The following is a 57,671-nucleotide window of genomic DNA, read 5'->3' as shown; positions in this document are numbered from 1 at the left end:
GATTGATGGGATTGAAGGAAACGTCGATCTTGATCTCTGGCTGATTCCGAAGTGATCAGACCGGAGTTTCCTGAATATCAGTCCCGATGAATTCTGCCTGGACCGTTCCGCGGGTGCGATCCCGGATCTGTTCCGGAATATCATCGCTCATGCTGGCAAACGTGCAGGTCACTTCTTCTGCATAGGAGAATTCCGGCTGGATCATATTGGTGCGGAGCCAGGATTCCAGAGTGCCGGAAAGGGAATAAGGATAGACGACGCGATAGAGGTTCACAGGAACCTCTTTTACTTTCGGGGCATGGGAGAGAGCAGAAGCAGCGATGCCGCCATAGGCACGGATCAGGCCGCCGGTGCCGAGCTTGATGCCGCCGAAGTAGCGGACGACGCAGACGGTCGTATCGGTGAGCCCGGATTTCAGGAGACTTTCCAGAATCGGAATGCCGGCGGTTCCGGATGGCTCCTTGTTGTCGCTGGAGCGCTGGATCTGGTTGGAAGGACCGATGAGATAGGCAGTGCATACATGCGTGGCATCAGGAAATTCATTGCGGATGCGGGCAATGTAGGCACGTGCTTCTTCTTCGGTTTCGGTGCGGGCAGCACAGGCAAGAAATCTGGATTTCTGAATGACTTCTGCTTCCCGGTATTCCTGGCTCAGTTTCATGAGCCTATTATAGCGGAAGCTCTGCGGTCAGAGAGAAACGAAACCATGCTATAATTTTCTCACTTATGGGAAGAATACATCAGCTGGATGCACAGACTGCCAATATGATCGCTGCCGGAGAAGTGGTGGAGCGGCCGATGGGAGTCGTCAAGGAACTTGTGGAAAACTCGATTGATGCAGGTTCCACGCGGATTTCGGTTTCTGCAGAGAATGGCGGCATCGATCGGGTCACAGTCAGCGACAATGGCTGCGGCATGGACAGCGAGGATGCCGTGAACTGCTTCGGCAGGCATGCGACTTCCAAGATCAGAGGGCAGAATGACCTCTGGGATATCAGTACGCTCGGCTTCCGGGGCGAAGCGCTTCCGAGTATTGCCAGTGTGTCGAAGCTGACGCTGGTGACGAGTGATGGCACGGATTCCACCCGGGTGAAGATGGAGTATGGAGAACTGAAATCTGCAGAGCCTTATCCTTCGGATCAGGGCACGGAGATCAGCGTGGAGGGTCTGTTCTACCGGACCCCGGCAAGACTTAAGCATCTGCGTTCCGGAGCGTATGAGAATTCGCTGATCCAGGACATCATCATGAAATTCGCATTGTCGCATCCGGAAATTGCCTTTACGTTTCTTTCAAATGGCAGAGAAGCGTTCCGTACTTCCGGAAGCGGAGATCTGCAGGAAGTCCTGTATCTCTGCTGGGGAAGGGAAGCTGCGGAAAAGGCGATTCCGATCAATATGGAAGACTTCGATTACAAGGGCAGCGGTTATCTTGTGAAGCCGGAAGTGAACCGTGCTTCCCGGAATTTCATGCAGGTATTCCTGAATGGCAGAATGGTGAAGACCTTCCGGCTGTATAAGTCGATTCTGGATGGCTATGAAGCATATCTCCCGCAGGGAAGGTATCCGCTGGCAGTGGTGAATATCTCGATGGATCCGCACCTGCTGGATGTGAATGTGCATCCAAGCAAATGGGAAGTAAGGCTTTCGAAGGAAAATCAGCTGGAATATCTGATCCGGGATTCCGTAGCAGAAACACTTTCCAGGCAGATGCTGGCACCGAAAGTGCGGCGTGCACAGGAAGCACCTGCAGCAGCGCAGATGCGGATGGAATTTGACGCGTTTCAGCATGCGCCTGCAGCAGTACAGAAGCCAGCAGCACCGAAGCCGTCTGCAGTATCGGAACCGGAAGAGAAGAAACCTGAATCGGCAGAAGAGAAGAGCCTCACTGCAGAACCAGTGAAAGAGATCAGAAAACCGATCCGGGAAGAAACCGTGCAGGAACCTGCTGGGCAGTATCCGGAACGTACGTTTCCTGAGATGACGGTCATCGGGCAGCTGCATTCTTCTTATATTCTCTGCAGCACAGAGCAGGGACTTGCGGTCATCGATCAGAAAGCTGCTTCCCAGCGAATTGCATATGAGAAAATCGAACGTCAGATTCAGAACAATGAGACGATGCAGGATCTGCTGGTTCCGCTGACTCTGAAGACGTCGGATGATGTCGTGCAGAGGCTTGCTGAGCTTAATGCCTTTGCGGAAGACCTGCGGATCTCTTTTGAATCCTTCGGCCCGGATACGCTGCTGGTCCGCAGCATTCCTGCATGGATGAGCGGCCTGGAAGAAGAAAAAGTGCTTTATGATGTGCTTGATCTGTTTGCGGAAGAAGAAAAGGCAGGGATCAGAAGAATTGCCGGAAAGAAGATCGCAGAGCTTGCCAGCACGCATGCGATTCATGCATGCAGGAAGCTCGCTTTGGCTGAGATGAATCAGTTCCTGAAGGATCTCTCTGCCTGCGCGAATCCGTATCAGAGTCCTTCGGGGCATGCAACGTTCGTGATCATCGAGGAAAGGGATCTGGCAAAGGAGTTCCGATGAAGAAGGTGCTTGTGATTGCCGGCCCGACTGCTTCCGGGAAGACCTCGTTCTCGCTTGAGATGGCAAGGCTTCTGCATGGCAGAATCATCAGCGGCGATTCGATTCAGGTATACCGCGGACTTGATATCGGCTCCGGAAAGGTGACGAAGGAAGAGCGCGGAGACATTCCGCATGAGCTGATTGATATTCTGGATCCGGATGAGCCGTACAGTGCCTGTGAGTTTCAGAAGATGGCAAGACCACTGATTGAGGAGCAGGATCCGTTTCCGATCATTTCCGGAGGGACTGGATACTACCTGAAAGCATGTCTCTACGATTATACGTTTGAAGCAGAAGAAGGAGATTCTCCGGCAGATCCGGAACTGGAACAGCTTGACAGTGAAGAGCTCTATGCGATGATGGTGAAGCAGGATCCGATTCAGGCACAGAAGATTCATCCGCATAACCGCAGAAGAATTCTCAGAACGCTGACGATTCTGAAGCGGACCGGGCATCGGCAGAGCGAAGTGGAGCAGAATCAGAAACATGAGCCGATCTATGATGTCTTCATTGCCGGCTGCACGATGGATCGGGATGTCCTCTATGAACGGATCAATCAGCGGGTAGAGNAGATGTTCCGGGATGGCCTGGAAGAAGAAGTGAAGGGATTGCTGGAAAAGGGATATACGTTTGATGATCCGGGCATGCGGGGAATCGGGTATCAGGAATTCCGGGAATACTTTGACGGAAGCAGGAGCCTGGAGGAAACGAAAGAGCTGATTCAGAAGAACAGCAGGCATTATGCAAAGCGGCAGTATACATGGCTGAATCATCAGATGCCGGTGCACTGGTTCAATAGTCTTGAGGAAACAGAACGCAGCCGGATGAAAGAAGAGATTCTGGACTGGAGGAGAACGGATGAGAAGTAACAGCAGAAAGATCAGACAGCAGATCATGCAGGTATATCTTCTGAATGGGCTCGAGGCGGGATGTCTGATCGGCATCGTGATTCTGCTCTATGCGCTGGAACTGCCTTCCTGGTTTCAGCAGGATTACCGGATTCTTGCGATCGTGATGACGGCTGTCAGCGTTGTGGTCGGATTGCTGTTCGGAAGATCGAAGTGGGTGGGATTGAAGCGCCGCCTCTTCCGGGCACAGGCAGGACATGAAGATTCGTTTGATGATGAAGAGTTCCGCATGGTGGATCACAGCGGCACGCTCTATACCGGCGGTGCCTGGCTGCTGTACCGGGAAGGACTTGATTGCCGGATCTATTACCGGAATTCGATTGAATCCATTGATCCTTATGGAGAACATGGCGGAAAGAGAGTCAAGGTATGGCTCAGCGTGAAGCTGCAGAACCGGCAGGATCTTGAGGTCCTGGGCTATGAGGCAGGAAATCCGGATGCGGCGGATCTATTGGCAGAATGGCTGAATCCGGTGCCTCAGAAGAAAGTATGCAGGGCATGCGGAGCACCGAATGATCCGGATGCGAAGTACTGTGCCTGGTGCGGCAGTCTCCTGGATTGACAGAATTGCGGATCTGTATTCTCTTATCTGAAGTTTTGTTCACATTTCTTGAAACAGACCTGGTTTTCAATATGATGAGAATATCCCTTCAAAGGGGATTGTTCCGGAAAGGATGGAATCTGAAATGAGTGAGTTCAATCGTGAAGCTTATGTCGGCGAAGCTGGCGGCTTGAAGGCATATATCACAAAAGTGATGACCAAGATGGGCATTGCGATGGTCATTACGGCAGCAGTAGCGTTCGCAGTCTATGCAAGCGGCCTGTATGTGGTTCTTGCCAGCAGCCTGATGTTTCTGATTGTTGCAATCGTGCAGCTGGTTCTGTGCGGAAGCCTCAGTGCAAGTCTTTCGAGAATGGATGCCCAGGGCATGACCGCGAAATTCTACGGATATGCGGCACTGACCGGTGTTACCTTCTCCATTCTGCCTCTGGTCTTTGATGTCAGCACGATCTTCTATGCATTTGCATATGCGGCAGTCATGTTCTTTGCCTGCGCAGTGATCGGTCATACGACGAATGTGGATCTGTCAAAGTTCAGCGGTCTGTTCATGGGTGCGATGATTGCGATGCTGGTGGCATTGGTATTCGCAATGTTCATTCCGGGCATGAATCTCGCAATCAGCTATATCGGCATCATTCTGTTCCTCGGCATCACGGCATGGGATATGCAGAAGATCAAGAGCTACTACTATGGAACCAATGAGGGCTATGGTGTTGCCGGAGAGTCGCTTGCCGTATATGGTGCATTCTCTCTGTACCTGGACTTCATCAATGTGTTCCTGTATGTGCTTAGAATCTTAGGCGTAAGATCTGACAGAAACTGAGAGCATTCATCAGTAAGAAATGAACACGATCCCCGGACGGTATTGTCCGGGGATTTTCATCGTTGTGTGCTCATCATGGGCGATAACTAGGTGGTGAAAGACCGAATCAGTATGAATCCTGAGTAAACGATTGAAAGAAAGGAGATTCTATGAAAACAGAAAACCAGAATATGGGCTGTCCACAGAGGAATAGTCCGGAATGCGAAAAGTATGCGGAAGCGTCGAGCATCTTCCATTCGGAAAATGGGGGAAAGGGAGTGCAGCTGCAGGGCCGAACACCTCATGGAAGAGATTTACGAAATCAAAAATACCGAGCTTCATTTCTCACGCGAATCAAACTTCAGATCTCAGGATTTACCTGCAGATCATTTTCTCATTATTCATGGCTAACCGATGTCAGCAGTTTTTTCTTGTGTGCTTCCATCCGCTCAGCAGAGGAATGCATGGAGGAAGATACCAGACTGCATAGTCTGCAAGAACCCTCTGAAAAATTAATTTTTATTTGAAAAAGATCCGAACTATCGTATTTTTCTGATTCCGATATTATTCTTTGGGCGGAGGGAAGCGTGATTCTTTCTAAACTTGGCTTCCGGGATTATTTTCATAATTACTTAGTTCTGGAGGCCGATACCTTAACGGATTCTCTGAAAGACAAGATTGCTGTTGCGGAGGAGGACTGCTATATGCTGTGTTCCAGCTATATCAGCAGAACCGGTGCGCTTCTTTTCAACGTGCTTTCGATCGGAAGCACATGGACAAACTGCCGGAAAGGGCTGGAACAGGAGGAGATGCTGAGCATTTTCGATCCGTATATCCTGAGAAACCTCAGGACCAGGAAGATCATTCCGGAAGAAGCAATGAAGCAGAAGAATATACCGTGGATCCGGAAACAGGAAGAGGATGCCGGAGAGAGGCTTGCTGAGACCAGAGAGAATGAGATGCTGGATGGCGTTCGGAATGATTTCTACCCGGATATCGTCAGAACCGGAATTCTGACAGAAGCAGGGATTCGGGAGTATGATATGCAGGTAGACGGATTCAACGGTTCGTTTGTAGAAGGAAGACTGCTGGATCAGACGAAAATCCGCGGGTTTCATCAGGGACAGCTGCTGAGAGCTCTGCCCTATAAGGCAGGAAAGGGATTCCGGTTGCTGTGCGTGTTTGCCGGGGATCCGCTTTCAGATGAAGATGAAGAGGCTATGGAACGGCTGAGCCGTGAGGGAATGGCGTCGGGATTCGGATTTGCTGGCAGGTTCTTCCGCAACTGAGGAGTGAAGAATGAGTGTTTCCAGAAATGTGAAGTATACGTGTCCGTATTGCGGCAAGGAATTTGAGATCGAAGTCTGGGATTCGATCGATGCCGATGAAGATCCGGATCTGAGAGATCGGTGTGTTTCCGGAGATCTGTTCCGGGTTTCGTGTCCGCATTGCAAGAAAGAGTTTATGGTGCAGTTCCCGCTGGTCTATATCGACAGGGGCCATAAGTTCGTGCTCTGGCTGAGTCAGAATGAACCAGGTTCTGATCTGAAGAGCCTGACGGATCCGCTGGTTTCCAGGGGATATACGCTGCGCAGATGCCCGACGCTGCAGGAATTCTCGGAGAAGATCCAGATCCTGGAAGACGGGGCGGATGACCGCATGGTGGAACTTGCCAAATATGACAGCTTCATCGAGTTTGTGGATAACGGCAAGGGCAAGGCAGAAGATGTTGCGGCAGTGGAATATCAGAGCCTGGATAACGGAGTCATGAAGATCAATGTCCGTACCGGTGCTGAGGGAGATAAGGGCATGGCATTCATCATCCCGGTTTCCTTCATGCAGGATGAAATGAATCAGAATCCGGAGCGGTATGAAGTTGAGAACCGGAACTTCCCGGCAGTCAACACGGCATGGATCACGAGTCTGTTCCAGAAGCCGGACGGGAATGCCTGATTCGTGTTCTGGCAGAAGGCATGTTAAAATTACAGCTCGGATAGCATTCCGGGCTTTGTTTATGAAGAAAACTTATATTGATTTGAACGAATATCTGGAAGAGCTCGATGAGGGCAAACACCAGACCGGAAGAAAACCAGGAAAGACTTATGCACATCCTCATGTTTCCAAACCCGAACCTCAAGAAGAACCAGAGGAAGAGGAGGAACAGGAAGAAGAACAGCCGGCAAGGAAGAAGAAACATCCGGTCCGGAATTTCTTCCGGGTGATTCTGATCCTGCTGATTGCAGGGTGTGTGCTGCTGGGAGTGGAAGTGAATCATCTCTTTTCCCTGACGCAGCCGCTGAACAGCACTTATTCAGGAAATTCTGCTTCTGCAGATGTCTTTTCCGTCATGATGGTCGGCGTCGATACCAGAGGCAGCGACTATGAAGGCCGCAGCGATACGATGCTGATGGTGACCATTTCCAGAAGTACGAAAAAGATTCTGATCACGTCCGTGATGAGAGATATTGCAGCAGAGATTCCTGGATACGGAACCGCCAAGCTCAATGCGGCATATGCATATGGCGGCATCGATCTTCTGCATGAGACGCTGGAGAATCATCTCGGACTGAGTTTTGATCGGGCCGTCGTCGTGAATTTCACGACCGTCAGAGATGCAGTAGATGCGATCGGCGGAATCGATGTGACCATCGATGATGAAGAGATGGCTGCCATGAACCAGATTATCTGGATCATGAATCAGGAAGTATTTGCTGAGCCTGCTTATTATGATCTGCTGGAAACCTCGGGAGAGATTCATCTGAATGGCAAGCAGGCACTTGCTTATGCAAGAGATCGCACGAGTGCTCGCTCTGATTTCGATCGTACGTCGAGACAGCGCACGATGGTGCAGGCATGCATGGAACAGATCCGGTCTCTGAATCCGCTTCAGTTATTGCAGGCAATGGAGAAGATCATGCCGGAGCTTGTCACAGACTTTACGGAGCAGGATCTGATCAGACTGCTGCCGGTACTGCTTTCTTTCTCTTCGTATTCCATTGAAGAATTTTCCATTCCGCAGGACGGTACTTATACCTCGGGCTATATCGGTGAACAGCAGGCGCTTATCATCGATGCAGAAACGAATCGGCAGATGTGGGAGGATGCACTGAACCAATGATCTTATCGCTGGAAGATGTCAGTTATCGCTATGAGACAGAACCGATTCTGGATCATGTGAACTTTGTCGTGAATGAGAAAGAGAAATGGGGCGTCGTCGGCTTGAATGGAGCCGGCAAGTCCACATTGCTGAAGATCATGGCAGAAGCGGAGAAGCCGGATTCAGGAACCGTGACGGTACTGAAGAAGTACCGGGTTTCCTACTGCCCGCAGTCAATGCAGTTTGAACCAGGAAAGTCGGTCTATGAGACGGTGAGCAGTGCCTTGAAGGAACCGGCTGAGGTTTATCAGATCCGTTCGGTTCTGAATCAGTTCGGAATCACAGATCAGGAACAGAAGATCGAAGTGCTGTCCGGCGGTCAGCAGAAGCGGGTAGCACTCGCGATTGCCCTGATCCGCAAAGCAGATCTGTATCTGCTGGATGAGCCGACGAACCATCTGGATCAGTCGATGATTCTCTGGCTGGAACGGTATCTGTCGCATATCTCCGGGGCATTGGTCATGGTGACGCATGATCGGTATTTTCTGTCGAGAATCACGAATCATATGGTGGAGATCGATCGCGGTCATCTGTATACGTATGATGGAAACTATGCGGATTACCTGGAACAGCGTCAGATCAGACGACAGCAGGCGCTGGCAGAAGATCAGAAGCGGAGAAATTTCCTGCGTCATGAGATTGAATGGATCCGGGCTGGTGCACCGGCTCGCTCCACGAAACAGAAGAGCAGAATCGAGCGGTATCAGAAGATTGCGTCACAGGAGGAATTCCAGGAAGCAGGTGTTCTGGAACTGAAGTCTGCGGTTTCCAGGCTTGGCCGGAATACGATTTCTGCTGAGCATATTTCTAAGGCTTATGGAGATAAGGTTCTGTTCCGGGATTTCAGCTTCAATCTGGATCGCATGGATCGGGTCGGAATCATCGGACCCAATGGCTGCGGCAAGAGCACTTTGCTGAAGATTCTGATGGGACAGGTGCAGCCCGATACCGGAACGGTATCGATCGGGGAGACCGTGAAGATCGGATATTTTGCTCAGCAGAATGAAGTGTTCAAGGAAGACCAGAGGATTATCGACTATCTGGAAGAGTCCGGCAAAGTCGTGATGACTGCAGATCGTGAAGAGATTACTGCGGGACAGATGCTGGAGCGCTTTCTGTTTCCGAAAGACAAGCAGTATCTGCCGATTTCGAAATGCTCCGGCGGAGAAAAGAGAAGACTGTATCTCTGCTCCGTATTGATGAAAGCTCCGAATATTCTGATTCTCGATGAACCGACGAATGATCTGGATACAGATACGATGACAATTCTGGAGGATTACCTGGAAGACTTCCGGGGCGCAGTTCTGGAAGTGAGTCATGATCGCTATTTCCTCGATCGGACGGCAGATCGTCTGTTTGTGTTCCGCAATGGGGAAATCAGAGTCGTGCAGCAGGCATACTCAGATTTCCTGGAACAGGAAGAGAAAGTAGAGAAGCAGAAAGAAGCTCCGGTTCAGAAGAAGCCGGAGAAACCTGTTGCGAAGATGTCTTACAAAGAGAAGAAAGAACTTCAGGATCTCGAGAAGAAATTGCCGGAAATGGAAGAAGAAATCCGGAAGCTGGAGGCTTCGATGGAAGGTATCACGGATTATGGAAAAATACAGTCTCTCAGTGATGAGCTTGACCGTAAGCGCAATGAAAAAGAAGCGGCCGAGAATCGCTGGCTGGAATTATCTGAGAAAGCAGAATGATCATGTTCTGCTTTTCTTTTTCTCATAGAGTTTCTGATCAGCCGCATTGATCAGATCATATACTGTTTTCATGTCATCCGTGCATCTGGCAATGCCGATCGAAGCAGAGAGGGTATACGGAAGATTGTGCAGCGCTGAAGTTTCGTTCAGCAGAGAATGAATCGAGTCAGCAGTCTCAGATGCTTCGGATCCGGTATCAGCTTCCATGCAGATGATGAACTCATCACCGCCATATCGGCCGATGATGGCCCGCTTTTTCAAGGGAATGCATGCCTGGCGGAGCACATCGGCCAGCGTGCGCAGCGCATTGTCTCCTTCCAGGTGGCCGTAGGTATCGTTGATTGCTTTGAAGTGATCTGCATCGATCATCATCAGATACTGATGGCTGCGGGACTGTCCATGCATACGATCAGCAATGGAATTGAGCAGACGTTTGCGGTTGTTGAGGCCGGTCAGAGAATCCAGGGAGATGAGATCTTCCATTGAATCCAGATACAGCATCAGCATATCCAGGGTAATGCAGCAGCAGGCAACGGGCAGGAATGGATAGAAATACTGAATGATTCCGGCGGCGGCAGGCATGATCGGAAATACTGCCAGCATGCGCAGGTAATCTTTATCGATATATTCTTTCCGTTTCAGCACTGCCTTCAGGCTTCTTACTTCAGCCAGCACGACAAAGGAATAAGAGAAGAGATACTGGAGGAGAAACAGCGGCCCGCGGGTATAGATGCGTTCTGCACCTGCAGAAAAGAAGAATCCGTACCGGAAGTTGAACAGATTCAGAATGAACTGGATGATTGCCAGAAGCAGCGTATGAAAGGGAACTTTCGCAGATGGTTCTTTTCTGGACAGGGCGTCGAAGTACCAGAACCAGCTCATGCACATCAGGGTGGAAGAGAGAAAATAGATGGATTTCAGGAGGAGCAGAGAAATTGCAGCATAAGGAATGATGCCGGCAAGCATCAGCTGGCAGAGCGTGTCCGTGATAAAGAACAGGAGGACGGCGATGGAAGAATAGAGAAAAACTCTCTGGGCTTTCATCTGAGAAGCAGTATTGGAACGTATCATGATCACTGCGACAATAATGCAGCAGAATAGGTTGATTTCAAGGTAAAGCGCTTCGTATTGCATTACAGTCATTATAAAAGTGAACAGGATTCAGTTCAAATACAGATCAGCAAGAGATGTAAAAAAGCCGGCAGGGATCAGTGCCCGATGATTTTCAGAAGGGCATCACTGCCGAGGGTCTTCTGGATGGATTCGATCTGAATTCTCTGCGGAATCGGATAGCGGTCTTTCCAGTCACCGATCCAGTCTTCTTTCATGAGCTTCTCACGAAGTCCTGCATCATTTTCCCGCAGGGCCTGATCCATCACATAGGAACGGACGAGACCGTATCTGGAAAGCTGATACGGGGTGATGCAGGAAGAGATTCCAGCTTCCTGACATGCGCTCAGCAGCATATGGTGCATTGCCCGGTAGTTGTATTCCAGATGTCTGGAAGTCAGAAAGAAGTTTCTCGTATCCGTGGACTCTCCGGTATAGGAATAGTAATCGAGCAGGCTCTTCTCGAAGTCTTCTGAGAAAAAGAATGTTCCGGTATAGCTCCAGGTGATCGTGCGGCCAGAAGAACGGCGCACATAGCGGACCGGATAGTTATCGAGAAAATAAGAGGATTCTTTCCAGAACTTCGAAGTGTTTTCCAGGAAGGTTCCTTCTTCGAGGTGCACGGAAATCGGACCGGATTCATGCCGGCGTCTGCCGGTGAAATTGCTGATCTTCAGATTCTGGACCTGCGTAGGCGTCAGCCCGATATTCATCATGAGTCTCAGAATCAGGGCGTCTTCTTTATCCAGTTTCGGAAGAACTGCACGCAGCTTGGCAACATCAGAAGGAGATGGGAACATCTCCATCGTGTATTCCGTGCGCTTGCGTTCCTCATTCTTCAATAAGCCGCTGAAGGGATTCTTATAATCAGGCCAGAGGTCAGGATTGCTTGCAATTCTGGCACTGATTGCGCGCAGAGTTGCTTTGTAGCGATGGGCGGTGTTCGGGGAAAGTGTTCCGGCTTCCTGGCGTTCATCCAGGAAACGGAAATATTCCTCGGCATCTTCATGGCTCATCGTGGTGATGCGGAGCCTGCCGTTGTCATACGAATGGAGAAGGTTCAGAACCTTCCGGTAATCATTGACGGTGGAGGTATGGGATTCAAGTCCTTCGGTGACAGTATTCCATTCTTCCTGGCTGAGGCCAACAGGGATTCTTGCGTTCATGTAGCTGCTTATGCAGAAGAGAACTTCTGCTTGTCCTTTCTCCCTGATCAGGCAGGGGATGAATGAAAACCACTAAAATGACGCCGTGGTCAAAGCACAGTCATATTACACAGGTAAGTTTCGATTTTCAAGCGGAAAAATTGTCTGCTGAACAAAAAAGCAAAATTTGATCATAAAACAGTGGAGAAAAGACAGGGTCCGCGGAGACCAGGAAAGCGCATTCACATAATCTCACACATTTCTGACAAACTTCTGCGATACCGGCTGAGTACTATGATAATGCAATCAGAAATGGTTGCCCTGAAATACTCGCTCCCCCCTTTAGCAAGTAGTTCAGCGATTCTATCCCCTATATAATAAGAAGAGAGAGACCCGCGAGGGTCTTTTCTCTTGGTACAAAGGATAGGAATGATATAGAGAATCGATTATACTTTTCGTGCGGGAGAAGTATGAAATATATATTCCTGGATATTGATGGAACGCTGTTCAGTTCCAGAATCAACGGAGTTCCGGAATCTGCGCTGAAAGCAGTGCGGATCGCCAGAGAAAAAGGCAGCCGGATTTTCTTATGCACGGGCAGAAGTCTTGCTGAGTGTGCAGATTATTTCCGTTTTGATACGAATGGATTCCTGTTCGGAGCAGGCGCGATGATCTATGCTGATGGGAAACGGATCTATGATCATCCGTTTGAAAGCAGTGAGGTGCAGAAGATCAAGGATCTGATCCGTTCCTGCGGGTTCTGCTGGATGGCAGAAGGTGCGGCAGGTGCTTATTATGATGAAGACTCCAAGTACTACATTGCCAAGTATTATGCAGGGCATGAAGTGACGGATCCGGATGAGGCACGGTATCTCTGCGTGAAGCATAACGTTTATCCGGAGATGTATGAAGACGCTGATGAGAAGATCTACAAGTTCTGTGCCTATGCGCCGTATGACAGTGATTACAGCAGGCTGAGGAACAGCCTGCCGGATCAGTGTGCGCTGAATTTTTCTTATCATTCTCCGGAGATGTTCGACTGTGCGGAGATCACGGATAAGACCATCAATAAAGCAACCGGGATTCAGCGGGTGCTGGAATATTTTCATGCGGATCGTTCGGAGGCTGTCGGAATCGGCGACAGCGAGAATGATATACCGATGATGCATGCATGCGGCATCGGAATTGCGATGGGCAATGCAATGCCTTCGGTGAAGGAACAGGCTGACTGGGTTACAACCGATATTCTGGATGACGGGATCTGGAATGCGTTTGAGCATATCGGTATTTTGTGAGGGAGGAAAAATCATGGGAGAAGTAATGTGTCCGCATTGTGGCAGCAAGGAAACAGTGAAGAACGGAGAAAGCTATCAGTGCAAGGATTGCGACCGGGTCTTCGGCAGGGATCATGAGACAGATGATGGTCTGAATCTGGAAGAGGTCATGACTGGCCTGCGGTTCAGCTATGAACAGTCAGAAGATCGCAGTATTCATATGCGCTTTGCGGAAGAAGAGAATGTTCCGGATGTGGTATATGAGTTCTATACTGCGGAGAACGGGAAGATTTCCAAGGAAGCAGATGTCATCAGCCTCAAGGAGTGGAACGAGCTGAAGCATATGCTGATCTATAATCTGTTTGTATGCGACTGGGATCGTCAGTATTTTCCGGTCAATGATGGTTCTGAACCTCTGATCGGGCAGAGATGGCGTCTCGATCTGATTCTGCAGGGAGAGGATCAGGAGATTTCATATCGCGGAGATGGGGTGCTGCCTCCGTATTTCCGTCAGCTGACAGCCCTTCTGAAGAAGTACGCAAAGTCATGAAGACCATCCGGGTTGCGGCTGCAGTCATCCGGAGAGGAAGTCAGATTCTGGCAGCAGAGCGCGGGTACGGAGAGTTCAGGGATGGCTGGGAATTTCCCGGAGGAAAGATCGAATCGGGTGAGACTGCTGAAGAAGCCTTGAAGCGCGAGCTGAAAGAAGAGATGAATGCGGAAGTGATCGTGAATGAGAAGATCACGACAGTGGAAATGGATTATCCGGAGTTTCATCTCTCGATGGATGCGTTTCTGGTTTCTCTTGCAGACGATCATTTTGAACTGCTGGAACATGAAGCTGCATGCTGGCTGGATTATCAGCATCTGGATGATGTGAACTGGCTGCCGGCTGATCAGGAGATTGTCCGGGTCCTGAAAGAGAAGTATATGAAAGGCTGCTGAGGCAGCCTTTTGTATCAGCCGAGGATGGACATCAGCTGTTCTTTTGTGATAGATGCACTGCTCATCTCTTCGCCGGAAAGGATTTCTCCGGCAAGGTCTGCTTTCTGTTCGGCAAGTTTCAGAATGCGTTCTTCGATGGTGTCTTTGACGATCAGGCGGTAGACGGAGACAATCTTATCCTGGCCGATGCGGTGAGCGCGGTCGGTTGCCTGGTTTTCCACAGCCGTATTCCACCATGGATCATAGTGGATGACGATATCTGCAGCCGTCAGGTTCAGACCGGTTCCGCCGGCTTTCGTGGAAATGCAGAAGATCGGAACATCATCGTTCTGGAACTGTTCTACCATTTTGCTGCGTTCTTTGATGGTGGTGGAGCCAGTCAGCAGGTGATACCGGATTCCGCGTTCTTCCAGGCGCCTGACCAGAAGATCAAGCATGGTGGTGAACTGGGAGAAGAGCAGGATCTTGTGGCCTTCGCTGGCGGCACGGTCAATGAGATCGATGCAGAGGTCTTCCTTTGCGGAGTTTCCCTTGTACGTATCATAAACCAGCGCAGGCGAGCAGCAGAGCTGACGGAGTCTCGTGAGTTCGGCAAGTACTGCGATGCGGTTCTTGCGGAATTCTTCGTCGCTCTGTTTTCCGAGCATGATCTTCAGACGCTGCACGCGGGCATCGTAGAGTTCTTTCTGTTCGCCTTCCAGCGGGGCATAGGATACTTCTTCCAGCTTGTCGGGAAGGTCTTTGAGAACATTCTGCTTGAGTCTTCTGAGAATGAATGGGGCAATCATCTCACGCAAGCGGTTCATGGTCTCTTCATCCTGATCCCGGACGATCGGCAGTTCATAGGCATTGCGGAAGTGGCGGTACGTGAACAGGAATCCGGGCATCAGATAATCGAAGATCGACCAGAGCTCGCTGAGCCGGTTTTCAATCGGGGTTCCGGTCAGGGCAATGCGGAAGGAGGCATTGATTTCCTTGACGGAAGATGCTGCCTGGGTAGCCGCATTCTTGATGTACTGAGCTTCATCGATGACTTCGATATCGAAGTGATGGCCTTCATAGAGTTCGACATCACGCTTGATGGAGTCATAGCTGGTGATCAGAATCTCATTGGCAGTATGAGTATGAATGAGTTCTTCTCTCTGGGCGGCATTGCCGATGACCATGACCGTTTCAAGATCCGGAGCGAACTTCGTGAACTCATTGGACCAGTTGTAGACCAGCGAAGCAGGACAGATGATCAGGGTGTGATGCTTCGGAAGAGACTTGATCAGGGAGATAACCTGGACGGATTTTCCTAAGCCCATCTCATCCGCGAGCAGTCCGGCAAAGCCATTGTGCTGCAGGGCAGAGAGCCAGCGGAATCCGGCTTTCTGATAGTCTCGAAGTACCTGATCCAGTTCTTCCGGAATCGGATAGTCCGTGAGCTCAATCGAATGAATCTGCGAGACCAGGTTCCGGAAATATTCATCTCTGGAAATCAGCAGGCTTGTATCATTCTCGGCTGCCTGGTCCAGAACCATGGCCCGGTATTTCGGAATGGACACTTTTCCTTTCCTGATCTGGGCATTGGAAAGCTGGAGCTGTTCATTCAGCTTTGCCATCTCTGCCATCTCGTCTTCGTCGACGTTCAGGAATGTGCCGTTCTTCAGGCGGTAGTATTTCTTCTTCGGCGTATAGCGGGAAAGGATCTCCGCAAGGTCTTCCAGGGTTCTGTGATCCTGGGAAAGATCCAGCTGCAGCAGATCATGATTCACAGAGATGCCGACTGAGATCTTCGGCATCGTGCGGACGGTGATCTTCTTCAGTGCGTCTGTGATGAATACTTCTGCTTTCTGACGGATCTGCTCGATGCCATTGGTCAGAAGATTATAGAGCTTGTCTTCGTCATCTGCTAAGACAAGGCGATGGTGTTCCTGATCGAAGCCGGTGAACATCGCAGAAATCATCTGATCAAACTGCTTCTCAGTTCTGATATCCCGGTATTCGCGGCCTTTCTCATAGCCTTCGAGGAGATTGAATTTCTGATCTTTATAAATTGCATAGACTTCGCAGGTGATGAAGCTGTCCTGGGGCATGTCCAGGTAGACCTGGAATTCCGGTTTCGGGGGAAGATATGCTTCGGGGCTGAAACCGATCGCCTGAACCTGCGGCTGTTCGGAGGGTGTCATCGTGCTCTGCAGGAATCCGCGGATATCCTTCTCAGCAAGAAACAGATCTGGTTTTCTGCTGATGAGATTCTGCAGGCGGATGCAGTTTCTGGAATGATCCGTCAGCGGAGAACGGAGAATCTTCTTTTCTTCCGGTGCTATGAAATAGAAATACCGGAGTCCGGAGAAGACCAGATTGTTTTTCCCCGACAGCGTATAGCCGTCTTTCGTCTTCTCAAGAGAGAACCCGAACTCCGGATTCCCGTCTACCAGGGTCCGGATGGTTTCCGGGTACGTGCTGCCTTTCGGTTCGCTTACGAACAGCTTCATGTTCCAGACAGATTCCATGAAGGCGTCTACCTGGTTTTTAGGAATCAGATAGCCGCTTTCGATATCGGACGTATAACCATCCCAGTAATATTCCGAGTGGCTGGTCAGAAATTTCTGATACAGGAGATTGATCAGAGGCTGACACTCCGGGACAAACGATTCGATGGAGGGAAAGAAATCCAGTTCCTTGCCATAGCGGATCTCAGTATGATTTGCCATTGCGGACGTTAGTTTCCCTACATCTTTCAGCTTGTACTTCCGCAAGCCAGTTCTTCCGATCTTCATATCAAGTGCGACGGAATTCGCACTGCGATTTCCTTCTGAAAGATGGACTTCAATCTCGACATCGCCGGACTGATCCGTGGCTGAAACAGAAAGTGTATCTGAAATGAAGTCTTTCAGATCCGGATCAGTATCTTTTTCCCGCCAGTCAGGCAGTTTTACATGGCCTTCTTCAACCGCTGTAAGGAACATGATGATCATGGCAGTCGCGTGCTGGCACGGATGCCAGAATCTAAAGTCCGGGCAGTCGCAGCTGGAATCGATGATCCGGTTCATGGAGATGTTGTAGCGCAGCGTCGTCCGGAAGATCCGGCCGGTGCTGAAATCTTTCACGTTCCCGGTCATTTCAATCACAGGGAGCTTATCAATCGTGTATGAAAGATTCCTAATTCCCCTGTAATTCAGAACCATCTGAGCAATCTCAACCGTACTCGGATTGAGGCTCCTAAGCAGATCATCAAGTTTTGACATCAGTTTCTCCGTATCCTCTAATTTTATCTGAAGTCAGAATCTTATGGGCGTTTATTTGTTTTTCCGGCAGAATCCTGATTCTCATTGAAACGGAGAAAATGAACAACTATCATACAATTCATGAGAAAAACGGTCAGTTCTGACATGACATCAGGAGATCTGCGCAGACAGATCATCACGTTTGCGTTTCCGATCTTCCTCGGAAATCTGTTTCAGCTGTTCTACAACACTGCAGATTCTTTCATTGTCGGAAACTATGTCGGCGCAGAAGCATTGGCGGCTGTATCCTCTACGAGTGCGCTGATCTCGATCCTGGTCGGGTTCTTCCAGGGTTTTTCGGTAGGTGCAGGGATTGTGACTGCCCGCAATATCGGAAAACATGATGAAGAAGAAGTTCAGAAAAGTGTTCATACTTCCGCGGCCATGGGACTTGCGCTGACCGTGCTGGTTTCGATCCTGGGAGTTCTGATCTCAGAGCCGATCATGAAGCTCATGAACACGCCATCCGATATTCTGAACGATGCGGTGACGTATCTGAGCATTTACTTTGCCGGAGCCGCCGGTCTGATCATGTACAACATGTTCGTGAGCACGCTGCAGGCATCGGGAGACAGCCGGAATCCGCTCTATTATCTGATCATCAGCTCGCTGCTGAATATCGTTCTCGATATCGTCTTCATCCGCAATTTCCATCTCGGCGTTGCCGGGGCAGCGTATGCGACGGTCCTGACTCAGATCATCAGTGCGCTGCTGGCAATGGCAAACCTGATGCACCGGAAGGATTCTATCCATCTCAGCCTCAGAAAAATCCGTTTTGATCAAGAGATCCTGACGCAGATGATCCGCTTCAGCGGAATCGGTTTCTCAATGTCCGGGGCAAAGGAAGAAGTCAGAAAGAGTGCGGACTATATAACAGACTCCGTTTCAGAGGCGATTGAAATCCTGAGAAACCGATAAGAAGAAAATCATCATAGCATGCATGAGGAACCAGGAGGGAAAATGGCAGGAAGTAAGCGGATTACGTTAACCTCTGATCTATGAACACTCGCTGCGAAATGTGGCGATTTTTTTTGCAAAGTCCATTTCCGATGCTCTTACAAGTAACCGGCGAGAAAGCCCAAGTGCTTCAGCCGTGGGAGTGTCAAAATTGAGATTCCATTGAAAAACCACACTGATGATTTTCTGAATCATCAGTGTGGCCTTTCTGCTTAACTGAAGCTCATATCAAAGCCCTGTTTCCTGACTGTAACTTAATGCCCTTGGCTGCCTGGAAGGACTGGTCGAAAAGAACAGTCTCTCCATCGGCATCACACGGCTTTATGAAAATCTGGTTGCTTCCAAGCTGCTCTGCTGGCAGAGCCTTCAGGCCATCACCTTAGGCTGGCGTATTCTGAAGCAGAACCTGACTTCAGTTGAAAAAACGGCTACTATACTATCATGCCGATGATGGATCTGATGACCTTCGAGGATCCGTGTCTTCTGCAGATGATGGACTCTGAGAAAGATGACAAGCAGGAACAGCTGCAGACGCTCTACTTTTGTCTGAAGTACGCAGGCAATACGAGCAAAGTCGGGCAGAAATTGTTTCTCCAGCGCAATAGCGTTCTCTACCGTATGGAAAAGATCCAGCCTTCTGCAAATCAGAATCTTGAAGATTGGGAAGAAGACATGCGGCTGATGCTTTCCTTTGCGTTCCTCATATATCTGGGAATGATGAAATTCGTCTGATTACCAGAGGTAGATGTAGCCAAGCAGAGCCTGAGCGCTTCTGCTGGTATAGGCAGGGAACCAGCCTTCATGGTATCCGCCCATGTATCCGCCTTCAATGATATAGACACTGTTTCCGTCTTCGCTGACTVCAGATACATAGCCGACATGATGAGACCAGCAGACAATAGAACCAGCCTGAGGTACCGAAGAAACCGTATATCCCATTGAAGCAGCACTGTCATACCAGTTCGAAGCACTTCCGAAATCAGGCAGTGCGACGCCGGCATAAGTATTGGCCAGCTGCCATGCGGACCAGGTGCAGTTTCCCCATCCGCCATAATACGGATTCACTGCAGCTGTTTCCTGCCAGGAAGTATCTTCCCATTCTTCCGCATATACAGGTACGGAAGCTGCCATGGCGAACAGAGGCAGGCAGAGCAGGGCGCTCATCAGTTTGCGCATCAGTTTATTTTTCAAAATTGTGTTCTCCTTAGGCACGCATTTCTGCAGTGCTTGACGGAAATATACCGGAAAAAATTGGCACGATCAAGGTTGAGAAGAGCTGAACTAGTCATGCTGAAATCGATTTCATAATAACATCAAACATGCATGCATCAATGATTAAAAATGATGTAAATCGTCTGTCATAAACAAAATCAGAAGTATGCATGCAGACATGCAGACATGCATACATGCTTAGCACTATAAATACCTAACTGACAGAATATGTGACAATTCACATAAAGTGTATAAAAACGGCTTTAAATTCACAAAATCTGATCATTAATGCACAACCGTACTCTTCATAACATGCATATAAAACCATGCGTGAATGTACAATGAAATGATTGACAGAATACGATATAACCGCATGAACAGATGACTTGCAATCATTATTCTCATGAAATTGATCACTGCAAATGATGAGAAAAGCACTGCATATGGTCCGGATGCCTCAGAATGGATCAGAAATCAAGGAATCCGGGTTCTGAAAAGACAAAAAAGCAGCTGAGGTTCCGCGGCTTCAGGCCAGGAATTTCTCAGCTGCTCATTTCTGCTACATTGAAATCTTCTGCGTGATTTCCTGCGCTGCCGGAGTTGCGGCAAGACCGCCTTTGGCGGTTTCCCTCAGTTCGCATGGCATCATATGACCGATGGAGCGCATCGCGTCAATGACCTGATCGTGCGGTATTTTTGATTCGATGCCTGCCATTGCCATCTCGGCTGATGTGACCGCATTGACGCTGCCGATCACATTGCGCTTCACGCATGGCACTTCTACAAGCCCTGCAACCGGATCGCAGCTGAGGCCGAGGAGGCCTTTCAGAGCGATGGCGGCAGCGTTGGTGATCTGCTTGCCTGATCCGCCCAGCAGATAGGTCAGAGCACCTGCGGCCATCGCACTGGCGGAGCCGATCTCTGCCTGACAGCCGCCTTCTGCACCGGAAAGACTTGCCCGTCTTGCAATGACCCCGCCGATTCCTCCCGCTACGAAGAGTGCTTCGGTCATCTTGTCATCGCTGAGTCGGTTGCGTTCCTGAATGCTGAGCAGCACTGCTGGAACAACACCGCAGGATCCTGCTGTCGGTGCAGCGACAATGCGCTTCATGCATGCGTTGGATTCGGCAATACGCAGAGCTCGTTCCATCACTGCGGAAACGAATTCCCCGACGATCATCTCACCATTGGCACGGCGTACATGGATCTTGTAGGCTTCGCCTCCGACCAGGCCGCTGGATGATTTCAGATCCGGGTCATATTCAAAGTCTGATTCCTTCATGGCGAGATACATTTCCTTCATCTTCTGAAAGGATTCTTCTTCCGTTCTTCCTTCTTCGCGGCAGTCATGTTTCTGAACTGCTTTCCAGAACGGTATATTCTGTTCATCTGCTCTTCTGATGATTTTCTCCAGGGATGAATACATCTCAGTTCACCTCCTTCAGGCTGAGATAGGTTACTTTCAGAATGCCTTCCTGTGCTGCCAGCCAGTGCAGATCCTGATCTGGGATTTCCTGATCGAGTTCCAGTACGGTGACGGCGTGGCCTCCCCTGATATCGCGGTCCAGCTGCATCGTCGCGATATTGATTCTGCTGTGATACAGCATCTCTGAAATCAATGCGATCTTTCCAGGGGTATCATCGTTCTGGACAATCAGCGTCGGATGATCTCCGGAGAACACCGCTTTCAGCCCGTCAATGCGGCTGATCATGATCCGGCCGCCGCCGATCGAAGACGCAATGATCTCCAGGGTCTTGCCGGACTTTCCGGTCAGATTGAGCTTCACGGAATTCGGATGAGCGGATTCGCCGAGATCTGCAGCTCCGAACGTAAGCTTCAGACCCATGGCATCTGCAATTCTGAACGCATCCGGGATCCGCGGATCATCTACCCGCATTCCCATCAGGCCAGCAGTCAGTGCCCGGTCTGTGCCATGCCCTTTTCCGGTTGCCAGAAAAGACCCATGGAAATAGATCCCTGCCGAGACAATGGGCTCGCCCATCAGACATCTGGCAACTTCGCCAATCCTGGCTGCGCCGGCGGTATGAGAACTGGATGGTCCGACCATAACCGGCCCGATGATATCAAACAGCTGCATATTCGTGTCTCCTTAGCTGCTTCTGGAAGCAGCACTGCAATCCCGTTACACAATATCACACTATCTTTCCTGCCGGCATGAAATCCGCTCATGATCCGAAGAATGCTTTCATCAGTTTCCGAAAACTGATCAATGCTCTCAACGTATGCGCTTACATGCGTGCAGATTGCGCTATATACATATTTTTTCATTTATAATAACGAATGGAAAAGGTGAAGAATCTATGATCAAAGCAGTATTTCTGGATTATACGGGAACGATCCTGCAGGAAGGCGGACCGGATATTGAAGAAATGACCATGCGCTGTGCCAAGAACAGCAATGTGAAAGACCCGAGAGCCATGATGGAATGGTGGTTCCGCAATCTTCGGATTGAAGAAGAACGCAGCTATGGGGATTCCTTCCGCTCGGAAGAAGATATCTGCATGGATCTTCTGAAAAAAGCATCACGGGAACTTGGGCTGAAAGAAGACCTGAATCAGCTTCAGCAGCTGAATATCAACTACTGGATGTATGCTCCGCTCTATACGGACGTACTTCCGTTCTTTGAACGGTGCACGAAGCCGATCTACATCATCTCCAATAACAGCGACCGATATATCAGCGTCTGCCTGAAGCGCAACGGCCTGCATGTCAATGGCATTGTCTGCGGAGATATGGTGAAAGCATACAAGCCGCATAAGGAACTGTTCGAGAAGGCTCTGGAACTGAGCGAATGCAGTCCGGAAGAAGTAATTCATATCGGCGATTCCATCAATGATATGAAAGGCGCTTCTGATGCCGGCATCACGCCGATTCTGCTGGATCGGAAAAAGAAAGCAGACCACTCGGATTTCAAGGTGATCCACAGTCTGCTGGAAGGGATCCGCAGCGTATGCGAGTAACCTTCTATTACGTAAGGCACGGTCAGACCCTCTTCAACAAGATCCGCCGTCTGCAGGGAAGCTGTGACAGCCCGCTCACCGAGCAGGGCATCCGGGAAGCTGAGAAAGCTGCAGAAGCACTCCGTTCGGTTCCGTTTACAAGAGCCTATTGCTCCAGCAGCGAGCGGGCTGTCGATACGGCAGCGATCATTCTGAAAGAACGGTCGCTGAAGGCAGAGCCGATGAAAGGACTCAAGGAGTTTGACTTCGGACTGATGGATGGCGCACTGATTGAGCAGGTGAAGCCGGAGATGACGGAGCGCAGAAAAAAAGATTCGTGGAAGGATATCGGCGGGGATGATACCGAATCCATCACGAATCGCATCATCAGAACGTTCTCCGAGATTCTCTCGGAGTGCAAGGATGGCGATCGGGTGCTGATTGTGTCCCATGGAAGCTACTGCCTGCATATGCTGAAGCCGCTGTTCGGCATTGATCCGGTGAAGTTCAGGGAAGAACGTTCCGAAAACGGAGCCTTTCCGGTTCCTAACGGAGGCATCATGAAATTCGAATGGGCAGATGGCAGCTGGAAGATGCTGGAACTGCCGACAGAACCAGAGAAGTTTCACGACTGATCTGGTTTTTCTTTAACCTCCTGCTCACGCATGATGGCCCGGATACTCGGATAGCGATACGTTTTCAGCTCGGCAATCGGCATCGGTTCGCTGTAGAGGATAGAGCTGTAGCAGGTGCTGCTGACGAGTTCGATGATCAGATAGATCATGACGAGGGGATCCTTGTATTTGACGGAGGATTCCTCGATGGCATCATTGAAGACCGTTGCGAAATCAACGGTATCATTCTCGCTGGTGAGAACGTTCCTGAAGACTCCCCATGACAGGTTCTTATATATAAAGGATAGCGTCGGCTTGTCTCTGGTCAGCTGATCGATGATGTTGTCGGACATGCCGATGATTTTGTCTTCCATAGAACGGATTTCCGGCTGTGCTTCGATTGCCTGCTTTGCTTTCAGGAAGATCTGAGCAGACTTATGAGCAATGATGTGGTTGCGGATGTCGTATTTATCCTTGAAGTAGGAATAGAATGTTCCTTTCCCCAGACCGGCCCGTTCCGTGATATCGGAAATGGTCGTATGGTTGACCCCGTTGGAAGAGAACAGATCAAAAGCGGTGCTCATCAGAGCATCTTTTTTGATTCGTTTGTTCTGTGCTGCTTTTCCGTCCGTTCTCATATCTTTATTGAAATATAGCCATTTTCCGGAAAGAGTCAATTTTTCTGGCCAGGAAATGACTGAAGGTCACAAAACAGAACGCGGATTCTGTATAGGAAAAATTATTGACCAATAGTCGAATAGCACATATAACATAGTGCGGATGATTTCGACTGCTGGTCGAAAAAGTCAGCGGATAGAAAGAAGTGAGGATATGGAAAAGAAACTGGGAAAATTTGTCGTCAAGAATAAAATCCTGATTCTGATCGTATCTGTACTGCTTCTGATTCCTTCGGCAATCGGCTACATTCACACGAAAGTCAACTATGATATCCTGACTTATCTTCCGGATACCATAGAGACCATGAAGGGGCAGGATATCCTGAAGGAAGAATTCGGGACTGGTGCCTTCTCCATGTATATCGTGGAAGGAATGCCGGACAAGGATGTTCAGAAGCTGGAAGATCAGATCAAGGAAGTTCCGGGTGTCAAGAATGTCATCTGGTATTCCGATGTGATGGACATCAGCATTCCGAAAGAGATGCTTCCAGATGATATCTATGAAGCATTCAACAATGGGGATGCGACGATGATGTTCATCCTGTTCGATGATACGACATCAGCAGACGAGACAATTGAAGCAGTCCGCGAGATCCGCAAGCTGTCGAATGAGCAGTGCTTCGTCAGCGGCATGAGCGCCGTGCTTGTGGATACGCAGGATCTGGCAGAGAGCGAAGCACCGATCTATGTCATGCTGGCAGTGCTCTTATGCTGCATCTCGCTGATGCTGTCGATGGACAGCTACCTGGTTCCGTTCCTGTTCCTGGCATCGATCGGCATGGCCATCGTGTACAACCTCGGCACAAACCAGATACTTGGCAGCATCTCCTATATCACCAAAGCACTTGCGGCAGTCCTTCAGCTTGGCGTGACGATGGACTACAGCATCTTCCTGTGGCACAGCTATGAGGCAGAACTGGAAAAAGGCAATGAGCGGAACGATGCGATGGTGAAGGCAATTGATGAAACACTGTCTTCTATTCTCGGATCTTCGATCACGACGATCGCCGGCTTCATAGCCCTCTGCTTCATGAGCTTCCGGCTTGGCATGGATCTTGGCCTGGTGATGTCGAAGGGCGTGCTGTTCGGTGTGATTTCCTGTGTCACGATTCTTCCTGCGCTGATTCTCGTGTTTGATAAAGCGCTGAACAAGACCAGACATAAGGCCGTGCTCCCGGATCTGAAGGGCATTGGCAAGCATGTCACAAAGCATGCATATAAGTACATGGTCATTGCCCTGGTTCTTCTGATCCCGGCAATCTACGGATATGTCCATATCCCGGTGTACTACAACCTTGGCGGAACGCTTCCGAAGACTCTGGACAGCAGCATTGCCAATGAGAAACTCGAAACCCTGTTTGACGAGAATGCAACTCATATCCTGATGGTTCCTGCTGATGAATCGGCCAAGGACATCAAGAAGATGTCTTCGGAAATGGAAGATGTCGATGGCGTGAAGTGGGTGCTGGGACTCGATACCGTCAAGGGATCCGTAATTCCGGATGACATGATTCCGGATGATCTGAAGAGCAGTCTCAAGAGCGAGAACTGGCAGATGATGCTCATTGGCAGCAAATATGCGGTCGCCACTGATGAGGTCAACAATCAGGTTACGGAACTGACTGCCATCGCAAAGAAATACAACAGCAATTCCATGCTGATCGGAGAAGCGGCAGCTACCAAGGATCTGATCTCCGTTACGGACCATGACTTCAACTGGGTATCTTCCGTATCGATCGGCATCATCTTCCTGATCATTGCCATCGTATTCCGCAGTGCTTCGCTGCCGTTCATCCTGATTGCAACGATTTATCTTGGCATCACGATCAACATGGCAGTGCCGTTCTTCACCGGCCGTGAGGTGCCGTTCATCGCCAACATCGTCATCGGAACGATTCAGTTAGGATCTACCGTCGACTATGCAATCCTGATGACAACGCGCTATCGCCGTGACCGCACGAGAGGCGTTGAGAAGCAGAAAGCAGTTGAAGATGCAGTGCAGGCAAGTGCAAAGTCCATTCTGGTCTCTGCAATGAGCTTCTTTGCAGCAACCTTCGGAGTCGGCATGTATTCCAATATCGATGTCATCCGTTCGCTCTGCATCCTGATGGCAAGAGGCGCAATCATTTCCATGGGCTGTGTCATCTTTGTCCTGCCGAGCTTGCTGCTTACATTCGATAAGCTCATCACCAAAACATCAAAGCCTCAGAGAGGCTGATCCATCCAGCAGAAGGAGAAGAAATCTATGAACAAGAAACTGAGCAAAGTTCTTCATACCGGAATTGCGGCAGCGATGATGCTGAGCATGGGCAATTTCGAGGTATTCGCAGAAGAAACAGATTCAAAGAATAATGGCGGAAACGAAACGGAAACGACTTCCGGCAATACAGAAAAGATCAGCATCAATAATGACAGCAATACCGAAGGAAAAGATGAAACGGTCTATGTCATCACGGATGCGTCTGGCGAAAAGCAGAATGTCATCGTCAGCGACTGGCTGAAGAATGGCAGTTCTTCGGATATCATCAAAGACTACACAACCCTGAAAGATATCGTGAACGTAAAGGGAGATGAAACCTACAGCACGAACAATGATGGTTCTATTTCCTGGAACGCAGAAGGCAATGATATCTACTATCAGGGAACCACGGATGCAGAACTACCGGTAGCGGTGAAAATCAGCTATCAGCTGGACGGTGCAGACATCTCTGCAGAAGATCTTGCCGGCAAGAGCGGACATGTGACCATCCGTTTCGACTATGAGAACAACAGCACCAAGGATGTCACGATCAATGGCAAGAAGACAACAATTAAGACTCCGTTTGCCATGGTGTCAGGACTTGAACTTCCGAATGATAAATTCTCGAATATCGAGGTTGAAAACGGAAAGGTAATCTCAGAAGGTGACAATGCATTTGTCATCGGCATGGCATTCCCTGGTCTCAAAGAAAGCCTGGATCTCGATGATGACAAAGATCTGAAAGACAAGATCGGCGATATTGAGATTCCGGAGTATGTTCAGATTGAAGCAGATGTCACGGACTTCTCGCTTGAGATGACCATGACACTCGCTTCTTCAAGCTTCCTGTCTGATCTGAAGGTTGATGATGACGGAACCCTGGATGAGCTCAAGGATGATATGAATACCCTCCAGAGCTCTGCCCAGGAACTGGTTGATGGGACACAGACCTTGAAAGATGGAACAGGTGATCTGGTCAGCGGCGTGAACAGACTGAAGAGCGGTTCTTCTGATCTGAATGATGGTGCAAAGCAGCTGGCAGATGGTCTTGTCACCTTTGACAATACACTTGCGTCCAATGCGAAAGATGCAGAAACCGCATCTGCAGCAGCTCAGAAGAAAGCAGAGGCCATGATTGCAAGCCTCGAAAAGCAGCTTGCAAATCCGATGGCGCTGGTCAAGCAGCTGCAGCAGAAGGGAATCCTCACCGAAAAGGVAGAACTCAATCCGGATGTTGCCAAGAAACTGATGGACCTTGGGGTTCTCCAGAAGGACGGCAAGATCAATGACCAGAAAATCGAAGAGCTAAAAGAGATGATTTCTTCTCTTCAGAAGGCGGGAGTAATTAACGCAGATGGTACTCCTTCTGCGATAGTGACAGGTCTTCTGAAGACTTCAGGAGTCATGAATGAGAGCGGTATAATCGATCCCCAGAAACTTCAGGCACTGATCGGTACTCTTGTACAGACTGGAACAATTGAGCAGACTGGTTCCCTGACACCCGAGACAAAGGCAATTCTGAATAGCCTTGGCGTATTGGATGCAAACGGCAATCTTGATGCAGCAAAGTATGCAGAGGTCAAGGAGACAGGAGATCTGCTCCTTACCCAGCTGACTCAGGCACATGTGCTGACAGTGGATGCTTCCACCGGCAGCGTTTCGATGAACGAAGATCTGATCACGACTCTTGCCAAGCTAGGTATTGTGAAAGTGAATCCTAAGACCGGTAAGCCGGAAGGAGGGATTGATCCAAAGGAACTTGAGACTGCAATGCAGCTTACATCCCTGGTGGATCAGCTGAAGCAGACTGGTGCTGTCAAAGGCGACAAGCTCAGTGACACGTATGCTTCCCTGATCAGTCAGAACATCATTGATCAGAAGGGCAATCTTACTGAGGAAGCAAAGAAGAATCTGACTCAGACCATCGCCACATTGACTCAGCTCGGCGTAATTGATCAAGATGGAAATCTGGATCAGGGAAAGCTTGCCCAGCTCACTGCACTTCCTGCGGAGCTTAAAGAGCTCGGGCTGGTCAAGGATGATGGTATGGTGAATGCGGAAGCAGTTACTCTGCTTACAAATCTGCAGAGTCAGCTAGCTTCAATCGGCTGCATGGATTCAGATGGAAACGTTAACTTGGATAGCATTAAATCATTAGTTGATCAGCTGGAAACGGCTGGAATCATTAATTCCGAAACCCATAAGGTTGATCCGAATGTGACTAATGCTTATAAGACTCTGCTTGAGAATCTGATAAATGCTGATCTCATCACCTCTAAAGGACTGAATACGGATGCCATTTCCAAATCTCTCCCTACTGTACTAAGCCTCATGAATAATGAATTGATTAATGCTGATGGAACGTTGAATACGTCCAGCCAGCAGGCAATTACGGGATTGCAGCAAGCAGGGCTGATTAGTATTAATTCAGATGGAACAGTAGTGCCGACAGATACTGGAAAGAAAATTGTCGGACTGGCTCAGCTTGCAGCTAGCGCAGGCTTGATCAAAAAAGGCGATATAGTTTACACAGAAGATACGGATGCTCTGCAGAGCAAGTCTGAGCTGGTTTCTCTTGCACAGGGTCTTGGAATTATTACTACCGATACCAATGGAACAACTTCGCTGAATACGACGAAAGTTCAGAACCTGATGAGTCTTCAGACGCAGCTTAAGGATGCTGGTCTGCTGAATTCTGATGGAACCCTCAATACAGATAAGATTACACAGCTTTCCAATATGTCCGCGCTAGTCAAGAAGCTTTCGGCTGCTGGGATCATGGATGAGCAGGGTAATGTGAACAAAGCTAAGCTTGCTGCATTCGTAGCATTCTGTGCAGAAGAGCCGGATGATACGAATACGGCAGCTGCAGATACAGCGACTGCTCAGGAGAATGCTGATACTCAGACTTCTGCTGCTGAAGAAAAGCAGGAGATTGCAGTGACTGAAGAGAAGCAGGAGGCTTCAGATACCTCTGCAGATCAGAGCACTGCAGAAGCTCAGCCGGCTGCTGAAGACAGCAAAGCAGATGCTGCTGTAACGGAAGAGGCTGCACCGGCTGAAACAGATACAGATGAAGCAGTGAATGCAGAAACCGCTTCCGATGAAACTGCTCAGACGGGTGAATCTTCTGATGCAGACCAGAAGATTGCAGAACTGAAAGCACAGCTTGCTCAGAAAGATGAAGAGATTGCACAGCTGAATGAACAGCTTGCTGCTGCTAGTAAAGCTGTTGAAGATGCGAATGCAGCTGTGACTCAGGCTAATCAGGAACGCGATGCGGCTAACCAGGCAAAGGCTGATGCAGAAGTCAAGCTTGCAATTACACAGCAGGCTCTGACTGCTGCAACAGCAGATAAGACAGGAGATTCCGGATCTGATAATACAGCAGCTGATAACAGTGCAGTTACCCAGAGTGCAGATATGAGCAATTTGACACCTGCTCAGATGGCTGCAGTCCTTGATTCGTCCAGTTCTGATACAGGTGACTTCTCTCTGACAGAAGAACAGATTAAAGCAATTCTGACAGAATACACGAAGACAGTTGCTGAAGCTGCCGGACAGGCTGGCGCAAAGCAGGCAATTGATACGATTCGCTCGAATGCGGATTACAAGAAACTGATCGATGGTGCTCGTCAGCTCAGTGATGGTGCTTCTGAACTGAACAGCGGCGTGAATACACTGCAGACTGGGGCTCTCCAGCTTGATGATGGTGCTCAGGAACTGCTGGATGGCATGACCAATTTCAAGGAAGAAGGTATTGATAAGCTAGCAGATCTCTTCGGGGATAATCTGACGGATGTGATTGATCGTCTGAAGGAAGTCTGCGATGCTGGTGCAGAGTACAGCAGCTTTGCGGGCAATGATGATAACGGAACGAATACCGTGAAGTTCATCTTCAAGACGGATGCGATCAAGTCAGCTTCTGACAGTGAGAACTGATCACAGCAGAAGGGCGGAGAAATCCGCCTTTTGCGTATCAGAAAGCAGAAAAACGAGTGTTGACGGTAGCGATTGGCGTGTGCTACATTAGTTAAGCATTTGAGGAGTTTTTCGTTATGGCAAAGGACGACAAGGTTATTCTGGCATGCAGCGTATGCCTGTCCAGGAACTACACGACTTCCCGGAAGAAAAACAGCACCAAAAGACTGGAGCTTATGAAATACTGCCCGAAGTGCGGTAAGAAGACGCTCCATAAGGAAACCAGGTAGGAGGCTTCATATAGTATGGATAAAACGTTCAGCTGGAGCGGTATTAAAAAGGAAGCGAAGCGGGTTCGCTGGCCGAAGACAAAAGATACGATGTCTAATACCGGAGAAGTTGTGATTTTTACGGCTTTCTTCGCTGTATTCTTTGTTCTCTGTGATCTTCTGGTAAGCGGACTGATTCAGATGATCGGAATCGGAGCGTAATCATGACAGAAGAGAAGAAGATCAATCCGGTAATTGATGACGAGCACGAAAAGCGCTGGTATGTAGTCAATACGTATGCCGGACATGAGAACCGTGTCAAAGAAAATCTGGAAAAGCGTGTGGAGTCCATGGGCATCCAGGACAGCCTGTTCCGGATCGTCGTTGCGGAAGAGCCTGAAATTGAGATCAAGAATGGCAAGACCATAGAGAAGATGAAGAACATGTTCCCGGGATATGTCTTTGTGGAAATGAAGATGACCGATGAAGCGTGGTATGTTGTCCGTAATACGCCAGGAGTCACCGGATTCATCGGTTCTTCCGGCGGCGGTGCTAAGCCGTTCCCGGTTTCTCCGGTAGAGATGGAATCCATTCTGAGAAGAATGGGCCAGAGCGATAAGAAGGTCACCGTCGACTTTGAGGTTGGCGATATGGTCAAGATTCTGACCGGACCGTTCTCCGGCATGGAGGGCAAGGTCAGTGCGATGAATGATCAGACGCAGACTGCAAGTGTCATGACAATGCTGTTCGGCCGTGAGACGCCGACGGATATCGCATACAACGATCTCGAGAAAGTAAAAGAGTAATCTGAAGCCGTTTTCCTGCATTGGAAACGGCTTTTTTCGACTTTCAAAAAGGACTTGAAACAAAGGGGAGTGAATGGTATATTATTGGAGCACGCCTCAATAGCTCAGTCGGCAGAGCATGCGGCTGTTAACCGCAGTGTCACAGGTTCGAGCCCTGTTTGAGGCGCCATTTTTATGAAATAAGCCAAACTTGCCTGGCTGAATAAGGAAGGGACTGCTGGTGCAGTCTTTTTCTTTATATCTGAATGAAAAGAATTGCAGAATATGGAAAATATTTCAGAAAAATCTGAAAATTATATGAATCAAAGTGTTGAAATGGTGAAACCGTGACTCTATAATAGGAACATCTTCTTCAGAAGATAGAAAACGAGGGAAGGAATTATGAAGTTTGAAAAGTTCTTCAAAGGAGGACTGGCGGTTGCGATGGCAGCGTCATTAGCAGCCTGCGGAAGTTCTTCCAGCACATCGTCCTCGACCGCTGCAGCTTCTGACACTGCGGCAGCCGAATCTGCTTCTGCTGCTACTGCAGCTACCAGCTCCAAGCCGTTTGTTCTCGGTGGTTCCGGTCCTATTACCGGTGACGCTGCAGTGTATGGTCTGGCTGTCATGCATGGCGCTCAGATCGCTGTTGATGAGATCAACGCAGCTGGCGGCAAGGTAAGCTTCGATTTCCATTTCGAAGATGACCAGGCTGATGGCGAGCAGGCCGTTTCTGCTTATAACACTCTGGTTGATGATGGCATGCAGGTTTCCCTGCTGACCACGACTTCCGGTGCTGGCCAGTCGGTTGCTCCGCTGTACAAAGAGGACAATATCTTCGCAATTACTCCGTCCGGGTCTTCGACCGCAATCGTATACCAGGATGCGACCAATGAAGCAAATCCTTATGGCAATGTTTTCCAGATGTGCTTCACGGATCCGAACCAGGGCCGTGCTTCGGCAGACTATATTGCAGAACATAGTGATCTTGGCACTAAGATTGCTGTCATCTACCGCAACGATGATAACTATTCCAATGGACTTTATACGAAGTTCATGGAAGAAGCTGAAGCTAAGGGACTTTCAATTGTCTATCAGGGTGCGTTCCAGGAAGGCACCACCGACTTCTCGGTTTACATTCAGGGCGCTCAGTCAGCTGGTGCTGATCTGGTATTCCTTCCTATTTATTATCAGCCGGCTTCTCAGATTCTCTCAGCAGCTAGCAATGCTGGCTATGCTCCGACCTTCTTCGGATGCGATGGCATGGATGGAATCCTGACTCTGGAAGGTTTCGATACTTCTCTTGCTGAAGGACTGTATATGCTTACACCGTTCTCTGCTGATGCTTCAGATGAGAAGACACAGAGCTTCGTTACCAAGTACAAGGAAGCTTATGGTGATACTCCGAACCAGTTCGCAGCTGATGCTTATGACAGCGTTTATGCAATTGCCCAGGCTCTTGAGGCTTCTGATGTGACAGCTGATTCTTCCACCGATGATATCACAGCTGCTCTGATTGCACAGTTCACCTCGATGACATTCGACGGCATTACCGGTACTGGTGTCACATGGTCTGCTGATGGTACAGTTTCCAAGGATCCGAAGGCTGTTGTGATCAAGGACGGTGCTTACGTCAGCGCTGAGTAATACAGGATTTACTGAATAAGATCATGGAGGCTGCCAGCACGCACTTGCATTGGCAGCCTCTGTTTCGCATATGATAATAGTAGAGGGAGGTAACAGCATATGATGTCTTTTCTGTCATACCTGATCAGCGGACTCGGACTGGGAAGCGTATATGCGATTATCGCTCTGGGCTACAGCATGGTTTACGGCATTGCCAAGATGCTGAACTTTGCCCATGGCGATATCATCATGATCGGCGCATTTGCCGCATATTTCTGCATATACACGTACCATCTGCCGGTATTCGTCGCAGTCATTATTTCCGTGGTGGTCTGCACGGTACTTGGTGTAGTGATTGAACGGCTTGCTTACAAGCCGCTCCGCGAGGCTTCGAGTCTTTCGGTTCTCATCACGGCAATCGGCGTATCCTACTTCCTGGAGAACGCTGCGATGATGCTGTGGGGAACGGATACGAAGATTTTCCCGACGATTCTGAGCGGTTCTCTGAATGTCGGGGGAGTCAATATCTACTACACAACCCTGGTCACGATTGCAGTCTGCATTGCCATCATGCTGGTACTTACCTGGTTCATCAACAACACGAAAACCGGACGTGCGATGCGTGCATGTTCTGAAGATAAGGGTGCTGCTGCTCTGCAGGGAATCAACGTGAACAAGATCATCTCGATCACGTTCGCGATCGGTTCCGGCCTTGCGGCAATTGCAGCGATCCTGCTTTGTGCGACGTTCCCTTCTGTCTATCCTACCCTCGGTTCCATGCCTGGCATCCGTGCTTTCACGGCTGCTGTTCTCGGCGGCATCGGTTCGATTCCAGGCGCATTCCTCGGAGGAATGCTGCTGGGTGTCATCGAGAACCTCTCGAAGGCATATATCTCTGCACAGCTCTCTGATGCCATCGTGTTCGGCGTCCTGATTGTCGTGCTTCTTCTGAAGCCGGCCGGACTGCTTGGCAAGAAGGTCAATGAGAAGGTATAAGGAGGAGACCGTATGAAGAAGAATGCACTTTCATCTATCTTCGGACCGAAAGTCAGGAAGCGTACGATCTCCTATGTACTGGTTCTTGCCTTGTTTGCAGTGGTTCAGATTCTGAGATCCTCGGGTTCCCTCTCTCGCCAGATCACTTCCCTGCTTGTGCCGGTCTGTGCTTATACGGTTGCGGCAATCGGCCTGAATATGAATGTCGGTGTTTCCGGAGAGCTGAACCTCGGCCAGGCCGGTTTCATGAGCGTCGGCGGATTCAGTGCCGTCGTATGCTCTTCCGTTCTTTCAGGTTCTGTTACCAGCGGTCCGGTCAGACTGCTGATCTCGATCGTTGTCGGCGCATTGATTGCAGGCGTGATCGGCTGGCTGATCAGTATTCCGGTCTTGAAGCTGGAAGGCGACTATCTTGCGATTGTCACCCTGGCATTCGGCCAGATCATCATGGCGCTGATCAACAACATGTATATCGGCTATGACAGCACCGGGCTTCATTTCTCGTTCGTGAATAACACGCTGAAACTTGGCGAGGGCGGAGTCATGATCGTCAGCGGCCCGATGGGAACTGCAGGCATTCAGACCCTCTCAAGCTTCACTGCCGGCGTGATTCTGATCGTCATCGCCTTGATCATCGTCTACAACCTGATCTATTCCAAGAGCGGCAGAGCCATTCAGGCATGCCGTGACAACCGCATTGCGGCAGAGACCATCGGCATCAATGTCGCCAAGACCAAGACGCTTGCCTTTGTGGTATCGGCTGGTCTGGCCGGGGCCGCCGGTGCGCTTTACATGCTGAACTATTCTTCTGTTGCGGCAACTAAGTTCGACTTCAATACTTCCATCCTGATCCTCGTTTATGTCGTGCTTGGCGGTCTTGGCAATATGACCGGAACGATCATCTCCACAATCGTGCTGGTGATGCTGCCGGAGATGCTGCGCTTCCTGTCCAGCTATCGTATGCTGATCTATGCACTCGTGCTGATTGCGATCATGCTGATCTCCAATAATGAGAAGCTGAAGACCTGGGCAGAAGAATTCAGGGAAAAGCACTTTTCAAAGAAAGGAGTGAAGACCAATGAGTGAAGTCAAGTCTGAAACTCCGGTTCTTGAAGTAAAGGAACTCGGAATCGATTTCGGCGGTCTGACAGCTGTCAATGATCTGAACATGTATGTGAAGCCGGAAGAGATCTATGGTCTGATCGGCCCGAATGGTGCCGGCAAGACAACGGTATTCAACATGCTCACAAGAGTCTATCAGCCTTCCCGCGGCAAGATCTATCTGTGCGGAAAAGATACGGACGGCATGGATACGATCGCCGTGAACAAGGCAGGAATTGCCCGTACGTTCCAGAATATCCGTCTGTTCCAGAACATGACGGTTCTCGATAACGTCAAAGCAGGTATGCACAATGCAATCACGTATTCTCCGTTTGACAGCATCATCCGCTCTGGCAGATTCCGTCAGCAGGAGAAAGAAGTCGAGGAGAAAGCACTCTCCCTGCTTGAGATCTTTGAACTGAAAGACGAAGCAGATACCGTTGCTGGTTCGCTTCCGTATGGTCCTCAGAGAAGACTTGAGATTGCAAGAGCGATGGCTACGGAACCGAAACTGCTGCTTCTGGATGAACCGGCCGCCGGCATGAACCCGCAGGAAACCGAGGAACTCATGAAGATVATCCGGTTTGTCAGAGATCATTTCCATATCTCAATTCTTCTGATCGAGCATGATATGCGTCTGGTCATGGGCATCTGCGAAAGGATCACAGTCCTGAACTACGGCACGCTGCTTGCCCAGGGCACGCCGGCAGAGATCCAGGCGAATCCGGAAGTCATCAAGGCTTATATAGGAGATTAGTGAATATGCTGAAAGTGGAAAATCTGGTCGTGCGCTATGGCATGATTGAAGCAATCAAGGGAATCTCCTTCGAAGTCAATGACGGCGAGATCTGCACGCTGATTGGTGCGAACGGTGCCGGCAAGACGACAACGATGCATACGATCTCAGGTCTTCTGAGACCGGCATCCGGAAAGATCGAACTGGATGGGGTTGATATCACGAAGGTCCCGAACTACAAGATCGTCGAGATGGGTATTGCCCAGTGTCCGGAGCGCCGCCGCGTATTTGCGCAGCAGACGGTTGAGGACAACTTGATTCTCGGAGCGTATACCCGCAAAGACAAAGACGGTATTGCCGCAGATATGAAGAAGGTCTATGAGCTCTTCCCGCGTCTTCTGGAGCGCAAGAAGCAGCTTGCCGGAACGCTGTCCGGCGGCGAGCAGCAGATGCTGGCCATGGGCAGAGCGCTGATGGCAAAGCCGAAGATCATCCTGCTGGATGAGCCTTCCATGGGTCTTTCTCCGTTACTGGTCAAGGAAATTTTCCATATCATCGAAGATATCAACAAGCAGGGCGTCACGGTGCTTCTCGTTGAGCAGAACGCAAAGATGGCGCTTGCGATTGCTGATCGTGCATACGTGCTGGAAACTGGTAAAATAACATTGCAGGGAACCGGAGCGGAGCTTGCAAACGATCCGCGGGTCCAGAAAGCATATCTCGGAGGCTGATCATTATGTATGTTAAGGATTTCATGACGAAGAATCCGGTTGTCATCACCAAGGATACTTCCATTCGCAAAGCACTCGATCTGATGGCACACCATGATTTCCATCGTCTGCCGGTTGTTGATGAAAACGGCAAGCTGATCGGATTGGTCACAGGCGGACTCGTAGACGAAAGCACAGGCGTGAAGTCCACGTCGCTGTCGGTCTATGAGCTGAATTATCTGCTGCAGAAGACACCGGTTTCCGACATCATGATCACGGATGTCGTCACGATTGATCCGGACGCCTTTGTCGCAGATGCCGCCAAGAAGATGATCGATCACAAGATCAATGTGCTGCCGATCATCGAGGCAGATGGAAAGATCACCGGCATCATCACGGAAAAGGATATCTTCCAGGCGTTTGTGGAGCTGCTGGGCTACGGAACTCAGGGAACCAGATTCGTATTCCATATGGAAGACAAGCCGGGCGAATTCGCAAAGGTATGCGCTCTGTTTGCACAGGAGAATGCAAACCTCGAGAATCTTGCCATTTACCACAATGCTGAGCGCGGCACGGAAGTAGTCGTGAAGGCAACCGGCGAAGTCTCTGTCGAGAAGATGCGCCAGGTTCTGGTCGATGCGGGATATGAGATCACGGATATCTTCCAGAATAAGAAAGACGGCACCACTGAGCATTTCAAGGTGAAATAAGCATTCTGCATAGCCAGGCAATGTCCTGGCTGTTTTTAGAAAGAAAAATATGAGGAGTTCTGATGGATTATTATGATCTTGTGTTCTACATTCTCGATCTCATGATTCTGATTATGGAAATCCGCATGATCCGGGTTTCGCAGAAAGTTGAGATCAGGACCAATGCTGGTCCGCGCTGGCTGATTCCGGTACTGTTCTGGGCAGTTGCAGCAGTGGGAATGTTCAATTATTCGGGTATTTTCCGCATCGCCCAGACGATTGCTCTGGTCGTGCTCGGCATCGTCTACTGGTTCATGCAGAGCGGTCTGTCCCCGGATGGCATCGTGATTATCGGAAGACTTTATCCGTGGAATAAAGTATCAAAGGTCCACATCGATGAAGCAGAGAAGAACGTGACATTCAATATCGGCAAAGGACCGGTAACTGTTCCGTTCAAAAAGGCCGATATGAAAGAAGTGCGTGCCTATATGTCCAGGCATGGCGGCATTGCAAAGAAGAATGTCAGGACCAAGTGAAGAGGTGAAAGCAGATGAATGAAGTTATCCGTGTTCTGGAAAACCGGAAGAGCGTCCGCGGCTATAAGCCGGAACTGATTCCGGAAGCAGATCTGAATCAGATTGCTGAGGCTGGTCTGCATGCCCCGAGCGGCATGAATCGCCAGTCGGCAAAGCTGGTTGTCATCACGGATCCGTCTATCATGAAGCAGCTCAGCGAGATGAATTGCAGAATCATGGGCGGTGAGAAGGATCCGTTCTACGGTGCTCAGGAGATGATTCTCGTACTGGCAGACAAGACTGCTCCTACGTATGTGTACGATGGTGCTCTTGTGATGGGCAATCTGCTCAATGCGGCTTATGCACTTGGCTATGGTGCCTGCTGGATTCATCGGGCCAAGGAAGAATTCGAGTCGGAAGAAGGAAAAGAACTTCTGAAAAAATGGGGCATTGAAGGAGAATGGGAAGGCATCGGCCACTGCATCATCGGCTATCCTGTGGATCCGATTCCGGCTCCGGTCCCGATCAAGGAAGGAAGAATCATAAGAGTCTGATTAGATTCTGCTCTTCTTCTGCAGCAATTTCTTCTTCTGATCTGTTTTCATAATAGGGAGGAAGAAAGATACGAAGAAAGCAGCTTTATTGTATGCATGCATTCTGCTTGCAGGGTGTGCAGAAAAGAATATGAATACTGCGATCGCAAATCCATGGACAGATGCTGCGACTTTGGAACAGATGGTTTCAGCAACCGGAATCTCTTTTGAGGTGCCTTCTTCCATTGAAGGAAATGCACTGTGTTCCTATCGCTATATGGAAGGCCTGGATGAAGCAGATTATGAAGGAGAGATCACGATCCGGAAAGGAAGCGGCTGTGAAGATGTGAGCGGAGACTATAACGAGTATCCGTTCAGTTTGGAAAGTGATGGAGTTCTTCTGAAAGGGATGACCGAAGGAATCTATGAGAATGCGGTCTGGAGTGCAGATGGATACAGCTATTCCATTACGATGAATCCGGGCACGGAGAACGGATTCTCTGAAGAAGTCATCCTAGGCATTGTGAATAAAGTGAAGTGAGGGTTCATGAGCGAACCATCTTATGCAGAACTGAGGGCAAGGAAAGTGCTGTCCGAGTACGGAGACAGTATTTTCAGACTGGCTTTTACGTTCGTGCATAATGCGCAGGATGCGCAGGAAGTTGTTCAGGATACGCTGATTCAGATGCTGAGATATGATCCTTCGTTTGACACGGAGAAGCAGGAAAAGGGCTGGCTGCTGAAGACAGCTGCCAACCTGAGCCGGAACAAGCTGAAGTTCAATAAAGTCCGGGAGACTGATGAACTGGATGAGCGGCTGAAGGCAGAAGAGAAACCGGATCTCGCATTTGTATGGGATGCGGTGAAGACTCTTCCGAGGGATTATCAGAGTGCGATCTACCTGTTTTATAAAGAAGGATATTCGACAAAAGAGATTGCAGAAATACTGAAGAAGCGCGAGAGCTCGGTGCGCTCCGATCTTGCCAGGGCCAGAAAGCAGCTGAAGCTGATTCTGAAGGAGGATTATGACTTTGAGGAATAAGTATGATGAGCTGATGGAAGAAGTTCATCTCTCTTCTGAGAAGCAGGAAGAGATCCTGAAGAATATTGCCGCTGCAGATCTGAAGCCGAAGAAGAGATTCTTTGCGAGATACGGAAAACAGCTGACGGCTGCAGCAGCAGTGCTTCTTCTGGCAATCGTTCTGATCCCGCAGGTGCAGATGAGATCTGCAGTGGTGAGCCAGGATTCTGCCCCCGAAGGGTTAGCGCTTGCAAGTGCGGCAGAAGAAGTGCCCGATGCAAAGACGCTGAAGAAAGATACCGGACTGACCTTCACCGAACCGAAGCTGCCGTTTGAAATCACTTCCGTGTCATATCTGAACTACGGGGATATGGCAGAAGTGATCTATACCGGAACGGGAAATGAAGCGGTCTACCGGATCGGCAGCGGAGAAGAGGACAACTCCGGAGACTATACGGAATACCAGGAAACAGAGGAACGGGAGATTACCGGGGTGAAGGTTCGGGTATCCATCGACCAGGATGGAAATCATCTGGCTGTCTGGAGCAAAGACGGAGAATCGTATTCGCTCTGCTTCACGACTTCCGTAAGCGAGGAAGAGATGAACCAGGCAGTGGAAAGCTCGTTGGAATGAGCGGGGAACTGTAAGGGCTTCCTGCTTTTTTGCGTCGACTTTTGGCCATTTCTGTGTCATATTATTGTCTAGCGAAGAGAGGCATGCATGAGTTCATCAGACGATATCAAGAAACAAAATGCCCAGCGTGCGCTAGCGATTCTTGCGATCGCAGCGGTCATCACGCTGACCATCTGGCTGATTGTGCGCCTCTTCGGAAAGCAGTTCACTGTTCTGTTCCAGATGCTGAATCGAGGCGACGAGGATGAGATTGCGGCCTACCTGAATGCCCAGGGGAAATGGCAGGGAATGCTCAGCATCTACCTGATCTCGATCCTGCAGGTTGTTTCCATCTTCATTCCGGGCATGGTGATTCAGCTGGCTGCTGGTCTGGTATACGGATGGCCAAGAGGCTTTCTGATGACCTATACCGGCTTTGTCTCAGGGAATGTGCTTGTTTTTCTCGTGGCGAGAAAGCTTGGAAGCAAAATCAATGATCTGATGCCGAAGAGTGCGAAGTCCAACTGGCTGGTAGATAAGATCAACGGGGCAAACTCTGCATTTGTGATCGGGCTTGCCTGCCTGATTCCGGGAGTGCCGAATGGCATTATTCCGTATCTGGCCTCAACGACTGATCTGACTCCGAAGAAGTTTGCGTTCGCCATTGCGGCATCGTGCTGGATTCAGATTCTCTGCAACTGCATTGCTGGTCATTTCCTGGTGCGCGGAGAATATCTGTTCATGATTCTGTCCTTTGCGGTTCAGATTCTGATTATCGTCCTGGTTGCGTCCAACCGGGAGAAAGTTCTTGCCTGGGGCAGCAAGTTCACGCACCGTCATTCCAAGTAATAGTTCCGGAAAGGAATCTGAATGAAGATTACAGTGTTTCTGGGCTCTTCTTCCGGAGCTCGGCCGGAGTTTGAACAGGAAGCGGAAGAACTAGGTGCCTGGATTGCAGATCAGGGGCACGTGCTGGTATATGGCGGTGCTTCCTGCGGCACGATGGGCAGTCTGGCCAGAGGGGCGATCCGCCATCATGGAACGGTGATCGGCATCATGCCGCAGTTCATGGTTTCTCATGGCAGGCTGCTGGATGGCCTTTCGGAAACGATCGTGGTCCCGGATATGGAAACCCGGAAACAGAAGATGCTGGAACTCGGGGAAGTATATCTGGCGATGCCTGGGGGACCGGGAACGCTGGAAGAGATCGCAGATGCATATTCGCAGGTTCGCCTTCAGATCCATCATGGAAGGCTGATCTGCTATGGACCGGATGGTTTCTGGAAGCCGCTTCAGAGTCTGATCCTGGAAATGAAAGAATGCGGATTTGCCGATCAGAATGCGGCAGATCTGATTTCTTTTCCCGGGACATATGCAGAACTGATTGAGCTTCTCACGGAAATTGCAGGAGGGAAAGCATGAGAAAAGCAGCTGTAACAGCATTGGCCGCAGTACTGGTTCTCTCCGGATGTTCAGCCGCAGAGCAGACTGCGACGTCGGCTCCGGCAGAAAGCACCGCAGCAGTTCAGAATGAAGTGACTTCTGCCAATGGATACGGACAGGGAGAAACAGGCGACCTCATTCATACGTCATTCTTCGACTGGACGGTGAATGATGCCTGGCAGACCGATGAATATGAAGGCATTACGCCTGCTGCTGAGCATTCGCTGCTGGTGGTCAATATGACGCTGACTGATACAAGGACAGAGGAATCAGTTCCGATGTATGATTCAGACTTCCAGGTTCAGTGGGGTGGATCTGAAGATACGGATTTTGCGGTTCCGGTCACTTATGAGAGTTCAATTGAAGGCGGCGAAACGATGTTTGCGGCCCAGTATACGCTGGAGCCAGGTGCGCCGGTCACGAATAATCTGGTATTCGAGGTTCCGTCGGGATATACCGACTTCTCAATGCTGTTTCAGGAATACTTCTCAGATGAATCGCTGGGCGATCTGTTCTGCGTGAAGTTCTCAGCAGTCTACCGCTGAGGCTTCTGATACAGCGTGCGGCTGACGACGATGGAGTTCGGATTCAGATATTCGCTGTTCAGAAAAGACAGATAAGCGCCTGGCGTGACAATGCCAGACAAGTCGATCAGGTTCAGATCCTTGTTGCGGATCAGCGTATCGGCCAGCAGCACGCAGTTGGTATATGTGACAAAGTACGTGCGGAACTGTCCTTTCGTGAACTTATAGAACTGGCAGTGCGTATATTCATAGACTCTGCTTGCATAGTCATGGAATCCTTCGAAAGGGATTCCTTTTTCTTCGCAGATCTGTGCTTTCGGTTTCCATGGAATCGTGCGTTCCATCATATGGGTGATATTCTGTTCCAGCTGCTTCTTTTCTTCTGCAGTCAGACAGATGCCATAAGAGAGAATGGTCTTATGCTCAACTTCGAGGTGCTGATTGCGGAACGCTTTTTCTTCCGATACCATCAGGACTCCGTCCCCATAGATGCCGAACATCTTCCTGGCCAGAGGATCATGACAGCCATAGGAATAGATCGTTCCCTGATAAGCAATATCCAGATGCCCGAGAATCTCCGGGCCTTCGCCTTTCAGGTATACATAAACGCGGAGATCAGCATCCGGTTCTTCCGGCTTGAGCTGCTGACCGGATTCCTTGATGAGCTTTGAAATCGAGATGTATGCCCGCAATGGCAGGAAGATCGAGAAGAATACCGGCATCGGAACCGAAAAAGCTCTGCGTTTTTCCGGGGTGACATCCGGGTTGGTGACCAGCAGATGATAGGCCAGAGAGATCAGGCCGCTGCCGATAAAGTAGATGCCGGCAAAGAGGGTCAGCAGATCTGTCTTCGCATTCAGGTTCCTTCCGAAAATCATGAAGATGCCGAGCAGGGCGGAAATGATTCCGGCTGCCAGCATTCCTGCTGCTCCGCGCAGCTCGTCTCTTTGATCGACGTGCCAGGTGACGAGGTACACATATGCGTGCAGCAGCATCCACCAGCCGTAGAAGACATGAACCCAGTGGAGATAATCATCCGGGGTCAGCAGCAGATATACGGCAAAGCCGACCTGGATCGCAATCAGCAGGTACTCCATCTTGCTTCCGCTCTTGTATCCCCGGATGATTGACCAGGCAAGGCCGAAAGCAGAATAAAAAGAATAGCTGATGGTCAGAATATAGAGGATGCGCCAGCCAGTGACGTGGTTGGTCAGAAACAGGATTCCGATTGCACAGACCATGAGGTCTTCTGCACAGTTTCCGATCCGATCAAACCAGTTTCTGTTCTTCATGTAGGGTATCTTAGCACGAATTGCGAAAGAGAAGCGCATGCAAGTGCTTTGCGGAATACAGAGGCGCCAAGCTGTCAAGGGCTGTACTTTCAGGAGAGTATGATAAGATTGATGGGCAAAGGAGTTTTCATGATGGACGAGAAAATTGTAAAACAGCTTGCAGGAGATCTGAAGATCAGCGAGAAGCAGGTCACGACGGTGCTCAGCCTTCTGGAAGAAGGAAATACGGTTCCGTTTATTGCCCGCTACCGCAGAGAGCAGACTGGTGGTCTGGATGAAGAGCAGATTCTTGCGATTGATAAGCAGTACCGCTATGAAGTGAACCTGGCAGAGCGCAAGGAAGCAGTCCTTGCACTGATCGAGCAGCAGGGCAAGCTGACAGATGAGATCCGTGATTCCATCCAGGCCTGCACGAAGCTTTCCCAGGTTGAGGATCTCTATAAGCCTTATAAGCAGAAAAAGAAGACCAGAGCCGGCATTGCGATCAAGAACGGACTGCAGCCGCTTGCCGACTGGATGCTGTCGCTGCCGGAGAGCGGAGATCTGAAAGCCGAAGCAVAGAAGTATCTCAATGAAGAAGTGAAGACGGCAGAAGATGCGATCCAGGGAGCAGAGGACATCATCGCTGAAAATGTCAGCGATAATGCGAAGCTCCGCTGGTCGTTCAAGGATACGATTGCCAAGACCGGCGTTCTGGTCACCAAGCTGAAGAAGGGTGCCCAGGATGAGAAGCATGTCTATGAGATGTACTACGATCGTTCTGAGAAGATCACGACGATTGCGGATCATCGCATCATGGCAATTGACCGCGCAGAGAAAGAGAAAGTCATCACAGTGACGTTCTCCTATGATATGGAAGCACTGGAACAGCAGGCATTCCGGACTTATGAGAAGGGCCAGAATAACGTTGTTCAGGCAGAACTGGAAAAGGCCATCAAAGATGGCTGCGAGCGTCTTCTGTTCCCGTCAATCGAGAATGAGATCAGAAACGATCTGAGCGATCGCGCGCATAAGAGCTCGATTGAAGTATTCTCCATGAATCTGGAGAAGCTTCTGCTGCAGGCGCCGCTGAAGGGCAGAGTCGTGCTCGGCTTTGACCCTGGTTTCTACAATGGCTGCAAGCTTGCGGTCATCGATGAGACCGGACATATGCTGGACAACGTCATCATCTATCCGTTCAAGGGCAAGACCGATAATCCGGAAGCCATTGCAAGAGCAGATGCGAAGCTATTGGAGCTCATCAATAAGTATCATGTCCAGATCATCGCCATCGGAAATGGAACGGCCAGCAGAGAGAGCGAGAAGCTGATCTCCGATCTGATTCATGACAACAATCTGAAGGTACAGTATGCCATCGTCTCGGAAGCAGGTGCTTCGGTCTGGTCTGCCCAGGAAGGTGCGAGAGAAGAATTCCCGGATCTCGATACCGAGTCCCGTTCGGCAGTATCCATTGCAAGACGTCTGCTGGATCCGCTGGCCGAGCTGATCAAGATCGATCCGAAGGCAATCGGAGTCGGTCAGTACCAGCATGATCTTCCGGAGAAGGATCTGACTGAGCGTCTGGATGAAGTGGTCATGAAGGCAGTCAACCGCACCGGCGCGGATGTGAATACTGCTTCGAAGGAACTCCTGACGCATATTTCCGGACTCAATGCCGGCATTGCCAAGGAAATCGTCAATTACCGCAATGAGAACGGCAGATTCACGAACCGTAATCAGCTCAAGGAAGTCAAGAAACTCGGCCCGAAGGCATTCCAGCAGTGCGCAGGCTTCTTACGCGTCGTGGGCGGTGATGAACCGCTCGATGAGACCAGCATTCATCCGGAGTCTTATGATGCGGCCCGCAAAGTCATGCAGGCATGCGGAATCACGACCCTCGGAACTCCGGATGCGCAGTTCCCGGAAGATAAGGTCAGCACGCTCGGCATCGATCCGTATACGCTGAAGGATATCGAAGAAGCCATCCGCCAGCCGCTGCGCGATTACCGCGATCAGTTTGAAACCGCATTGCTGAGAAGCGATGTGCTGGAACTCAAGGATCTGAAGGTCGGCGATCAGCTCAGCGGAACGGTCCGCAATGTAGTAGACTTCGGCGCCTTCGTGGATATCGGTCTGCATGAAGATGGACTGGTTCATATCTCCCACATGTCGATGAAACGGATCTCGCATCCGAGTGAAGTCGTATCCGTCGGCGATATCGTCACGGTTTATGTCTACGGCATTGATGAGGCTAAGGGCAGAGTGCAGCTCAGCCTGCTGCCACCGGAGCAGATTGAAGCTAGGGATGCGGCAAACCGCAATGCATGGAAGAATCGCAAGAAGAGCCGGAATCGTCCGGAATTCGCTCAGCGCAAGCCGGAGCCGAAGAAGCCAGTCACCATGGAAGACGCAACCGCAAGGCTGTTAGAGCGGTTCGGAAACAAGCACTGATTCCTGCATGCATACTGGATTGTGTGAAGTATCCCATAATCCTTGCATTCTGAAAGGAAAGTGAGTACTATGCTAATAAGCAGAAACGATCAGCAAGATCATTGAGCAGTACCGCAAGGTATCATGAAAATGTTTTTGTGTTTGACTGTCTGCTTATTGTCCTCGGGTGATGGGTGATGAGTAACTAAGCCCAGTGACAGTAAAAAACGTCTGATCTCGTTTGAGGTCAGACATTTTTTGTGAACGTCATCTGAATCAGATCCGGCAGAGCCTGCTCGAAGTTCACGCCGTAGCGGTTATGATCAGGTTCCTGAAGCGTGCAGGCGATGCTTTTCTGAACGAAGCTGCAGGCAATCTGCATGGCTTCCGGAAGCTTCTTTCCTCTGCACAGAGCTCCGAGGAACGTGCTTGCCCAGAGATCGCCGGTCCCATGGAACTGCTGAGGTTCTTTTTCGGTCATCGCTTCATGGAACGTATTATCAGTACGGGAATAGGCAATGGAGCCGATCTTTCCGATCTCCGTGCTGATGCCGGTCAGCACGGCGGTGGAACAGCCGAGGTCCGCAAGCTTTCTCAGCATGGACTGCAGCTCTTCGTCAGAGAAGGATTCCTGATAGGGAATGCCCAGCAGCAGACAGGCTTCCGTCAGATTCGGGCAGATAATCGAAGCTTTGCGGCAGAGCTGTTTCATCTGCTGCACGAAGTCCATCGAAAAGCCTCGATACAGCTTTCCGTGGTCTGCCATGCATGGATCCACGAGAATCAGAGCGTCTTTCCCGAACTGGTCGAAGAGATCCATGGCATAGCTGATCTGCTTTGCGGAACCAAGATACCCGGTATAGATTGCCGAGAACGTGAAGTGTTCTTCGTTCCATGCATGAAGAATCGCAGGAATCTGATCCGTCAGATCGCAGAATGAGACATGCTTGAACATCGTATGGGAAGAAAGAACTGCCGTCGGCAGCACCGCCGTTTCCAGTCCCATGGCAGACAATACCGGCAGAGCAGCCGTCAAGGAGCACTTGCCGATGCAGGAAATATCCTGCATGGTCACGATCCGTTTCATGCCTGAGGCTCCTTTCCGGAATCAATGCGTTTCAGCCATTTTCCCCGGTAAAGCCGGATCAGGAACAGAACACCGCGGAAGCAGAGTTCTGTTGCCATCGCATACCAGACACCCGGAAGGCCGAGGGATTTTGACAGAATAGAAGCTAGCGTGATGCGCACGCCCCAGATCGAGACGAGGTTCAGAATGCCTGGCACTGCCGTATCTCCCGCTCCGCGCAATGCGCCGGTTGCGACGATCGATGCCGCAAACAGCGGTTCGGCATGAAGCTCGATGCGCAGGACTCTTGCCCCGAGTTCCTGGACTTCTTTGACCGGAGTGAGAAAGGAAAACACATACGGACAGAGATCGTACATGAGCAGACCAGAGCATGTCATCAGCGCGATGCCGCTGAACGTTGTCAGCCAGGCAAAGCTCTTGGCAAGATCCTTGCGGTCCGCGCCAAGGGCCTGACCGACCAGGGTCGTGGCGGCGGAGCCGATCCCATAGCCTGGCATGTAGCAGAAGGATTCTGCGGTGACCGCAAAGGAATTGGCAGCGATTGAGATCGTTCCTAACGGAGCGACGATGCGGGTGGAGAATACCTGTGCAGCTGAGAGGGCTGCCTGTTCCATGCCCATCGGGATCGCGATGGCTGCCGCTTCTTTGAGAACCGGCTTCTGAAGCTTCCAGCTGCCTTTATGGTGTTTCAGGCTGAGAACCGGGGAATGGAAGACGGCCGCAATGACCATCAGGATGCCGGCAAAGACATACGAGAATGCAGTGCCGTAGGCTGCTCCCGCCACCCCCAGACCTGCACCCGGAACCGTGATGCCGCAAATTGTCAGGGAAGGAAAGATCAGGAAGTAGTTGAAGACCACGTCGCTGGCACATAAGAGAATCGACAGGAAGCTCGGAGTCTTCATGTCGCCGGAACACTGCAGCATGCTCTGGCAGAGAAAATAGAGTTCTCTGACCGGCAGGAATAATGCATAGATGCGGAAATAGGCAGTTGCGTCTGCCCAGATCGAAGGATCTGCGCCGAGCCATTCCGGCAGGTGGAAGGAAATAGCGAAGGCGATGGCAAGCAGACCGCTGGAGATAAGAAAGGTGACAATCAGGGACTGGCGGAATACGGATCTGGCATGTTCGGCATCTCCGGCTCCGATTGCATGGGCGACCTGCACGGAGAAGCCGTAGGCAGAAGCGTTGATCAGTCCGCCGATCAGCCAGGTGCTGCTTGCGACCAGACCGATTGAAGCACTTGCTTCGGCGCCGAGGCTTCCGACCATGGCGGAATCGATATACTGCATGACGATTTCCGAGATCATGGCAAGGATGGCAGGGAGGCTCAGCTTTGCGACAATCAGAAGCTTTTCAGAAAGAGAGATTTCCTGGTGCTCGCGCATGCGGGCTGCGAGGTCGATCGATTTGCTCATGAGAAATATTATATCTTCTGTTCAGAATGCTGGGAAAGGCGGAATCAGAGAATACGAATCCAAAGATCTGCAGTCTGCGGCAGGAGCGATCGGTGCTATATAATAGAGAAAGTAAAGATAATACGGCCAGTTCTCGTAATTTAACGCGATTTTAACATCTGTTCTTTACTATGAACTTGCGTGACTGAGGTGATAGGATATGCAGAAAAATATTTATCTGGAAGGTTATACCCAGAATCGTGAGATTTCCTGGCTGCGTTTTGATGACCGCTGCCTGATGGAAGCGAAGGATCCAGCGGTGCCTTTACTGGAGAGGATGAAGTTCATTTCGATCTTTTCTTCGAACCTGGATGAGTTCTTTTCAGTCCGGGTCGGAAGTCTGACGGAACTGAATCAGGTTCATCCGGATCAGATTGATAACAAGACGGGCTGGAATGCCGAGACGCAGCTCAAGAAGATCTATGCCTATTCGGGCAAGCTGTGCCGCAAGCGGGAAACCGTCTATCAGGATCTCAAGCAGAAGATGAAAGAGGCTGGCATCGAGGATCTTTCGATGTCGGACTGGACGGAAGATGATACGGTCTGGCTCAAGAAGTTCTTCCACAGCTATGTGGAACCGATTCTTGGTGCGCAGATCGTCGATACGAGACATCCGCTTCCGCAGCTGCAGTCCGGAGTGGTCTATGCGGCCGGCATCATGAAATGGAAGGGGTCCCAGGCATATGCGATGGTTTCCGTTCCTTCTTCGCTGCCGAAGATCGTTCAGATTCCTTCGATGGATGGAAGCGTCCGGTTTGCCCACATGGAAGATGTCGTGCTTGCCAATATGGAATCCGTGTTCCGGGGTGCAGCGATCAAGGATCGCTTCAAGTTCTATGTGATCCGCAATGCGGATGTCAGCGTGGATGATGATACGTTTGATGATCAGTTTGAGGACTACCGGGAACTGATGTCGGACATGCTGAAGAAGCGGCGGAAGATGGATATGGTGAGAGTGGAAGTCTCGGATATTCCTTCAGCACCGATCCGGAAGTATCTGTTCCGCCAGCTGAAGATCACGGATTCGATGGTCTATCGGTCCGAGATGCCGCTGGATCGCAAGTATATGTTCCAGATTGCAGATTTCCTCCCGGAAGAGAAGAAGAAAAAGTTCCTGTATCCGGAATATACGCCGAAGCTGAGTCCTGCGTTTGATTATCAGCAGAATCTGTTTGATCAGGTTCTGAAGAAGGATGTGCTGCTTTCCTATCCGTATGAGTCGATGGATCCGTTCCTGCTGCTGGTGAGAGAAGCGGCGAATGATCCGAAGGTCGCTTCAATCAAGATCACGATCTACCGGCTGGCCAAGCGGGCAAGGCTTGTCGATTACCTGTGCCTGGCGGCAGAGAATGGCAAGGAAGTAGATGTGCTGATCGAGCTGAAGGCAAGATTCGATGAGCAGAACAATATCGACTATTCCGAGAAACTGCAGGACGCAGGCTGCACCGTATTGTATGGGTTCACGGACTACAAAGTTCATTCCAAGATCTGCCTGATCACGAGACTGAAAGAAGAGAAACCGGAACATGTCGTGCTGATCGCAACCGGAAACTTCAATGAGAATACGGCGAAGAGCTATACCGATCTTGCTTATCTGACAGCCCGGAAGGATCTCATCAGGGATGCGGTCATGTTCTTCCAGAATATGATGATCGGAAGACTGGATGGCCATTACCGGCATCTGCTTGTTTCGCCGGTATCACTCAAGAGCGGGCTGCTGAATCTGATTGATGAAGAAATTGCCAAGGGATCGAAGGGACAGATCACGATCAAGCAGAACTCCATCACTGATGAAGATCTGATTGCCCGCCTGCAGAAGGCAAGCGAAGCCGGCGTGCAGGTGCGCATGATCGTGCGCGGCATCTGCTGCATCCTTCCGGAGGTTCCGGGAAAGACGGAGAATCTGACTGTGAGATCGATTGTCGGAAGATACCTGGAACATTCCAGAATCTACCGCTTCGGCTCGGGCAGGAATGAGAAGATGTATATCTCTTCGGCAGATATGATGACGCGCAATACGGAACACCGGGTTGAGATCGCAACGCCGATCATGGATGCTTCGATCCGCAAGCGGATTGATGATTATCTGGACCTGTGCTTCCGGGATAATACGAAGGCAAGACGGATGACAAAAGATGGCAAATACCATCATGTCCATGATCATATGCCGCCGCTGAATTCCCAGGAAGAGATGATGCGGCTGACGAAGGCGTCTGATCAGACAGTTCCGTCAATGCGTCCGGCTCATGCGGCAATGTGCGGAAAGATCTTTGATACGCAGTACAGGCCGTCTGAAGAAGAACCAAAAGAGAAGAAAGTGAAGAAAGAGAAGAAGAAAAAGAAATCATGATTGAGATTGCGGTGAAATGCAGAGGCCTTGATGGCCTGCATCTGACATACCAGAAGCCGGTTCTTTTCGAAGAGATCGTGAAGGCGGTGCAGCCGCAGGCTCCGTACAGGATCTACGGCGTGCGGTTCTGCCATCAGCTCAGGCATATGAAGGAAACAGCGGATCAGTCCGGCGTTCTGGAGGTGCTTGATCTGAGAGATCCGGAAGGGAATATGATCTATCAATCGTCTCTGACTTTTCTGTATCTCAAGGCAATTCATGATCTGTTCGGAAGCGATGCAGATGCGATCGTAAAGAACTCTCTCTCCAAGGGACTGTTCACAACGATCCGGGCAAAGCAGCTTGGCAGGGATACGGCTGATCGGATTGAAATTCGCATGCAGGAACTCGCCGATATGGCACTGCCGATCACGCGGATTCCTGAAACCAGAGAGAATCTTCTGAAGAAGAGTGACTTCCGGAAAGACCAGAAGAAACTTCTGGAGACTGCGCCAGATCTGAAGGAACTCTATCTGTACCGGCTTGGCGAACAGGAAGAGCTGTTCTATGAACCATTAGTCCCGGATACGTCTTATCTGACTTTATTTGAAGTGCGCCGGTATATGAACGGGTTCCTGCTGCGGTTCCCGCATCCGTCTGATCCCGATGACATTCCGCCGTTTGAAGAACAGAAACTTCTTTATGAAGCATTCTCGGAAGAAACCCACTGGAACCGCCTGACGGGCATTGAATATGCCTCGGACCTGAATACGGCCGTGAAAGAAGGAAAGGCCCAGGATCTGATTCTGCTGAATGAAGCCCTGCATGAGAAGCGCATTGCAGAAATCGCTTCCCGGATCAAAGAACAGGGAAGCCGTCTGATTCTGATCGCCGGTCCTTCTTCTTCCGGAAAGACGAGTTTTGCCAAACGCCTGCAGATCCAGCTGCGTGTGCTCGGGCTGAAGCCGCTGTATCTCGGTACGGATGATTACTATGAAGAGCGGAAGAATATTCCGCTGAAAAAAGATGGAACCAGAGACCTGGAAGGACTGGATGCGCTGGATCTGAACCTGTTCAATGAACAGATGGACAGCCTGCTCAGCGGGAAGAAGACGGATATTCCGGTCTATGATTTCGTGACCGGAACGAAGAAGTTCGGAACCAGGATCACGTCAATCGAAAGCAGTCAGCCGATCATCATGGAAGGACTGCACTGCCTGAATCCGGACCTGACCAGCGGAATCCAGAATGATGTGAAGTTCCGGATCTATATCAGCCCGCTGACTCAGATCAATATCGATGAGCATAACCGCATTCCGACTACCGATGCGAGAATGCTGAGAAGAATTGTCCGCGATGCGCAGTTCCGCGGCGAGAGTGCAGCGGAGACGATGCAGAGATGGCCCAGTGTCAGGGCTGGCGAGGATCGCAATATCTTCCCATTCTGCCAGGAAGCAGATGTGTTTTTCAACAGTGCGCTGATCTATGAACTGCCGGTTCTGAAGCACTATGCAGAACCGCAGTTACGGGAAGTGACAGAAGATCAGGCCGTCTATCCGGAAGCAGTCCGGATGCTGAGGTTCCTGAGTTTCTTTGAGGAACTGAAAGATGATCAGGCGATTCCGAACAACTCGATCATGAGAGAATTCATCGGCGGATCAATTCTGGTACACTGATGGAGTGAAATGGATTCTGGTCATACTTCTGATGATACAGACAATCCTGCCGGTCCATGCGGAAGGCGGATCGTTTTCTGCTGTCTTCAGCGATCCCGGAAAGCTCGAACAGGCTTCTGAATCCTATGCATATCAGGATCTGGATCATGCGGTCATCGATGTCTGGCGGGACGATCTTTCGTCTGCGAAAATTGCCGTGACCGCAGAAGCAGGAATGACGATCTCGGCCTCCGTTTCTGCCTTCAGCAGGAAAAATGGCGAAGTGCTTTCTGCAGATTCCGTCTCGATCGGATGGCTGGCAGATACGGAAGCAAGTCTTGGAACCAGGGAAGGTTCGCCTTCGATTTTGGCCCCGGACCGGGTCACTGCTGAGACGGAGAAGATATTCTCTGCGGGCGAGACAGGATATCTCTGGATCACGGTGCGGACGGATTGCGATACGGATGAAGGAACCTATGATGGAACGATTGTGCTTCGCAATGGTACTTCTGAAGAAACATGCAGGCTCAGGATCCGGGTATCGTCTCTGGTCAATGAAGAGAACTTCTCTCTGGATCTCTGGCAGTATCCGTATGCATCCCTGCGCTATTATCAGATTCTGAACCATGAAGAAGCGTTCTCAGCAGCGCATCAGAATGTGCTGAGGCAGACTCTGCGTGCATACTATGATGCTGGCGGCAGGACAATCACTGCTTCGATTCTGGATGAACCTTGGAGTCATCAGACTTATGATGATTATCCCGGCATGGTCCGCTGGAGCAGAAATGCAGAGAATCAGATTGTGTATGACTATTCCGCGTTTGATGCGTGGGTTTCACTCTGCATGGAAGAGGGGATTGATAAGCGAATCGAGTGCTTCACGATCCTGCCATGGAATAACAAGATCACCGTGCATCATGAGGATGGAACCGCAGAGGGAATCACTGCCATTCCGGGAACTGATGAATATACCTGGATCTGGTCGGCATTCCTGCGTGATTTCATTGCCCATCTCGAAGAGAAGGGCTGGAAAGACAAGACTGTCATCGCGATGGATGAACGCGATCCTGCCATGGTGCAGGCAGCCATTCAGGTCATTCTGTCGGTGACGGGAAGCGACGGGAAGCCGCTTGGCATCTCTGACTCCATCAATTCTCTGATGGAAGATGTCTCGTTCTATGATGACATCGATATCCTGTCGGTGAGCCTTGGATGTTTCTCTGACTCCGCTCTGATCAGCGAACAGATCAGCCATCGCAAAGCATTCGGCAAAGAAACGATTCTCTACAACTGCTCCGGAAATTATCCGAATGCGTTTGCATTTTCAAAACCGGAAGAATCACTGTGGGTCATGTACTATGCGGCAGCACTCGACTTTGATGGATATATGCGCTGGGCTCTGGATGCGTGGAATGAAGACCCTCTCTCTTCTGCAGACTATATGCCGCTGGAATCGGGAGATACGTTCCTGCTGTATCCGGGAGAGAAAGATGGAAATGGCATGGATCTTTCGGAGTCCGTTCGGTTTTTGATGATTGCACAGGGTATCCGCAATGCCAGGAAGGCACTGTATCTGAAGGAACATCTGGAAGAGAAAGAGCTGTTTGCGGAAGGACTGGAGTCCATCCGCAGAGCTGCTGGTTCCTATCATGCGCACGGAGCGATGACGGCGGCAGATGGTTCTTCTGAAATCATCTCTTCGGAAGCATCCCGCATGCAGGAACTGATCCGTCTTGGTACGATACTCATGGAACGGGAAGCTGCAGGAAGCGATCCTGGATTATATGTCCTGCGGCTGAAGAAGATAGCAGAACAGTAAGGAGAAGAATCGTTATGCTGAAAATCGGAACAGAAGCACCGGATTTCACACTGCCGGATCAGAACGGCACCATGCACAAGCTCAGCGACTACCGCGGGAAGAAGGTCATCCTGTATTTTTATCCGAAGGATAATACGTCCGGATGCACGAAAGAAGCCTGCGGGTTTGCAGAGCGCTATCCGCAGTTTCAGGAAAAGGATGCCGTGATTCTAGGAGTGTCCAAGGACAGCGTGGCATCGCATAAGAAGTTCGAGCAGAATTATCAGCTTCCGTTTACCCTGCTTTCTGATGAGAACAAGGAAGTGCTTCAGAAGTATGAGGTATGGAAGGAAAAGAACATGTACGGAAGAAAGACCATGGGGGTCGTGCGATCCACGTATCTCATTGATGAGAACGGCATCATCGTGAAAGCCATGGAGAAAGTCAAGGCGGCAGACAATCCGCAGCAGATGCTGGAGGCACTGTGATCGTCATCCTTTCGCCTGCCAAGAAGATGGTGGAAACCGGAGACGATTTCCAGCCGGAGCAGATGCCGGAGTTTCTGGAAGACACCATGAGGCTGAGAAAGGCATTATGCTCTCTTTCAGAAGCAGAGAGAAAGAAGCTCTGGAACTGCAGCGATGCATTAGCAGAGAAAGCAGAACAGCTGCTGAAGAATGATCCGTCGCATCCGCAATCCGCGGCAGTATTTTCGTATTCCGGGCTGGCGTATCAGCATCTTTCGGCTTCGTCGATGGATGATGATATGCTTGCATGGATCAGGACTCATCTCAGAATCCTGTCGGGTTTCTACGGCATTCTGAGACCGTATGATGGAGTGGTTCCCTACCGGCTTGAGATGCAGGCGCAGCTTGCCTGCGGCAATGCCGGGGATCTGTATGAGTTCTGGAGTGACCGTCTCTATCAGACGATCAAAGACGAGCAGATCTTTAATCTTGCCTCAGAAGAATACAGCAGAGCAATCCTGCCGTATGCGAAGAAGGGACAGGTCATCACCATCACGTTCCTGCAGGAACATCACGGGAAACTGGTTACGAAGGGATCCTATGCCAAGATGGCAAGAGGAGACATGACCAGGTGGATGGCCGAGCAGAACGTGAGCGAGCCGGAGGAACTCCGGAAATTCAATCTGCATTATTCCTATTCCGAGGATCTTTCGGGTGCAGAAGAATATGTATTTATCCAGAAGCAGAAAGAATCAGGAAAGGACTGGGAGTAAAACCGGTCATACTGCTTGCGGAGTACTTGTTTCAATGTTATGAATATAGCGTGTCAGGGGTGACACGAGAAAGAAGGAGAACTTTTCATGAAATACAGATGCACAGTTTGCGGTCACATTTATGATGAGGAAAAAGAAGGAGTAAAGTTCGCTGATCTGCCTGAGACATGGGTATGCCCGATCTGCAAGCAGCCGAAGTCCAAGTTCGAACCGGTTGAGGAAACCGAAGAGCTGACCTGGGCAAGCGAACACAAGGTCGGCATTGCCAGCGATGTTCCGGAAGAGATCAAGGAACAGCTCCGTGCAGAATTCCAGGGCGAGTGCTCTGAAGTCGGCATGTATCTGGCAATGAGCCGTGCAGCAATGCGCGAAGGTCTGCCGGAGGTCGGCATGTACTATCGCCAGGCTGCGTTCGAAGAGGCTGATCACGCTTCCCGCTATGCAGAGATGCTCGGTGAAGTTGTTTCCGACAGCACGAAGAAGAACCTCGAAGCACGTGTCATGGCAGAGAACGGAGCAACTGCTGGCAAGACTGCTCTTGCCAAGAAGTGCAAGGAACTGAACCTTGATGCGCTTCATGATTCCATTCACGAGATGGCTCGTGATGAAGCACGTCATGGCAAGGCATTCAAGGGCCTGCTGGACCGCTACTTCAAAGACTGAACATCGTATTACTGATCATATTTCCTGCATGGAAGCATCAGCTTAGCAAAGGCTGGTGCTTTTTTCTGCCTTCGTGAGATGCAGGCGCGGCAGCGTAAGATGCACGAAGGCGGGAATGATGGAAGGTTACAATGTCAGAAAGAACAGGGGTATCTGAATGGGTACCCTGCGAGGGGCAGAGAGCAGATGAAAACCAGGAACAGACGTCTCTGGATGGCAGCGTATACAGTGATAGCAGTGTTTCTGCTGGTACTCTGGACGGCAATTCAGGTTCATGGAAACCGCCGCAGGGCAGAACACGCTTCTGAACTGCTGATGGCACAGGCAGAGAAGATCATACAGACAAACGAAGAAGAAGAGAAAATTCTGACCGAGTCTCTGAAAGAGAACTACATGACCAGGGCAGAAGCGGTGGCGTATATCCTGGATCATGGCGGAGGAACGGAGGATCTTGAGGAAATTGCTTCGCTCATGAAGGTGGATGAGATCCATATCTTCGACGAGACGGGCACGATTATTTCCGGAACGCATCCGGAATTCTATGGGTTCAGCTTCGATTCGGGAGAACAGATCGGCTATTTCAAGCCGATGCTGGAAGATCAGGAACTCACCATGTGCCAGGATGTCATGCCGAATACGGCTGATGGCAGGCAGATGATGTATGCCATGTGCTGGAACAGCACGGGCGAGTATATGGTCCAGGTCGGAATCAATCCGGTTCGGCTGCTGGAAGAACTGCGGGCAAATGAGATTCCGGAAGTAATTGCCGGGATGACTCATTATGAAGGAACGGCGCTGATTGTCGCGTCTATGGAGGGCACGATTCTCGGGGCAACGGATAGTTCCATGGAAGGCATGACGCTTGCAGAGGCAGGGATTGACCCTTCCCGGACGGATCATTTCAATACCTCTTTCACTGCAGAGGTAAATGGCCGCAGATGCTATTGCAACGTGCAGATGAGCGGAGATTATATCATCGCAGTGGCACAGGAAGTGAGCATGGTGAATGAAGATCTTCCTGCTTCGCTGATGATGCTGGTGATTTACCTTGCTGGCGCAGGAATCCTGATCCTGGTTCTTGTCGGGGTGATGAACAGGCGGATCAGACATGCACATGCGGAGGCTACCACAGATGTCATGACCGGTTTCCTGAACCGCAGAGCATATGCAGAAGCGATGAAGCGCGAGCAGCTGAATACGGATCCTCTCAAGGTCTATGCATTCATCGATATCAATGGTCTGAAACGGGTCAATGATACACTGGGACATGATGCTGGAGATGAACTGATCATCGCAGCGGCGCAGTGCATGCAGAAGTGTATGGGCCCGTATGGTGACCTTTACCGGATCGGCGGGGATGAATTTGCTGCATTGCTGAGAGCGGATGCAGAGCTTGAAAAGCAGATCCGGGAAGAGTTCCATCAGGAAGTGAGCAGCTGGCAAGGAAAGCTGTCAGATCGTCTTTCCGTATCGTGCGGCTGTGCTTCCAGAGCAGTTTATGTCGGTGCTTCAATTCAGGATCTTGAGCGGTATGCAGAAGAAGAGATGTATGAAGCAAAGAAGCGGTATTATCGGGAGAACAGCCGGGAAGACCGCCGGAAAGAAACAACTGGAAAGTCTGGAATGGAAACAGGGGTCGGGTTCTGAGAATCCGGTCCTTTTCACAAAATGTCATTCGGTAGAAGCCACGCCCCTTCACGGGGCGGTTTTACGTTGTTTAGCCCTGATTCTCAATATAGTGTTCAATGGTTTCCTGAAATACCTGTCCTATCGATGCAGCAAAATAGCCATCTGACCATAACGTTTTTTCTTTCCAGTAATGTTTTTTCAGCATATGCCCATGATTTTTCCACGCCTGATATACCAGTGATGTTCGATGCAAGCATCAAACATGTATTGCTTAACGTCAGTTCTGAACGTGCCGAACAGTAAGGCTTTGCAATACTTTGTCGCAAAGATCAGATGTACCATGAGCAGATTCTTGTTATGCCGTCGGTGCTGATAAATGTTATTCATATGCTTACCTTCTCACTATAAATATTATAAAATATTTATATAGTGAAATCGTGTTCTCACGAAAAGGAGCAGGTCCAACATGCAGATAGGCGAAACGATTAAAGTACGTCTGACTTCTGAGAGTGGCACTAATCTGCTGTTTT

The 57,671-nt window shown here is 50.1% G+C and carries 56 protein-coding genes and 1 tRNA gene (1 of these 57 running past the window's edge); 45 read left to right on the top strand and 12 right to left on the bottom strand.

Going from position 1 to position 57,671, the window contains the following annotated elements:
* Positions 1–55, top strand: partial view of a GH25 family lysozyme gene (locus tag FYJ51_RS06800; protein WP_154504421.1) — the final stretch only. The gene continues 776 nt to the left of window position 1, outside the view; the window shows 55 of its 831 coding nt (coding positions 777–831); the start codon falls outside the window, past its left edge; it ends in the stop codon at positions 53–55.
* On the opposite strand, the gene FYJ51_RS06795 is transcribed toward FYJ51_RS06800, so the two are convergent.
* Entirely contained in the window at positions 56–661 is a 606-nt protein-coding gene (locus FYJ51_RS06795; RefSeq protein WP_105302506.1) for an IMPACT family protein, read from the bottom strand.
* 65 nt (positions 662–726) lie between these two features.
* On the opposite strand from FYJ51_RS06795, the gene mutL reads away from it, so the two are divergent.
* The 9 genes from mutL to FYJ51_RS06750 all read left to right on the top strand — a co-directional run bounded on the left by mutL (position 727) and on the right by FYJ51_RS06750 (position 9,694).
* Positions 727–2,535: a DNA mismatch repair endonuclease MutL gene (mutL, locus tag FYJ51_RS06790; RefSeq protein ID WP_154504420.1), complete on the top strand. Its 1,809-nt coding sequence runs from the start codon at positions 727–729 to the stop codon at positions 2,533–2,535.
* A complete protein-coding gene (miaA, locus tag FYJ51_RS06785; protein WP_154504418.1) occupies positions 2,532–3,443 on the top strand; it encodes a tRNA (adenosine(37)-N6)-dimethylallyltransferase MiaA in 912 nt (303 codons plus the stop codon). The genes mutL and miaA overlap by 4 nt, the downstream gene beginning before the upstream one ends.
* Positions 3,433–4,044, top strand: a complete 612-nt coding sequence (locus FYJ51_RS06780) for a zinc ribbon domain-containing protein (protein ID WP_154504416.1) — start codon at positions 3,433–3,435, stop codon at positions 4,042–4,044. The genes miaA and FYJ51_RS06780 overlap by 11 nt, the downstream gene beginning before the upstream one ends.
* A gap of 124 nt (positions 4,045–4,168) precedes the next feature.
* Complete coding sequence (locus FYJ51_RS06775; RefSeq protein ID WP_167836409.1) at positions 4,169–4,867, top strand: Bax inhibitor-1/YccA family protein; 699 nt, start codon at positions 4,169–4,171, stop codon at positions 4,865–4,867.
* Between the two features lie 149 nt (positions 4,868–5,016).
* Entirely contained in the window at positions 5,017–5,373 is a 357-nt protein-coding gene (locus FYJ51_RS06770; RefSeq protein ID WP_154504414.1) for a hypothetical protein, read from the top strand.
* Positions 5,374–5,433: 60 nt separating this feature from the next.
* Positions 5,434–6,135 (top strand): hypothetical protein, encoded by a 702-nt coding sequence (locus FYJ51_RS06765; RefSeq protein ID WP_154504412.1) that lies wholly within the window; start codon positions 5,434–5,436, stop codon positions 6,133–6,135.
* A 10-nt stretch (positions 6,136–6,145) separates the two neighbouring features.
* On the top strand, positions 6,146–6,799 hold the full coding sequence (locus FYJ51_RS06760; RefSeq protein ID WP_154504410.1) for a CpXC domain-containing protein: 654 nt from the start codon (positions 6,146–6,148) through the stop codon (positions 6,797–6,799).
* 61 nt (positions 6,800–6,860) lie between these two features.
* The gene (locus tag FYJ51_RS06755; RefSeq protein WP_205946226.1) at positions 6,861–7,964 is read left to right on the top strand and encodes an LCP family protein; all 1,104 of its coding nucleotides are present in this window, start codon (positions 6,861–6,863) and stop codon (positions 7,962–7,964) included.
* Positions 7,961–9,694 carry an ABC-F family ATP-binding cassette domain-containing protein gene (locus FYJ51_RS06750; protein ID WP_154504406.1) on the top strand — a complete coding sequence of 578 codons (1,734 nt, stop codon included), beginning with the start codon at positions 7,961–7,963 and terminating at the stop codon, positions 9,692–9,694. The genes FYJ51_RS06755 and FYJ51_RS06750 overlap by 4 nt, the downstream gene beginning before the upstream one ends.
* Here the strand turns inward: FYJ51_RS06750 and FYJ51_RS06745 are convergent, their stop codons facing one another.
* Positions 9,695–10,765, bottom strand: a complete 1,071-nt coding sequence (locus FYJ51_RS06745; protein ID WP_205946225.1) for a GGDEF domain-containing protein — start codon at positions 10,763–10,765, stop codon at positions 9,695–9,697.
* 137 nt (positions 10,766–10,902) lie between these two features.
* Positions 10,903–11,970, bottom strand: a complete 1,068-nt coding sequence (locus FYJ51_RS06740) for a hypothetical protein (protein WP_154504402.1) — start codon at positions 11,968–11,970, stop codon at positions 10,903–10,905.
* A 449-nt stretch (positions 11,971–12,419) separates the two neighbouring features.
* Here FYJ51_RS06740 and FYJ51_RS06735 point away from each other — a divergent pair, with 449 nt between their 5' ends.
* Genes FYJ51_RS06735 through FYJ51_RS06725 form a run of 3 tightly spaced genes read left to right on the top strand, consistent with a single transcriptional unit; the run spans position 12,420 to position 14,168 of the window.
* Positions 12,420–13,244, top strand: a complete 825-nt coding sequence (locus FYJ51_RS06735) for an HAD family hydrolase (protein ID WP_154504400.1) — start codon at positions 12,420–12,422, stop codon at positions 13,242–13,244.
* A gap of 13 nt (positions 13,245–13,257) precedes the next feature.
* Positions 13,258–13,773, top strand: coding sequence for an IS1/IS1595 family N-terminal zinc-binding domain-containing protein (locus tag FYJ51_RS06730; protein WP_105302520.1), 516 nt, complete (start codon positions 13,258–13,260; stop codon positions 13,771–13,773).
* The gene (locus FYJ51_RS06725; RefSeq protein WP_154504398.1) at positions 13,770–14,168 is read left to right on the top strand and encodes a (deoxy)nucleoside triphosphate pyrophosphohydrolase; all 399 of its coding nucleotides are present in this window, start codon (positions 13,770–13,772) and stop codon (positions 14,166–14,168) included. The genes FYJ51_RS06730 and FYJ51_RS06725 overlap by 4 nt, the downstream gene beginning before the upstream one ends.
* Positions 14,169–14,182: 14 nt before the next feature.
* On the opposite strand, the gene FYJ51_RS06720 is transcribed toward FYJ51_RS06725, so the two are convergent.
* The gene (locus FYJ51_RS06720; RefSeq protein WP_154504396.1) at positions 14,183–17,401 is read right to left on the bottom strand and encodes a DEAD/DEAH box helicase; all 3,219 of its coding nucleotides are present in this window, start codon (positions 17,399–17,401) and stop codon (positions 14,183–14,185) included.
* A 120-nt stretch (positions 17,402–17,521) separates the two neighbouring features.
* Between FYJ51_RS06720 and FYJ51_RS06715 the strand changes: the two genes are divergently transcribed.
* The gene (locus tag FYJ51_RS06715; RefSeq protein WP_154504395.1) at positions 17,522–18,358 is read left to right on the top strand and encodes an MATE family efflux transporter; all 837 of its coding nucleotides are present in this window, start codon (positions 17,522–17,524) and stop codon (positions 18,356–18,358) included.
* A gap of 498 nt (positions 18,359–18,856) precedes the next feature.
* On the top strand, positions 18,857–19,129 hold the full coding sequence (locus FYJ51_RS06710) for a helix-turn-helix domain-containing protein (protein WP_205946224.1): 273 nt from the start codon (positions 18,857–18,859) through the stop codon (positions 19,127–19,129).
* Here FYJ51_RS06710 and FYJ51_RS06705 read toward each other — a convergent pair whose 3' ends face one another.
* The 3 genes from FYJ51_RS06705 to sdaAB all read right to left on the bottom strand — a co-directional run bounded on the left by FYJ51_RS06705 (position 19,130) and on the right by sdaAB (position 21,708).
* Positions 19,130–19,588, bottom strand: coding sequence for a CHAP domain-containing protein (locus FYJ51_RS06705; RefSeq protein ID WP_154504391.1), 459 nt, complete (start codon positions 19,586–19,588; stop codon positions 19,130–19,132).
* Between the two features lie 580 nt (positions 19,589–20,168).
* Positions 20,169–21,035, bottom strand: coding sequence for an L-serine ammonia-lyase, iron-sulfur-dependent, subunit alpha (gene sdaAA / locus FYJ51_RS06700; protein WP_154504389.1), 867 nt, complete (start codon positions 21,033–21,035; stop codon positions 20,169–20,171).
* Between the two features lies 1 nt (position 21,036).
* Positions 21,037–21,708 (bottom strand): L-serine ammonia-lyase, iron-sulfur-dependent subunit beta, encoded by a 672-nt coding sequence (gene sdaAB, locus FYJ51_RS06695; protein ID WP_105302528.1) that lies wholly within the window; start codon positions 21,706–21,708, stop codon positions 21,037–21,039.
* Positions 21,709–21,931: 223 nt separating this feature from the next.
* Here sdaAB and FYJ51_RS06690 point away from each other — a divergent pair, with 223 nt between their 5' ends.
* Together FYJ51_RS06690 and FYJ51_RS06685 are read left to right on the top strand one after the other, a co-directional pair.
* Positions 21,932–22,591: an HAD family hydrolase gene (locus FYJ51_RS06690; RefSeq protein ID WP_167836415.1), complete on the top strand. Its 660-nt coding sequence runs from the start codon at positions 21,932–21,934 to the stop codon at positions 22,589–22,591.
* Positions 22,582–23,205, top strand: a complete 624-nt coding sequence (locus FYJ51_RS06685) for a histidine phosphatase family protein (RefSeq protein WP_154504387.1) — start codon at positions 22,582–22,584, stop codon at positions 23,203–23,205. The genes FYJ51_RS06690 and FYJ51_RS06685 overlap by 10 nt, the downstream gene beginning before the upstream one ends.
* On the opposite strand, the gene FYJ51_RS06680 is transcribed toward FYJ51_RS06685, so the two are convergent.
* Positions 23,196–23,768, bottom strand: coding sequence for a TetR/AcrR family transcriptional regulator (locus tag FYJ51_RS06680; protein WP_205946223.1), 573 nt, complete (start codon positions 23,766–23,768; stop codon positions 23,196–23,198). The two genes, FYJ51_RS06685 and FYJ51_RS06680, sit on opposite strands and share 10 nt — an antisense overlap.
* A gap of 247 nt (positions 23,769–24,015) precedes the next feature.
* Between FYJ51_RS06680 and FYJ51_RS06675 the strand changes: the two genes are divergently transcribed.
* From FYJ51_RS06675 to FYJ51_RS06580, 20 genes are all read left to right on the top strand, one after another.
* On the top strand, positions 24,016–26,079 hold the full coding sequence (locus FYJ51_RS06675) for an efflux RND transporter permease subunit (protein WP_154504383.1): 2,064 nt from the start codon (positions 24,016–24,018) through the stop codon (positions 26,077–26,079).
* Between the two features lie 27 nt (positions 26,080–26,106).
* A complete protein-coding gene (locus FYJ51_RS06670) occupies positions 26,107–30,042 on the top strand; it encodes a BAR domain-containing protein (protein ID WP_154504381.1) in 3,936 nt (1,311 codons plus the stop codon).
* Between the two features lie 116 nt (positions 30,043–30,158).
* Positions 30,159–30,311, top strand: coding sequence for a 50S ribosomal protein L33 (gene rpmG, locus FYJ51_RS06665; RefSeq protein WP_105302534.1), 153 nt, complete (start codon positions 30,159–30,161; stop codon positions 30,309–30,311).
* 15 nt (positions 30,312–30,326) lie between these two features.
* Complete coding sequence (secE, locus tag FYJ51_RS06660) at positions 30,327–30,512, top strand: preprotein translocase subunit SecE (protein ID WP_154504379.1); 186 nt, start codon at positions 30,327–30,329, stop codon at positions 30,510–30,512.
* 2 nt (positions 30,513–30,514) lie between these two features.
* Positions 30,515–31,096, top strand: a complete 582-nt coding sequence (nusG, locus tag FYJ51_RS06655; protein WP_154504377.1) for a transcription termination/antitermination protein NusG — start codon at positions 30,515–30,517, stop codon at positions 31,094–31,096.
* Positions 31,097–31,189: 93 nt separating this feature from the next.
* Positions 31,190–31,265 (top strand) — tRNA-Asn (locus FYJ51_RS06650).
* A 212-nt stretch (positions 31,266–31,477) separates the two neighbouring features.
* Positions 31,478–32,722: an ABC transporter substrate-binding protein gene (locus FYJ51_RS06645; protein WP_154504375.1), complete on the top strand. Its 1,245-nt coding sequence runs from the start codon at positions 31,478–31,480 to the stop codon at positions 32,720–32,722.
* 99 nt (positions 32,723–32,821) lie between these two features.
* Positions 32,822–33,697 (top strand): branched-chain amino acid ABC transporter permease, encoded by an 876-nt coding sequence (locus FYJ51_RS06640; protein ID WP_235897242.1) that lies wholly within the window; start codon positions 32,822–32,824, stop codon positions 33,695–33,697.
* Between the two features lie 12 nt (positions 33,698–33,709).
* Positions 33,710–34,783 carry a branched-chain amino acid ABC transporter permease gene (locus tag FYJ51_RS06635; RefSeq protein ID WP_154504373.1) on the top strand — a complete coding sequence of 358 codons (1,074 nt, stop codon included), beginning with the start codon at positions 33,710–33,712 and terminating at the stop codon, positions 34,781–34,783.
* Positions 34,776–35,555, top strand: coding sequence for an ABC transporter ATP-binding protein (locus FYJ51_RS06630; RefSeq protein ID WP_154504371.1), 780 nt, complete (start codon positions 34,776–34,778; stop codon positions 35,553–35,555). Before FYJ51_RS06635 ends, FYJ51_RS06630 begins: the two co-directional genes overlap by 8 nt.
* Before the next feature lie 5 nt (positions 35,556–35,560).
* Positions 35,561–36,265: an ABC transporter ATP-binding protein gene (locus FYJ51_RS06625; RefSeq protein WP_154504369.1), complete on the top strand. Its 705-nt coding sequence runs from the start codon at positions 35,561–35,563 to the stop codon at positions 36,263–36,265.
* Between the two features lie 5 nt (positions 36,266–36,270).
* Positions 36,271–36,954 carry a CBS and ACT domain-containing protein gene (locus tag FYJ51_RS06620; RefSeq protein ID WP_105302541.1) on the top strand — a complete coding sequence of 228 codons (684 nt, stop codon included), beginning with the start codon at positions 36,271–36,273 and terminating at the stop codon, positions 36,952–36,954.
* Positions 36,955–37,016: 62 nt separating this feature from the next.
* Positions 37,017–37,469: a hypothetical protein gene (locus FYJ51_RS06615; RefSeq protein WP_105302542.1), complete on the top strand. Its 453-nt coding sequence runs from the start codon at positions 37,017–37,019 to the stop codon at positions 37,467–37,469.
* Positions 37,470–37,483: 14 nt separating this feature from the next.
* Entirely contained in the window at positions 37,484–38,002 is a 519-nt protein-coding gene (locus tag FYJ51_RS06610) for a nitroreductase family protein (protein WP_105302543.1), read from the top strand.
* A gap of 130 nt (positions 38,003–38,132) precedes the next feature.
* Positions 38,133–38,522: a hypothetical protein gene (locus FYJ51_RS06605; RefSeq protein ID WP_135358124.1), complete on the top strand. Its 390-nt coding sequence runs from the start codon at positions 38,133–38,135 to the stop codon at positions 38,520–38,522.
* A 6-nt stretch (positions 38,523–38,528) separates the two neighbouring features.
* Positions 38,529–39,023, top strand: a complete 495-nt coding sequence (locus FYJ51_RS06600; protein WP_105302545.1) for an RNA polymerase sigma factor — start codon at positions 38,529–38,531, stop codon at positions 39,021–39,023.
* On the top strand, positions 39,013–39,636 hold the full coding sequence (locus tag FYJ51_RS06595) for a hypothetical protein (protein ID WP_154504367.1): 624 nt from the start codon (positions 39,013–39,015) through the stop codon (positions 39,634–39,636). Before FYJ51_RS06600 ends, FYJ51_RS06595 begins: the two co-directional genes overlap by 11 nt.
* An 87-nt stretch (positions 39,637–39,723) precedes the next feature.
* The gene (locus FYJ51_RS06590) at positions 39,724–40,464 is read left to right on the top strand and encodes a TVP38/TMEM64 family protein (RefSeq protein ID WP_105302547.1); all 741 of its coding nucleotides are present in this window, start codon (positions 39,724–39,726) and stop codon (positions 40,462–40,464) included.
* Between the two features lie 21 nt (positions 40,465–40,485).
* A complete protein-coding gene (locus tag FYJ51_RS06585; RefSeq protein WP_105302548.1) occupies positions 40,486–41,037 on the top strand; it encodes an LOG family protein in 552 nt (183 codons plus the stop codon).
* Entirely contained in the window at positions 41,034–41,603 is a 570-nt protein-coding gene (locus FYJ51_RS06580) for a DUF4352 domain-containing protein (protein ID WP_105302549.1), read from the top strand. The genes FYJ51_RS06585 and FYJ51_RS06580 overlap by 4 nt, the downstream gene beginning before the upstream one ends.
* Here FYJ51_RS06580 and FYJ51_RS06575 read toward each other — a convergent pair.
* The gene (locus FYJ51_RS06575) at positions 41,594–42,874 is read right to left on the bottom strand and encodes a DUF308 domain-containing protein (protein WP_154504365.1); all 1,281 of its coding nucleotides are present in this window, start codon (positions 42,872–42,874) and stop codon (positions 41,594–41,596) included. The genes FYJ51_RS06580 and FYJ51_RS06575 overlap by 10 nt on opposite strands.
* A 132-nt stretch (positions 42,875–43,006) precedes the next feature.
* Between FYJ51_RS06575 and FYJ51_RS06570 the strand changes: the two genes are divergently transcribed.
* Positions 43,007–45,304 carry a Tex family protein gene (locus FYJ51_RS06570; RefSeq protein WP_154504441.1) on the top strand — a complete coding sequence of 766 codons (2,298 nt, stop codon included), beginning with the start codon at positions 43,007–43,009 and terminating at the stop codon, positions 45,302–45,304.
* Between the two features lie 226 nt (positions 45,305–45,530).
* On the opposite strand, the gene FYJ51_RS06565 is transcribed toward FYJ51_RS06570, so the two are convergent.
* Both FYJ51_RS06565 and FYJ51_RS06560 read right to left on the bottom strand, forming a co-directional pair.
* Entirely contained in the window at positions 45,531–46,370 is an 840-nt protein-coding gene (locus tag FYJ51_RS06565) for a pyridoxamine kinase (protein ID WP_154504363.1), read from the bottom strand.
* Positions 46,367–47,788 (bottom strand): MATE family efflux transporter, encoded by a 1,422-nt coding sequence (locus tag FYJ51_RS06560; RefSeq protein ID WP_154504361.1) that lies wholly within the window; start codon positions 47,786–47,788, stop codon positions 46,367–46,369. Before FYJ51_RS06560 ends, FYJ51_RS06565 begins: the two co-directional genes overlap by 4 nt.
* 199 nt (positions 47,789–47,987) lie before the next feature.
* On the opposite strand from FYJ51_RS06560, the gene ppk1 reads away from it, so the two are divergent.
* The 7 genes from ppk1 to FYJ51_RS06525 all read left to right on the top strand — a co-directional run bounded on the left by ppk1 (position 47,988) and on the right by FYJ51_RS06525 (position 57,159).
* Positions 47,988–50,177 (top strand): polyphosphate kinase 1, encoded by a 2,190-nt coding sequence (ppk1, locus tag FYJ51_RS06555; protein WP_105302553.1) that lies wholly within the window; start codon positions 47,988–47,990, stop codon positions 50,175–50,177.
* On the top strand, positions 50,174–51,832 hold the full coding sequence (locus FYJ51_RS06550; RefSeq protein WP_154504359.1) for a nucleoside kinase: 1,659 nt from the start codon (positions 50,174–50,176) through the stop codon (positions 51,830–51,832). Before ppk1 ends, FYJ51_RS06550 begins: the two co-directional genes overlap by 4 nt.
* A 31-nt stretch (positions 51,833–51,863) precedes the next feature.
* On the top strand, positions 51,864–53,630 hold the full coding sequence (locus FYJ51_RS06545; protein WP_154504357.1) for a DUF4091 domain-containing protein: 1,767 nt from the start codon (positions 51,864–51,866) through the stop codon (positions 53,628–53,630).
* Positions 53,631–53,644: 14 nt separating this feature from the next.
* Positions 53,645–54,097 carry a thioredoxin-dependent thiol peroxidase gene (gene bcp / locus FYJ51_RS06540; RefSeq protein WP_105302556.1) on the top strand — a complete coding sequence of 151 codons (453 nt, stop codon included), beginning with the start codon at positions 53,645–53,647 and terminating at the stop codon, positions 54,095–54,097.
* Entirely contained in the window at positions 54,094–54,849 is a 756-nt protein-coding gene (yaaA, locus tag FYJ51_RS06535) for a peroxide stress protein YaaA (RefSeq protein ID WP_105302557.1), read from the top strand. Before bcp ends, yaaA begins: the two co-directional genes overlap by 4 nt.
* Before the next feature lie 87 nt (positions 54,850–54,936).
* Positions 54,937–55,512: a ferritin family protein gene (locus FYJ51_RS06530; protein ID WP_105302558.1), complete on the top strand. Its 576-nt coding sequence runs from the start codon at positions 54,937–54,939 to the stop codon at positions 55,510–55,512.
* A gap of 186 nt (positions 55,513–55,698) precedes the next feature.
* On the top strand, positions 55,699–57,159 hold the full coding sequence (locus FYJ51_RS06525) for a GGDEF domain-containing protein (protein ID WP_205946222.1): 1,461 nt from the start codon (positions 55,699–55,701) through the stop codon (positions 57,157–57,159).
* Positions 57,160–57,229: 70 nt separating this feature from the next.
* Here FYJ51_RS06525 and FYJ51_RS06520 read toward each other — a convergent pair whose 3' ends face one another.
* Positions 57,230–57,394: a transposase gene (locus tag FYJ51_RS06520; protein ID WP_154504353.1), complete on the bottom strand. Its 165-nt coding sequence runs from the start codon at positions 57,392–57,394 to the stop codon at positions 57,230–57,232.
* Positions 57,395–57,671 lie beyond the last annotated feature (277 nt).

It is taken from the genome of Stecheria intestinalis (assembly GCF_009696165.1).
Classification (GTDB): Bacteria; Bacillota_I; Bacilli_A; order Erysipelotrichales; family Erysipelotrichaceae; genus Bulleidia; species Bulleidia intestinalis.
This window is presented reverse-complemented; position numbering and strand designations above follow the sequence as displayed.

What these genes read in the sequence shown, in the direction of transcription:
- FYJ51_RS06795 (WP_105302506.1), bottom strand. Translation starts at nt 661, where the DNA reads ATGAAACTGAGCCAGGAATACCGGGAAGCAGAAGTCATTCAGAAATCC.
- mutL (WP_154504420.1), top strand. Translation starts at nt 727, where the DNA reads ATGGGAAGAATACATCAGCTGGATGCACAGACTGCCAATATGATCGCT.
- FYJ51_RS06780 (WP_154504416.1), top strand. Translation starts at nt 3,433, where the DNA reads ATGAGAAGTAACAGCAGAAAGATCAGACAGCAGATCATGCAGGTATAT.
- FYJ51_RS06775 (WP_167836409.1), top strand. Translation starts at nt 4,169, where the DNA reads ATGAGTGAGTTCAATCGTGAAGCTTATGTCGGCGAAGCTGGCGGCTTG.
- FYJ51_RS06770 (WP_154504414.1), top strand. Translation starts at nt 5,017, where the DNA reads ATGAAAACAGAAAACCAGAATATGGGCTGTCCACAGAGGAATAGTCCG.
- FYJ51_RS06760 (WP_154504410.1), top strand. Translation starts at nt 6,146, where the DNA reads ATGAGTGTTTCCAGAAATGTGAAGTATACGTGTCCGTATTGCGGCAAG.
- FYJ51_RS06755 (WP_205946226.1), top strand. Translation starts at nt 6,861, where the DNA reads ATGAAGAAAACTTATATTGATTTGAACGAATATCTGGAAGAGCTCGAT.
- FYJ51_RS06750 (WP_154504406.1), top strand. Translation starts at nt 7,961, where the DNA reads ATGATCTTATCGCTGGAAGATGTCAGTTATCGCTATGAGACAGAACCG.
- FYJ51_RS06745 (WP_205946225.1), bottom strand. Translation starts at nt 10,765, where the DNA reads ATGATACGTTCCAATACTGCTTCTCAGATGAAAGCCCAGAGAGTTTTT.
- FYJ51_RS06740 (WP_154504402.1), bottom strand. Translation starts at nt 11,970, where the DNA reads ATGAACGCAAGAATCCCTGTTGGCCTCAGCCAGGAAGAATGGAATACT.
- FYJ51_RS06735 (WP_154504400.1), top strand. Translation starts at nt 12,420, where the DNA reads ATGAAATATATATTCCTGGATATTGATGGAACGCTGTTCAGTTCCAGA.
- FYJ51_RS06730 (WP_105302520.1), top strand. Translation starts at nt 13,258, where the DNA reads ATGGGAGAAGTAATGTGTCCGCATTGTGGCAGCAAGGAAACAGTGAAG.
- FYJ51_RS06725 (WP_154504398.1), top strand. Translation starts at nt 13,770, where the DNA reads ATGAAGACCATCCGGGTTGCGGCTGCAGTCATCCGGAGAGGAAGTCAG.
- FYJ51_RS06720 (WP_154504396.1), bottom strand. Translation starts at nt 17,401, where the DNA reads ATGTCAAAACTTGATGATCTGCTTAGGAGCCTCAATCCGAGTACGGTT.
- FYJ51_RS06715 (WP_154504395.1), top strand. Translation starts at nt 17,522, where the DNA reads ATGAGAAAAACGGTCAGTTCTGACATGACATCAGGAGATCTGCGCAGA.
- FYJ51_RS06710 (WP_205946224.1), top strand. Translation starts at nt 18,857, where the DNA reads ATGACCTTCGAGGATCCGTGTCTTCTGCAGATGATGGACTCTGAGAAA.
- sdaAA (WP_154504389.1), bottom strand. Translation starts at nt 21,035, where the DNA reads ATGTATTCATCCCTGGAGAAAATCATCAGAAGAGCAGATGAACAGAAT.
- sdaAB (WP_105302528.1), bottom strand. Translation starts at nt 21,708, where the DNA reads ATGCAGCTGTTTGATATCATCGGGCCGGTTATGGTCGGACCATCCAGT.
- FYJ51_RS06690 (WP_167836415.1), top strand. Translation starts at nt 21,932, where the DNA reads ATGATCAAAGCAGTATTTCTGGATTATACGGGAACGATCCTGCAGGAA.
- FYJ51_RS06685 (WP_154504387.1), top strand. Translation starts at nt 22,582, where the DNA reads ATGCGAGTAACCTTCTATTACGTAAGGCACGGTCAGACCCTCTTCAAC.
- FYJ51_RS06680 (WP_205946223.1), bottom strand. Translation starts at nt 23,768, where the DNA reads ATGAGCACCGCTTTTGATCTGTTCTCTTCCAACGGGGTCAACCATACG.
- FYJ51_RS06675 (WP_154504383.1), top strand. Translation starts at nt 24,016, where the DNA reads ATGGAAAAGAAACTGGGAAAATTTGTCGTCAAGAATAAAATCCTGATT.
- rpmG (WP_105302534.1), top strand. Translation starts at nt 30,159, where the DNA reads ATGGCAAAGGACGACAAGGTTATTCTGGCATGCAGCGTATGCCTGTCC.
- secE (WP_154504379.1), top strand. Translation starts at nt 30,327, where the DNA reads ATGGATAAAACGTTCAGCTGGAGCGGTATTAAAAAGGAAGCGAAGCGG.
- nusG (WP_154504377.1), top strand. Translation starts at nt 30,515, where the DNA reads ATGACAGAAGAGAAGAAGATCAATCCGGTAATTGATGACGAGCACGAA.
- FYJ51_RS06645 (WP_154504375.1), top strand. Translation starts at nt 31,478, where the DNA reads ATGAAGTTTGAAAAGTTCTTCAAAGGAGGACTGGCGGTTGCGATGGCA.
- FYJ51_RS06640 (WP_235897242.1), top strand. Translation starts at nt 32,822, where the DNA reads ATGATGTCTTTTCTGTCATACCTGATCAGCGGACTCGGACTGGGAAGC.
- FYJ51_RS06635 (WP_154504373.1), top strand. Translation starts at nt 33,710, where the DNA reads ATGAAGAAGAATGCACTTTCATCTATCTTCGGACCGAAAGTCAGGAAG.
- FYJ51_RS06625 (WP_154504369.1), top strand. Translation starts at nt 35,561, where the DNA reads ATGCTGAAAGTGGAAAATCTGGTCGTGCGCTATGGCATGATTGAAGCA.
- FYJ51_RS06620 (WP_105302541.1), top strand. Translation starts at nt 36,271, where the DNA reads ATGTATGTTAAGGATTTCATGACGAAGAATCCGGTTGTCATCACCAAG.
- FYJ51_RS06615 (WP_105302542.1), top strand. Translation starts at nt 37,017, where the DNA reads ATGGATTATTATGATCTTGTGTTCTACATTCTCGATCTCATGATTCTG.
- FYJ51_RS06610 (WP_105302543.1), top strand. Translation starts at nt 37,484, where the DNA reads ATGAATGAAGTTATCCGTGTTCTGGAAAACCGGAAGAGCGTCCGCGGC.
- FYJ51_RS06605 (WP_135358124.1), top strand. Translation starts at nt 38,133, where the DNA reads ATGAATACTGCGATCGCAAATCCATGGACAGATGCTGCGACTTTGGAA.
- FYJ51_RS06600 (WP_105302545.1), top strand. Translation starts at nt 38,529, where the DNA reads ATGAGCGAACCATCTTATGCAGAACTGAGGGCAAGGAAAGTGCTGTCC.
- FYJ51_RS06590 (WP_105302547.1), top strand. Translation starts at nt 39,724, where the DNA reads ATGAGTTCATCAGACGATATCAAGAAACAAAATGCCCAGCGTGCGCTA.
- FYJ51_RS06585 (WP_105302548.1), top strand. Translation starts at nt 40,486, where the DNA reads ATGAAGATTACAGTGTTTCTGGGCTCTTCTTCCGGAGCTCGGCCGGAG.
- FYJ51_RS06580 (WP_105302549.1), top strand. Translation starts at nt 41,034, where the DNA reads ATGAGAAAAGCAGCTGTAACAGCATTGGCCGCAGTACTGGTTCTCTCC.
- FYJ51_RS06575 (WP_154504365.1), bottom strand. Translation starts at nt 42,874, where the DNA reads ATGAAGAACAGAAACTGGTTTGATCGGATCGGAAACTGTGCAGAAGAC.
- FYJ51_RS06565 (WP_154504363.1), bottom strand. Translation starts at nt 46,370, where the DNA reads ATGAAACGGATCGTGACCATGCAGGATATTTCCTGCATCGGCAAGTGC.
- FYJ51_RS06560 (WP_154504361.1), bottom strand. Translation starts at nt 47,788, where the DNA reads ATGAGCAAATCGATCGACCTCGCAGCCCGCATGCGCGAGCACCAGGAA.
- ppk1 (WP_105302553.1), top strand. Translation starts at nt 47,988, where the DNA reads ATGCAGAAAAATATTTATCTGGAAGGTTATACCCAGAATCGTGAGATT.
- FYJ51_RS06550 (WP_154504359.1), top strand. Translation starts at nt 50,174, where the DNA reads ATGATTGAGATTGCGGTGAAATGCAGAGGCCTTGATGGCCTGCATCTG.
- FYJ51_RS06545 (WP_154504357.1), top strand. Translation starts at nt 51,864, where the DNA reads ATGATACAGACAATCCTGCCGGTCCATGCGGAAGGCGGATCGTTTTCT.
- bcp (WP_105302556.1), top strand. Translation starts at nt 53,645, where the DNA reads ATGCTGAAAATCGGAACAGAAGCACCGGATTTCACACTGCCGGATCAG.
- FYJ51_RS06530 (WP_105302558.1), top strand. Translation starts at nt 54,937, where the DNA reads ATGAAATACAGATGCACAGTTTGCGGTCACATTTATGATGAGGAAAAA.
- FYJ51_RS06525 (WP_205946222.1), top strand. Translation starts at nt 55,699, where the DNA reads ATGAAAACCAGGAACAGACGTCTCTGGATGGCAGCGTATACAGTGATA.